The following is a 57,303-nucleotide window of genomic DNA, read 5'->3' as shown; positions in this document are numbered from 1 at the left end:
GAGGAAGCGTCCCGCGGCCTGCAACAACAGAACAACGAAATCGAACAGGCCGCCACGGCGGTCAACGAAATGACCGCTGCCGTGGAAGAAGTCGCGCGCAACGCGGTGTCGACCTCCGAAGCGTCGAGCCAGTCGACCCAGGCCGCCCGTGAAGGCCGCGACCGCGTGGTGGAAACCGTGGACGCGATCCAGACCATGACCCACGACGTGCAAAACACTTCGTTGATGATCGAAGGCCTGGCCGCACAGGGCCGCGACATCGGCAAAGTACTGGACGTGATCCGCGCCATCGCCGAACAGACCAACCTGCTGGCGCTCAACGCAGCCATTGAAGCGGCCCGTGCCGGTGAAGCCGGGCGTGGTTTTGCCGTGGTGGCAGACGAAGTCCGGGCCCTGGCCCATCGCACGGCACAATCGACCCAGGAAATCGAAAAAATGGTCGCCGGCATCCAGAACGGCACGGGCGAAGCCGTCTCGTCGATGCAGCAGAGCAATCAGCGCACCCAGAGCACCTTGGAGATGGCCCGCGCCGCTGGTGTGGCGCTGGAGCAGATCACCCAGTCAATCCACTTGATCAACGAACGCAACCTGGTGATCGCCAGCGCGTCGGAAGAGCAAGCCCAGGTGTCCCGCGAAGTCGACCGCAACCTGGTGAACATCCGCGACCTCGCCACCCAGTCCGCCGCCGGTGCCAATCAGACCAGCGCCGCGACGCATGAGCTGTCGCGCCTGGCGGTCGATTTGAATGCGATGGTGGCGCGTTTCGTGATTTGAGATAGGGTTGAGACTGGGAGTCCGCGCGCGACAGGAGAAACACATGCGCTATTCAGCCTTGACCCAACGAATCGCCGGCGACGGAGCGGCAGCCTGGCAGATTCATGACCGAGCGCTGGAAATGCGCGAGCAAGGAGTCGATGTACTGCTGTTGTCGATCGGCGATCCTGATTTTGATACGCCGGCGCCCATCGTGCAGGCGGCCATCGACAGTTTGCGGGCCGGCGACACGCATTACCCGGAAGTGCGCGGCAGTCGCGGATTGCGCAGCAGCATTGCGCGGCGCCATCGACAGCGCAGTGGTCAGGCGGTGGACGCCGATCATGTGATCGTGTTTCCGGGCGCGCAGTGTGCGGTGTATTCGGTCGCGCAATGCCTGCTCGATCCCGGCGATGAGGTGATCGTCGCCGAACCGATGTACGTGACCTATGAAGGGGTGTTCGGCGCTTGCGCGGCCAAGGTGGTGCCGGTGGCAGTGCGGCCGGAGAACGGCTTTCGCGTTGACCCGGCGGATGTCGCGGCGCTGATTACGCCGAAGACCCGCGTCCTGTTACTCAACAGTCCAAACAATCCGTCCGGCGCAAGCCTGTCATTGAAGACCTGGCAAGCGCTGGCGGTGTTGTGCGTGCGTCATGATCTGTGGCTGATCAGCGACGAGGTCTACAGCGATCTGTTGTTCGAGGGCGAACACATCAGCCCGGCAAGCCTGCCGGGCATGGCCGAACGCACCGCGACCATCAACAGCCTGTCCAAATCCCACGCCATGAGCGGCTGGCGCGTGGGTTGGTCAATCGGCCCGAAACTGTTGGCCGAGCACCTGGTGCATTTGTCGTTGTGCATGCTGTTCGGCATTCCCGATTTTGTGCAGAAAGCCGCGCAAGTGGCGCTGGATGAAGACCTGCCGGAAGTGGCGCTGATGCGAGAGGAATATCGCCTGCGTCGCGATCTGGTGTGCGCGAGGTTGAGTGGTTGCCCGGGGATCCGCCCGATCCGGCCGGATGGCGGGATGTTCGTGATGGTCGATGTGCGCCCGACCGGGTTGTGCGCCCAAGGGTTTGCCGAGCGTCTGCTGGAGGGTTACGGCGTGTCGGTGCTTGCCGGCGAGGCATTCGGGCCAAGTGCGGCGGGGCATATCCGCATCGGGTTGGTGGTGGATCAAGTGAAACTGGCGGATGCGTGCCGGCGGATTGCATTGTGTGCTGCGGACCTGCTCGAAGCGCGGCGGGCCTGACAGTGTTGTGTGAGTGCCGGCCTCTTCGCGGGCAAACCTTGCTCCTACAGGATCGGCGAAACCCGTAGGAGCGAGGCTTGCCCGCGAAGGCTGACTAACAGACGCCGAAATCCTTACGCCCGGACCACGCCCCGACATTCACCAGGTTCTTCGGCCGTTCTCCAGCCAACGCCATCAGCAGATTATCCACCGCGCACCCAGCCATCGCTTCCCGCGTCTCATGCGTCGCCGACCCCATATGCGGCGTCGCCACCACGTTGTTCAACGTCAACAACGGCGAATCAACATTCAGCGGCTCACGCTCAAACACATCCAGTCCCGCCGCGCGAATCTGTCCGGTGCGCAATGCCTCAATCAGCGCGGCCTCATCGACGACTTTTCCTCGGGAAATGTTGATGAAAATACTCTCCGGGCGCATCAAGGCGAACTCTTCAGCGCCAATCAACCCTTCGGTTTCAGCCGTCAACGGCAAGGTCAGGCAAATGAAATCGGCCTGTTGCAACAGCGCCGTCAGGCTGCGGTACTGAGCATCAAAGCGTTGCTCAACCGCCGGTTTTGGCGAATGGCTGTGATAGATAACCGGCATGCCAAAACCAAAATGCCCGCGCTGCGCCAACGCCTCACCAATACGCCCCATGCCGATGATGCCCAGGGTCTTGCCGTGCACGTCGGTGCCGAAATGCACCGGACCGATGTTGCGGTTCCACTGACCGGCGCGGACCATGTTGGCCAGTTCCACCACCCGCCGGGCCGTCGCCAGAATCAGCGCGAACCCCGTATCCGCCGTGGTTTCCGTCAGCACGTCCGGGGTGTTGCTGAGCAGAATGCGCCGCTCGGTCAGGTAGTCGATGTCATAGTTGTCGACGCCCACCGAGACACTGGCAATCGCTTCAAGATTGGGCGCCAGATCAAGCAGTTCGCCGTCCAGCTTCAGACTCGCGCCAAGCAAGCCATGGGCGCGGGGCAGGGCGGCGCGCAGTCGTTCGATGCCCTCCGGGTTGAGGTTGTCGATCAGTGTCACGTCGGTGTGCTCATGCAGGCGAGCCATCAACAGCGGCGAGAGTTTCTTGTACAGCACGACCTGCTTTTTCATCGTCATCATCTCAACTTCAAATCAAGGGTGAGCCGGCACTGGCCGTTGCGTATCGGCCTTGGCCACGACCCGGTCACTGGCGCCGGGCTTGAGGAAAATCGTCAAAATCACGGAGAGCATCAACGCGCCGCTCATCAGCAAGTAAGACGCGCCAGGCGAGCCGGTGGAGCTGTTCAGGTAGCCGACCAGATACGAACCGCCAAACGACCCCAGCGCGCCCATGCTGTTGATCAGCGCCATGGCCCCGCCAGCAACGTTGGCCGGGAGGATTTCCGGAACGATGGCGAAAAACGGCCCATACGGCGCATACATGCAGGCGCCGGCGATCACCAGCAGGGTGTAGGACCACCAGAAATGTTCGGCGCCCAAGGCGTAGGAACCGTAGAACGCAATGGAAGCAATCAGCAGCGGCGGCCAGACGAAGCGTTTGCGCTTCTGCAATTTGTCCGAGCCCCAGGACACCAGCAGCATGCCGATCACTGCGGCCAGGTACGGCAGCGCCGAGAGCCAGCCGGCTTCGATCATGTCCATCTGCGCGCCGGCCTTGAGGATCGACGGCAGCCACAACACGAAACCGTAGACACCAATGCTCCAGCAGAAAAACTGCAGCGCAAGGATGATCACTTTCGGCGAACGGAAGGCTTCGGCGTAGTTCTTCACTGCTTTGATGCCGACCTGTTCGGCGGCGAGAGCGCTTTCCAGGTCGTGCTTCTCCTGGTCGGTCAGCCACTTGGCCTGGGCCGGACGGTCATCGGCCAGACGCCACCAGATAAACGCCCAGAATACCGCCGGCAAACCTTCAATGATGAACATCCAGCGCCAGCTGTAATGCTGCACCAGATAACCTGACACCACTGACATCCACAGCATGGTCACCGGGTTGCCGAGGATCAGGAAAGTATTGGCCCGGGAGCGTTCGGCGCGGGTGAACCAGTGGCACAGGTACACCAGCATCGCTGGCATCACCGCGGCTTCGACCACACCGAGCATGAAACGGATCACAATCAGCCAATAGGCGTTGGAGACGACCCCGGTCAACGTCGCGAGCCCGCCCCAGAGGATCAGGCTGACGAAAATCAGCTTCTTCACGCTGTGCTTCTGCGCATAGATCGCGCCCGGTATCTGGAAGAAAAAGTAACCGAGGAAAAACAGCGCGCCGAGCATTGAAGACAGGCCGGGCGTGATCATCAGGTCGGCGGCCATCCCGGAGGCGGCAGCGAAGCCGTAATTGGCGCGGTCCAGATACGCCAGGCTGTAGGTGATGAAGACGATGGGCATGATGTACCACCAACGGCGGGTGGCGAGTGAGGCGGTTTTCATAGTGGTGCTCCTGAGCTTGTTGTTTTTGTCGCAGCAGGTAACGGGTCAGAAATCTTCAGTGGCTGTGCGGGGCTCTTCGCGGGCAAGCCTCGCTCCTACAAGAGCGCCGCTGTCCTGTGGGCGCGAAGCTTGCCCGCGAACAGCGGTCTCAAATTCGACGGACATCTCAAGTCGGGTCGGCAACCCCTCCATATCCCCGCGACTCTGCACCGCACGGCTGCCAATCCAGTTGGCCCGCTGCACGGCATCGGCGAAGCTGTGGTTTTCGAGCAAGGCGCTGATCATGCCGACGGCAAAGCCATCACCGGCGCCGACGGTATCGACCACCGTTGCCACCGGCACACCCGCGACAAACCCCTGATCTTGCTGCGTGCGGTAATACGCGCCATGAGCCCCGAGTTTGATTGCCACCGCTTCTGCACCCTGATCGAGATAAAACGCCGCAATGTCCTCCGGATCTTCATACCCGGTCAGCAAACGTCCTTCACTCAACCCCGGCAATACCCAGTGGGCGAGGGCGGCGAGGCGGTTGATCTCGCTGATCATCAGTTGCTCGCTGGCCCACAGACTTGGGCGCAGGTTCGGGTCGAAGGACACGCTGCGCCCGGCAGTGCGCATGCGGGTCATCAGTTCAAAAGACATTTCCCGGGCCGACGCAGACAGCGCCGGAGGAATGCCGGTAGCGTGCAGATGTCGCGCGTTGAGCAGCGACGGGGAAATCGATTGCACCGACAAATGACTCGCCGCCGAGCCGCGACGGAAATACTCGACCGCCGGATCGCTGCCATTGTCGGTACGAGACTTCAGCTGAAACCCGGTCGGGTGTGCCGGGTCGATGGCGACATGGCTGCAATCCAGGCCTTCCTTTTCCAGCGTATCGACGACAAACCGTCCTAACGAATCGGCACCGACCCGGCTCAGCCACGCCACGTTGAACCCCAGCCGCGACAGGCCGATCGCGACGTTGCTGTCCGCCCCGGCAATGCGCTTGTGGAATTGGCTGACGGCCGCCAGATCACCGTTCTGATCGGCGACGAACATCGCCATGGTTTCGCCGAACGAGAGGATATCGAACTCAGACATGGGCACTCTCCAGACGGGATTGGCCGAGGCGGGCGAGGGTGGCGACGTGGTCGGTGGTCAACTGCACCAGGTCATCGCCTTGCAGCGGATATTCCGCCGCGCGCATCACGCCTTGGGCCATGTGTCGCAGCAGTTGTTCCCACAGGTGCACATCGCTGGCAGCTGGCGGGGTGGCGACCAGTTTGCCGTCAGCCCTGCGCGCAACGGCTTTGCAATGCACGTAGCCGACATGCCGACCGAGCAGCCGAGCGGCATTGACGGCGGACTGGTCCTGCCATTGCCAGTTGCCGATGTCGAAGGTCATTTTGATCGGCAGTCGGTGTTGCTCGACTTCGCCGAAGAAGCGTTGGAACGGCTCGATACGCCCGCCGTGCAAGGTCTGGTCGTTTTCCACCAGCAACTGCACCGGGCTTCGCGCGAGGATCCGGCTCAAGGTGTGCAGATCGTTGTTGTCAGTGAAGTAGCCCAAGGAAACTTTCAGCCATTTGGCGCCGAACGTTTCAGCGCGCTGGAGGGTGCAAAGCAGTTCAGGGTTGGGTTTCGACTGGCCGGCCAGCCACAGTTCCATCGGTGAGGAATAGATGCTTTCCAGGCCATGTGAGCGAGTGGCGTCGGCCAGTTGCACCGGGTTTTCATGGGTCAGCAATTCTTCGCGCCATTCAATGCGCGTGGCACCGGCAGCCGCCAATACCTCGATAAAACTGCCTTGGCCGCGTTGGCGGACCAGATCGGCGCCGTAGCTCGACAGGCTGATGGAAACGGGTGGTTTATTCATTGTTTTGCACCTCTGAAACCGGTTTCATTTTTGTTCAAAAAAAATGGCTTAAGTAATGTGGGGTTCTTTCGGGCCTCATCGCGAGCAGGTGTACGCATTCCAATGTGGGAGCGAGCCTGCTCGCGATAGGGCCATCACATTCACTGAAGATTCCCAAGGGTCGACCCACGCACAATCAACCGCGCCGAAAAATCCATCGTCCGCACCGGTCCGTCATCCCCACGCAACCGCTTGAGCAAACACTCAAACGCGCTCGCGCCAATCTCCGCCGTCGGCTGGGCCAGCGCCGTAATCCCGCTGCCCACCAGCGGATACCAATCCAGATCATCCAAAGCAATCAACCCGACATCCTCGAACAGATTGCACTGCAACTCGCGCAAGGCATGGGTTGCGGCCAACGCCGCAATGCCATTGGCGCAGAACAACGCTTTGTGACCAGGGCCGGGGGTTGTAAGGAAGGTTTTCAGTTGCGCAGTCAGCTCGCTACCGGTTTCGACCACCGCGCCGGTCAGCGTCGGACGCTGCCCGATCTGCGCCTTGAAACTGCTGACCCGCTCAATCCGCGAGCTGGTACCGTCAAACGGTTCAGTCACCATCAGCACGTCGCGATAGCCGCGTTCCTGCAAGTGGGCGATGGCCATTTCCACTGCGGCCGGGTTGTCCAGACCGACCAGATCACTTTCAAGCTGCTCAACCTTGCGATCCACCAGCACCATCGGCATCTCCCGATGCAGCTCGCGCAACTCATCGCGGTGGTGGCCCAGGGTATTCACGATCAAACCTTCGATGTTGTATGAGCGCAGCAACGCCAGGTGCTGGCGTTCCTGCTCGTCATCGCGATCGGTGTTGCACACCACCAGGCTGTAGCCGTGCTGACGGCAGGCGGTTTCCACCCCGTGCATCACGGCAATCGAATAAGGGTTACGGATGTCGGCTACCAGCATGCCGATCAGGCGAGTGCGGCCGCGTTTCAGGCCGCGGGCCATCTGGTTGGGGCGATAGCCGAGTTGGGCAATTGCCTGCTCGATGCGCAAGGCAATCGCATCGGAGAGCAGAGCGCGATCATCGCCGATGAAGCGCGAGACGCTGGCCTTGGAGACGCCGGCGTGTTCGGCGACGTCAAGCATGGTGACGCGGCTGCGCTGGGCGGCGGAGAAATCGTTCACGGTCTGAAACCTTCTTATTGGATTTATCAGGTTAAGTGCCAAGCACTGAAACCGGTTTCAGAAGACACCAGAAACGAATCCCCCGTCAAGTAGCGAATGAACGATGAGCCTATAAACGCCGACGGATGGAGGTCACAGCCAGACACTCAGCCAGGCCGATACCAGCAGCAATACGGCCATGCCTCGGTTGAAACGTTGCATCGCCTGCGGCGAGCGTAACCAGCGCATGGAGCCTGCGCCGAGCAGTGCCCATACGCCGAGGCAAGGCAGGGAAATCAGGAAAAATGCCAGCGACAGATACACCACCTGTACCAGCCGATGTTCACCCGTTCCGGCAAAGACGCTGACGACGGCGAGGGCCATCATCCATGTTTTCGGGTTAATCAATTGCAAGCTGGCGGCGCCCACCGCTCCAAGTCGCGCCTTGGTTTCCTGCGCGGCAACGGATTGCGCCGGGGCGCTGAAAATCTGCCACGCGAGGTAACTCAGCCACATCACTCCGATCCATTGCATGGCGGTTTGCACGGCGGGCAACGCGCTCAGCGACGAACCAGCTCCGGTACCCACCACCAAAACAAGGGTGGCGGCGCTGGCACAGGCACCGAGAATGATCGGCAGTGCGGCAGAAAGTCCATATCGGGCGCTGTTACTCAGCACCAGAATGTTGGTGGGGCCGGGCGTGATCGACGCCACGAAAGCAAACAGCAGGAAAGGCAGGAACGTCGGGAAAGAGGGCAGCATCGTGGGCAAACTCCGGTGAAGATCGATGATGACGATCTTCACAATCGGCGTATCACCTGTCTGGAAGATTTGAGCAGCGCTTGCGGTACAGCGCGGGTGTCAGGCCATAGGCTCTTACAAACCAGCGGCCCAGATGACTTTGATCGGAAAACCCCAATTCCATGGCGATTGTGGCCGGTAGTTCTCCGCGGGCCAGCAGGCGACGCGCGGTGGCCAAGCGTAATTGCACGAGGTAAGCATGGGGTGCGATGCCATAAGCGGCCTTGAACGCGCGGGTCAAACGGAATCGATCTACGCCAGTTGCCGCAGCTAATTGATCGAGACCGATGTCGTAACGGGCGTTGGCATGCAGGTACTCCCGGGCCTTCTGCGCCACCCGGGGCAGGCGCGGGTCTTCCGCATAACGGGTGCGCCAGTGCAAGTGAGTGGTGAGGCGCTCCAGTAACCCGTCAAGAGCGCTCTGGCGCACGATTCTCAATTCCGCCCCGTGCAAGGCTTCAAAGGCGAGGCTGATGGCGTGAGCCAGCCTTGTATCACTGGCCAGGGTGGTGGCGAAACTCAATTGACTATTAAGCGGCGCGTCTTCGAACAGCGCGCTCAACTCACGTTCCAGCCACTGTGGGTCGAGATACAACATGCGGTAGGTGAACCCATCCTCCGTCGGCGCCTCTCCGTCGTGGATGTCTCCCGGTTCGAGCAAGAATACTTTGCCCGGCGTGCTCTGATGCCTGGCGCGCCGGCAATTGAATTGCTGAACGCCTTGCTCGGTCACGCCCACCAGGTAGCTGTCATGCCAGTGCGGATCGTAAGCGTGGCCCTTGAAATGCGCGCGCAGGGTTTCGATGCCGGTGTCGGCGTCTTGGGTCAGGTCGATCCAGTTGTGGGTGGTCATGTTGCACCTGCGAAACCGTTTACCAACGTATTTAACGCCGACGCCGGGAACAATGACTAGAACGTTTGTGCAGCGCTCAGCCAAATAACCCGGCTGCGATGTTGATCGAAAAACCGAGAATCGCCGTATTGAACAAAAAACCGATCAGTGATTGCGCCAGCACAATCTTGCGCATGCTCCGAGTCGCCACGCCCACATCCGAAGTCTGCACCGCCACGCCAATGGTGAAAGAGAAGTACAGAAAGTCCCAGTAATTGGGGGTTTCCAGTCCTTCGGCGAAGCGTAGTGCCAGGTCCTTGCCGTCCCAGGTGTAGAACAGGCGAGCGTAATGCACGCTGAAAATCACCCCGATCAGCAGCCATGAGCCGATGACCGTCAGCGCGGTGAAGCCGTAATGCAGAAGCTTGCGGGTGGTTTCCAGGTCTTTGCTGCCGGCCAGCTCGAAGGTGATGGTCGCGAGGCTGGCAATCGCCGCGATGCACACCACAAACAACACCAACCCGGCGTTTTCGTCTTCGATCTCGGCAATACGCCTTACATCAGGCGCCTTGGCGCGGGCGGCGAGCCAGAGCATCAGGATCAAGTACGTCCAGACCCCGACATTCCAGCCAATGAGGATTTTGCTGATGATCGAATCGACTGGAGCCAGAATGCCTGCTGCGAGGCCAAGGGTGGCTGCGGCAGACAGGCGAGGGTGGGTGCGGGCGAGATAGGGCATGGGTGCTCGATGGGCCAGGGTATGCGACCACCTTAGTCCAGTGTGGTCTGTTGTGACCACACCAGAGAAAACAACCCGCTCCCGCAGGGGATATGTGGTGGGTTAGATGTCTTTATGGCGTTTGCGGACCAGCTTCATCACCACCACAAAAAACACCGGCACAAACACCACCGCCAGCGTCGCTGTGATCATCCCGCCGATCACCCCGGTGCCGATTGCTTGCTGACTCGCCGAACTGGCCCCGGTAGCAATTGCCAACGGCACCACACCCAGAATGAACGCCAGCGACGTCATCACAATCGGCCGCAACCGCAAGCGCGCGGCTTGCAGCGTGGCGTCGACCAAGTCATGCCCTTCGTCGTACAGGCTCTTGGCGAATTCGATGATCAGGATCGCGTTCTTCGCCGACAGGCCAATGATGGTGATCAGTCCGACCTTGAAGAACACGTCGTTGGGCATCCCGCGAAAGGTCACGGCCAGCACGGCGCCGAGCACACCCAGCGGCACTACCAGCAGCACCGATGTCGGAATCGACCAGCTTTCATACAGCGCCGCCAGGCAGAGGAACACGATCAACAGCGACAGCCCGAGCAGAATCGGTGCCTGACTGCCGGACAAACGTTCCTGCAAAGACAACCCGGTCCACTCCTGACCCAACCCGGCCGGGCCGAGTGCAACCAGCCGCTCGATTTCCGCCATGGCTTCGCCGGTGCTGTGGCCGGGCGCCGGCTCGCCGGAAATGCTGATCGCCGGGTAGCCGTTGTAACGGGTCAACTGCGCCGGGCCTTGGGTCCATTTCGCCTGGACGAAGGCCGACAACGGCACCATTTTTCCGCCGTCGTTACGCACGTGGATCTTCAGCAGATCGGCCACCTGGCTGCGTTGATCGCCTTCAGCCTGAACCACCACCCGTTGCATCCGCCCCTGATTGGGGAAGTCGTTGATGTAGGCCGAACCGACCGCCGTGGAGAGCACGTTGCCAATGTCGGCAAAGGACACGCCCAAAGCGTTGGCCTGTTTGCGGTCGACTTCCAGCTGCACTTGCGGCGCCTCGGCCAGCGCGCTTTCACGGACGTTCATCAGGATCGGGCTTTTCTCGGCGGCGGCGAGCAATTCGCTCCGCGCTTTCATCAGCGTGGCATGACCGAGGCCGCCACGGTCCTGCAAGCGGAATTCGAAACCGCTGGAAGTGCCGAGACCGTCAACCGGCGGCGGCAGCACCGAGAAGGCCACCGCATCCTTTATCTGACTCAGGGCAATGTTGGCGCGGTCGGCAATCGAACTCGCCGAGTCGTCGCTGCCCCGGTCCGACCAATCCTTCAGCGTGGTAAATGCCAGCGCGGCGTTTTGTCCGCTGCCGGAAAAACTGAAACCGAGAATCACTGTGCTGTCGCCGACACCCGGCTCAGTGGCGTTGTGCGCTTCAACTTGTTCCACGACCTTGACCGTGCGGTTTTTGCTCGCGCCCGGTGGTAGCTGAATGTCGGTGATGGTGTAGCCCTGATCCTCAACCGGCAGAAACGAGGAGGGCAGGCGACTGAAACACAGGCCCAGACCAATCAGCAGCACGCCGTAGATCAGCAGATAACGGCCCGTGCGGTTCAGTGCATACGCCACCCAACCTTGATAACGCTCGGTCAAACGATCGAAACCACGGTTGAACCAACCAAAGAACCCGCTCTTTTCGTGATGCTCGCCCTTGGCAATCGGCTTGAGCAGCGTCGCGCACAGCGCCGGGGTCAGGGTCAGCGCAAGGAAGGCGGAGAACAGGATCGAGGTGGCCATCGACAGCGAGAACTGTCGGTAAATCACCCCGACCGAGCCCTGCATGAACGCCATCGGAATAAACACCGCCACCAGCACCAGGGTGATGCCGATGATTGCCCCGGTAATCTGCTTCATCGCCTTGCGCGTCGCCTCTTTGGGCGACAGGCCTTCGGTGGCCATGATCCGCTCGACGTTTTCCACCACCACGATGGCGTCATCCACCAGAATGCCGATGGCCAGTACCATGCCGAACATGGTCAGCACGTTGATCGAGAAGCCCAGCGCGAGCATGGTCGCAAACGTGCCCATCAGCGCCACCGGCACCACCAGCGTCGGGATCAGCGTGTAGCGGATGTTCTGCAGGAACAGGAACATCACCGCAAACACCAGCAGCATCGCCTCGCCGAGGGTGTAAACCACTTTGGTGATCGAGACTTTGACGAACGGCGAGGTGTCGTAAGGAATCTTGTATTCCACGTTCGCCGGGAAGTAGCGCGCCAGTTCATCCATCTTCGCGCGCACCAGGGTCGCGGTACTCAGCGCATTGGCGCCCGGCGCCAACTGTACGCTGACGGCGGTGGAAGGCTTGCCGTTCAGGCGCGTGCCGAACTGATATTCCTGGCTGCCGATCTCGACCCGCGCCACGTCCTTGATGCGCACGGTGGAACCGTCAGGGTTGGCCTTGAGGACGATGTCGGCGAATTCTTCCGGCGTCGACAATTGGCCTTTTACCAGAATGGTCGCGGTGATTTCCTGGGTGGTGCGCGTCGGCAAATCGCCGATGCTGCCGGCCGAGACCTGGGCGTTCTGCGCGACGATGGCGGCGTTGACGTCGCCCGGTGTCAGGTTGAAACCGATCAGCTTCTGCGGGTCGATCCAGATGCGCATCGCCCGTTCGGCGCCATACAACTGGGCTTTGCCGACGCCGTCCAGACGCTTGATCTCGTTCATCACGTTGCGCGCCAGGTAATCACTGAGCGCCACATCGTCGAGCTTGCCGTCGCTGGAAGTCAGGGTGATCAACAACAGGAAACCGGCGGAGACTTTCTCCACCTGCAAGCCTTGCTGATTGACCGCTTGGGGCAGCCGCGACTCCACGACTTTCAGCCGGTTTTGCACGTCGACCTGAGCCATTTCCGGGTGGGTGCCCGGCTGGAAAGTGGCCTTGATGGTGGCGCTGCCGAGGCTGCTCTGGGATTCGAAATACAACAGGTGATCAGCGCCGTTGAGCTCTTCTTCGATCAGGCTGACTACGCTCTCGTCGATGGTCTGCGCCGAAGCGCCGGGGTACACGGCGTAGATTTCGATCTGCGGCGGCGCGACGTCGGGGTATTGCGCCACCGGCAACTGAGGAATGGCCAAGGCGCCGGCCAGCAGGATGAACAGGGCAACCACCCAGGCGAACACCGGGCGATCGATAAAGAACTGCGGCATAAAAAGCGTCCTGCTTACTGACCAGAAACCTGGGCAAGTGGAAGAGGGGTGTTGTCGATCTGGACTTTTTCACCGGGCTTGGCGTGTTGCAGGCCTTCGGTGACGATGCGGTCGCCGGGGTTAAGGCCGGCGGTGACGATCCAGCGATCGTTCTGTACCGCGCCCAGTTCTACCGTTTGCTGGCCGATACGCTGCTCGGCGTCGATCACCAACACCTGGGCAATGCCGGCGCTGTCACGCTGAATGGACCGCTGCGGTACGCTGATGCCTTGCTGATTGACGGCTTGTTCGAGGCGCACCCGCACGAAGCTGCCCGGCAGCAAGTCGAGGTCCGGGTTGGGAAACTCGCTGCGCACGATGATCTGGCCAGTGCCCGGGTCGACAGTGATGTCGGTGAACAGCAGCTTGCCCGGCAGCGGGTAAAGGCTGCCGTCATCTTGAATCAGCGTGGCTTTGGCCTGGCCCTGGCCCACTTCCTTCAACTGCCCGGAACGGAAGGCACGGCGCAGGTCGTTGAGTTCCCGGGTCGATTGGGTGAGGTCGGCGTGAATCGGGTTCAGCTGCTGGATCAGTGCCAGCGGCGTGGTTTCGTTCTGCCCGACCAGCGCACCTTCGGTCACCAGCGCGCGGCCGATGCGCCCGGAAATCGGTGCGGTGACGGTGGCGTAGCCGAGGTTGAGTTTCGCCCGGTCCACGGCGGCCTTGTTGGCGGCGACATCAGCAGCGGTTTGCCGGGCACTGGCCCGGGCGTTGTCGTAATCCTGGCCGCTGATGGCGTTGCCTTCGATCAACTGGGCATAACGCTGTTCCTGCAATTTGGCCTGGAACGCATTGGCTTCAGCCTTGCGCAAGGACGCTTCGGCGCTGTCGAGGTCAGCCTTGAAGGGTGCCGGGTCGATACGGAACAGCACATCGCCTTTTTTGACGTCGCTGCCTTCGCGAAAGGTGCGTTGCAACACGACGCCGGCGACCCGGGCGCGGACTTCGGCAATCCGTGGCGCGGCAATCCGCCCGCTCAGTTCACTGGTGATCGACAGGGGCCGGGCTTCGACTGTTTCGACGCGCACCGTGGCCAGAGGCGCCTGTTCTTCGGCGTTCGAGGACTTGTCACAAGCGCTCAGCGTCAATGCCAGCGCCATCAGGCTGAGCTTGGCAAGCAGGTTCTTTGACATGTAATTACCCCAATAATGACTGCCCGCATCCTACGGGGAGGCGAGGAGAGTAGCGGTGAAGCTTTGTTGGTGCTGTGTGAAATTGTGTAAGGGTTTTGCTCGCGGGCGTGCGGGGGCGTATATCCTTGGCCGCTTGAAACTTTTTGCGCCTGTCAGGCCACCTTCGCGGGCAAGCCTCGCTCCTACCGTTAATCGCATTCCCTCGTTGGAGCGGGTATGCGCATTTCCCTGTAGGAGCGAGGCTTGCCCGCGAAGAGGCCCCAAAGGTCGCCACTGCACTTTCTGGAAACACCCATGCCCAACATCCTCCTGGTCGAAGACGACACCGCGCTCTCCGAACTGATTGCCAGCTACCTGGAACGCAATGGCTATAGCGTCAGTGTGATCAGCCGTGGCGACCACGTGCGCGAGCGGGCGCGGGTCAATCCGCCGGACCTGGTCATCCTCGACCTGATGCTGCCCGGGCTCGATGGCCTGCAAGTCTGCCGCTTGCTGCGGGCGGATTCGGCCACGCTGCCGATCCTGATGCTGACCGCTCGCGATGACAGCCACGACCAGGTGCTGGGGCTGGAAATGGGCGCCGACGACTACGTCACCAAACCCTGCGAGCCCCGCGTCTTGCTGGCCCGCGTGCGCACGCTGCTGCGCCGCAGCAGCCTCAGCGAACCGCAGACCGCCAACGACCGCATTCTCATGGGCAACTTGTGCATCGACTTGTCCGAGCGCACCGTGACTTGGCGCGATCAGCTGGTGGAGCTGTCCAGCGGTGAATACAACCTGCTGGTGGTGCTGGCCCGGCATGCCGGCGAAGTGCTGAGCCGCGACCAGATCCTGCAACGCCTGCGCGGCATCGAATTCAACGGCACCGACCGCTCGGTGGACGTGGCGATTTCCAAGTTGCGGCGCAAGTTCGACGACCACGCGGGCGAGGCGCGCAAGATCAAGACCGTGTGGGGCAAGGGCTACCTGTTCAGCCGTTCCGAGTGGGAATGCTGAGACGATGTTCAGGATCCTGTTTCGCCTCTATCTGGTGATGATCGTCTCGTACAGCGCGGCGATCTACCTGATGCCGGACTTGGTGATCAAGCTCTTCCATGAACGGTTCGTCACCTACAACCTCGATTATTCGCGCGGGCTGCAAACCCTCATCGTCAAACAGTTCCATGCCGTGCCGGAAGCTCAATGGCCAGCGTTGGCGACTGAAATGGACAAGGAGTTTGCCCCGCTGCGCATCGTTCTGACCCGCCATGACGATCCCGACTTCACCCTCCAGGAGCGCCAGCGTTTGCAGCGTGGCGAGAACATCGTGCGCATCGGCGACTGGGGCTGGCGCACGCTCGCCGTGGCACCGCTGAATGAGCAGTCCGTTGTCGAAATGGTCGTACCGCCGGACCCGATGGACGTCAGCCTGTTGTACTGGAGCATCAACGTCCTGATCGGCGCGACCATGCTCGCCTGCCTGTTGCTGTGGCTGCGTCCGCACTGGCGCGATCTGGAACGGCTCAAAGGCACCGCCGAACGTTTCGGCAAGGGCCACCTCGGCGAACGCACGCAGATCTCCTCGCACTCCAACATTGGCAGCCTGGCCACTGTCTTCGACACCATGGCCGGCGACATCGAAAACCTGCTCAACCAGCAACGCGACTTGCTCAACGCCGTGTCCCACGAACTGCGCACACCGCTGACGCGCCTGGACTTCGGCCTGGCCCTGGCGCTGTCCGACGACTTGCCGGCTGCCAGTCGCGAGCGCCTGCTGGGGCTGGTCGCGCACATACGGGAACTGGATGAATTGGTCCTGGAACTGTTGTCCTACAGCCGACTGCAAAACCCGGCGCGGCTGCCGGAGCAGGTTGAAGTGTCGCTGGACGAGTTCATCGACAGCATTCTGGGCAGCGTCGATGAAGAATTGGAGTCGCCGGACATCGTGATCGACGTGCTGCTGCATGGGCAGCTTGAACGCTTCGTGCTGGACCCGCGACTGACGGCTCGCGCGATACAGAACCTGCTGCGCAATGCCATGCGCTATTGCGAAAAGCGCATTCAGATTGGCGTAAAGGTCTGTCCGAAAGGGTGTGAAATCTGGGTCGATGACGACGGTATCGGCATTCCCGACGATGAGCGCGAGCGGATTTTTGAACCGTTCTATCGACTGGATCGCAGCCGGGATCGGGCAACGGGCGGATTTGGCCTGGGGCTGGCGATCAGTCGCCGGGCGCTGGAAGCACAGGGTGGCACGCTGACCGTTGAGGCATCGCCGCTGGGCGGAGCGCGGTTCAAATTGTGGTTGCCGACGCCGGCCAGCACTTCGGTTTAAGGTCAGGCGCGTTTTCAGACTAAAGGTAGTCATTCAGGTTTTTAAGGTGCTGTACCTGTCAGATCTGACAGTAGCGGTCATCGGCCGGGCGGTGTTGAATAAAAAGGACGTGCTCTTTTCTATCCAGCCATCGCAGCCCGGCCTACAGGGACTTTCCCATGAATACGATGACCACATTCACCCTCGACAAACCCCTCATTCCGGGAATGAAAGAACCGATTCCGGGGCCGGACGGCGTCGACGCCGGGCTGCCACTGGCGTTGACTTACCTGTATCCGGAAGGGGTCAAAGTGTTCATCGAGCCTTCGTCCCTCGCACAAGCCGGTGACACCTTCAAGCTGCAGCTCAACGGCGCAACGGTGGCCTCATTCCCCGTGATGTCGGGTGAAGAAGACAAGCGTGCGACTGTTTACGTGCAGACCCGGCACTGGACGGACGGGCTCAATACGCTCGATTGCTTGCTTGATCGCGCAGGCACCGAGATCGACGCTTCGGCGCCGTTGCGAGTGTTATTCCATGCGCAGCGCCCCGGCCTCGTGGATCAGTTTCCTGGCGAGGAAGGTCATTCGGAGCTATCGATTGAAGTCGAGTCAGAAGTGCTGGATCAAGGCGTGGACCCTGAGCGGGCGAGCGAAGGCGTTATCGTTACGCTGTCCTATCCGTTGATGAGGACGTTTGACCAGATTCGGCTCGATTGCAATTCCATTGTGCTCAACCACACGGTGACCCAGCCTGAAGTCGATCAGGGTTGGCTCGAGATGACGGTCGACGAAGCGACATTTGTTGCGGCTGGCGATAATCCGCGTTTTCGCATCAATTACACAGTGATCGATCGCGTAGGTAACGGGCCGGATGTCAACAGCCCGTACTCGGCCAGTCTGTATCTGTACGTCAACCTGAAGGGCACGTGGTATGACCCACCGATCGTCAGTGAAGACCCCGCCGATGCCGAAGACGATCCCGATACCATCGAGCTTGAAAAACTCGCGGGCAAACCGGCCACGGCGCAGGTTTACGTGCCGCGCGGTTGGTTGAAAGACGACGAAATCCACCTCACTTGCCGCTTCCGCAGCGCCGACGGATCGGAACCGGAAGACGTGTTGACGCTCATTGAAACAATCAAGAATGTCCCTTTCATGTATTCGCTGTCCGTTCCATACGATCGATTCGCCCGAGTTGCGGGCGGGACTGCCGTGTTCAGTTACACCCGCATGAGTCAGGGCAATAGGCTTGATCGTTCCATTGCGTTGAAGGTCGACGTCAAAGGCAAGGCTGTCTCCTTGCTGCAACCGCCAACGCTGGTGGGGGCGGGCACTCCACTGGACCCACTGGACTTTGTTGATGGCGTGACCGCTCGTGTGGAATTTCTTGACGATGTTCCCGGTGATCAGGCCCGACTGTTGGCCGAAGGTACACCCGGTCTCGGCTCGCCGACGTTCGCCGCCATGGCCTTCAACAAAAACCATCGGGCGAACTTTCTGCTCAAGCCACAGATGTTGATGGCCAATCATGGTGCGGTCATGAGCCTGTCCTGGGCGTTGCTCCGCGATACTGCGGCGCAAGCCAGCGATTCACTGGATGTGACGATCAATCGAATAAATGACAAGGATCCGCGCCTGCCAAAGCCGTCGATCCCTCAATCCCTCGGCAATAAGGTGCTGGATCTCGGCTCGTTTGCGGGCCCAGTGCAGGCGCAATGCGCGCCATGGCCCGGGATAGGACTTGGGCAATTGCGTTGGTTTCGCCTGCACGGTGTTGATGTAAATGGCAACGAGTACGTCATCCCTATCGCTCAGGGCGCACCTGTCACGAATGTGGAGATAGGCGGGCTGGACAACACGGTGCCACGGGATCTGCTGCTGAAGTTCAAGCCCGGAAGCCAGCTGCAAATGGTGTTGAAAGTGGGGTTCGACGGCAAGGACGATGAAAGCGCTGCCGTGGTGTTTGCCACGCAGGAACTGACAGTATTGAACCTGCCCGCTCAGCCTCTGGAGGACTTTGACGGTGCGCCCACCCAAACGGTGCGGCACGGCGGTGTCATTGATCTGTCCAGCATGCGAATCACGTTCAAGTCGGGAGAAGGCGAGGTTGCCGTCACCCCCCGCACTGAAATTGGCGAATCGTTTCCCGGACAGGTAGAAAACCAGGTGCTGAGCATCGGTCGCGAAGCGTTTGGCGCAGCGGCGGTGAACGTGGAATTGAAACTCAAGAACAGTTATTCACGGATCAGTTTCTGGCACGTCAGCTCCAATTACGACAACAGCACCGTGTCGTATTACACCGCCGCTGGAGCCTTGCTGGGCACACAGAAACTGGGGACATCATACGGTGGTCCGGTGAATGTTTCATTTGATGCACCGGGTATCGCTCGGCTGGATTTTCACTGCCCTACGCCGGACTGGTTCTCACTCGATAATTTCAGAGTGGCTGATTAGTGTGGGGCCGAAACGGAACAGACTTGGTTATCGGTGAGTGAGCGATTGCAATTTCCAGGTAGCGTCTGCCAAGCCTGCGAAACTGCGTTCGAGTCGGGGCGCACTCGATCGCAGTCCTTGTGGGCAGGTGCCGGGGTTAACCCGGCACTTGATCCGCTGAAACCAGATCAACGCCAGCCACCTGCATCCGCTCGATCGCAGCCGCCAACGATCCGTCCAGGTCAATCGCCCGGCACGCATCCAACACCACGAACACATTGAAACCCGCTGCCCGCGCATCCAGCGCCGAGAACATCACGCAGAAATCCAGCGCCAGTCCGACCAGATAGAGCGTGTCGATGCCGCGTTCTTTCAAATAGCCGGCCAGGCCGGTGGTGGTCTTGCGATCCGCTTCCAGAAATGCCGAGTAACTGTCGATGTCCGGGTTGCAGCCCTTGCGGATGATCAGTTGCGCGTGGGGCAGGTTGAGATCCTTGTGTAACTCGGCCCCTGCCGTCGCCCGTACACAATGATCCGGCCACAGTGTTTGCGGGCCGTAAGGCAGCTCGATGACCTCGTAAGGTTCGCGATCCGGATGGCTGGACGCGAACGAGGCGTGGCCGGGTGGATGCCAGTCCTGGGCAATGATGACCTGTTTGAACCGGTCGCCCAGGCGGTTGATCAAGGGCACGATCAAGTCTCCCTCGGGCACCGGCAGTTGCCCCCCGGGGATGAAGTCGTTCTGTACGTCGATGACCAGCAAGGCTGTGCGAGAAGCGTTTGGCATGGGGAGGTTCCTCCTTGGAAAACAGACGCCAAGCATAGGGCAACTTCGCTCACGCGCTAAGTCGGCTACGCAACGATTTCGCCATGCCTTCCAGTTCCGCCGCCGGGTTATGCCCGATCAGCATCCACGCATGTTCCATGTCTGCCCAATACACCACATTCATCCTGTGCCGAATCTCATGGGAAAAATGCCGGCTACCACTGTTGGAGCGCTTGGCGCACAAGGCAATCGGACCATGTGCCGGGTCCAGATAAGTAATCTGCGCGATCGGCATGCCGTCGTATTCGAGGATCTGCGCGCGCTTCAAATCGGACCGTGGCAGGGCCAGTTTTGCAGGCGTCAGGCTCAGGCCCAGGCGCGCGTCGATGGTTCGCAGTTGCGCCCGTTGTGAGGCTTCGTCGACGGGCAAGTGTTCCAGGGTTTGTGGCACATACAGCGACATATAGTCGGCGACCAGGCCCCGCCAGTTGCTTTTCTCCTGACTCAGTTGCCAGGCAAGGAACAATCGATCCGCCACCACGCCACTCACCACCAGGCCGGCCGCCGCCGCGAGGAATCGGCGTCGATTCAGGGCCGGACGTTCAGGCGAGGGCAAAGTGTCGAGCATCGACTGCAAGCGGTGGACAGGCGCCTGTTGGGCCAGTTCGTCATAAGCCTCTTTGAACGGCAGGCTGCTGCGGGCCAGCCATTGCAGGCGCAAGTTGAGTGTCGAGTCTTCGGCGACGGCCGCGTCGATGCGGGTGCGCTGGTCGGCATCGAGCTGATCGTCGAGGTACGCCACCAGTTCCTCGTCCGAAGGTGTCGCGCGCTCGTTCATCGACGTTCTCCCGTGAAAGGGTTCGGCACTGTGTGCAGTGGCGGATATTCAGCCAGTTTCACCCGTGCGGCGGCGAGGCGGCTCATGACGGTGCCGATGGGCACTTGTAGCACCTCGGCGACTTCGCGATACGACAGGCCTTCGACATACGCCAGGTACACCGTTTCACGTTGGGCCTCGGGCAGGGCGTCGACCCGGCGGATGACCTGGGCGGCGAGCACATGGGTCTGCGCTATCGATTCCCCGTCAACCGACAACTGGCTGTCGGCATCGACCAGGCCCTGACCTTGGCGCACCCGTCGGGAGCGCACTTCGTTGAGCCAGATCGAATGCAAAATGCTCAACAGCCAGCGGTCCATGCGGGTGCCAGGTACAAACTGCCCGGCACGCTCAAGTGCCCGAACGCAGGTGGCTTGCACCAGGTCTTCGGCCACATGCCGTTGCCGGGACAGCAGCAGGCCGTAACGCCATAAACGCGCCAAATGCTGGCCCAGTTCTGTTCGTATTGCCTGATCGCTGGCGATGGCGACCTCCGTCTGTTCGGTGTGTCAGGTTTTCGATGAATCATTGATCGCTTCGGCCAGGTCCTGATATTCCTCACACGTACTGCCACAGATCGATTTGATCTGCTGCAACTGCTCTTGCGCCAGGTCCAGCCGACCTTTGATCACGTAAGCCTCGCCGAGGTATTCACGCACTTGCGCATAGTGCGGGTCGAGTTTGACCGATTGCAGGTAATAACCGATGCCTTCGTCGGTACGCCCCAGTTTACGCGTGGCATAGCCGCGGTAGTTCAGAGCCTTGGCCGTATTTGGATTCTTGAGCGTATCGAGCAGGGCCAGGGCTTCTTCGTAGCGACCGTCCTTGGCCAGGCGGTAGGCGTAATCGGTGCGGTCAGCGTCCGGGACCAGGCTGCTGGTTTGCATGACGCACTTCTGCGATTTGGTGTCGAACACCTGGCCTTTGGGGCAGTTGGGTTTGGCCGGAGCGTCATCGTCGCCATCGGCCAGGGCCAGTGAACCGGACAACGCAACGGCGAGCAACAGCGGGGCGGTGAAAACAGCAAAACGGATAGTCATGGAAAATGCTCGGCGAGTTGATTCGATTGAGTGTAAACCACGCCCCGGCCGCAGGCGGCAGCCGCAGGGGCAATTCTCATGGGGCGTTGATTGGAGAACACCGCAGGGTGAACAATTATTCATTTCTTTGGCGGGGAAAGCTCAAATCGAGGCGCTATGCTCGACAGCATTCGTTGTTGTTCAGGAGCACTGCCATGAAAGATCAGGTCCATCATTCTGCGGCTGCGGGTTACAAAACCGGGGCCGATACTTATGTTCGCGGCCGCCCGGACTACCCGCCGCAAGTGGCCGAGTGGCTGAGCGAAACCCTGGGCTTGAACGCGGGCAAAACCGTGATCGATCTGGGCGCGGGCACCGGTAAATTCACTGGGCGCCTGGTCGCGACCGGCGCGCAGGTGATTGCCGTGGAACCGGTGCCGCAGATGCTTGAGAAGTTGTCCGACGCGTTCCCCGATGTGTTGGCGGTGAGCGGAACCGCGATGGATTTGCCGCTGCCGGATGCATCGGTGGACGTGGTGGTCTGCGCCCAGGCCTTTCACTGGTTTGCCAGCACTGAAGCGCTGACCGAAATCGCCCGGGTCCTCAAGCCCGGTGGCAGACTGGGCCTGGTGTGGAACCTGCGCGATACCAAGGTGAGTTGGGTGCCGAAACTGGATGCGATCGTCAACGCGCTGGAAGGCGATACGCCGCGCTACTACATGGGAGCCTGGCGTCAGGCCTTTCCTCATCCGGCATTCGGGCCGTTGCAAGCCCAGTATTTCAGCCATGGGCACACGGGGGCGCCGGAAGATGTGATCTTCAATCGCGTGCGCTCGACCAGTTTTATTGCGGCGTTGCCCGAGGAGCAGCGGGAGAGGGTGGATGAACAGATGCGGGCGTTGATTGCCGGGGAGCCTGACTTGCGCGGCAAGGATGTGGTGACCGTACCTTATGAAACCGTGGCGTTTGTGGCGGTGAAGGGCAGTTAGATCGGCGGTGCTGCCTTCGCGGGCAAGCCTCGCTCCTACAAAGGCACCGTATGCCCGTAGGCCCGTAGGAGCGAGGCTTGCCCGCGAAGAGGTCAGATCAGACACTGGAGAACCCGAGGCAGTCCCGCTTTTGGCCGAACCACTGCCTTACTCCCCCACGCAATGCCTTGTTATAGTCCGGTCCTCATTTTTGCCCGGTAAAAGGATCACTGCCATGTCTCAGTACACCGCGTTCACCGTCGAACTGGCCGATAAAATCGCTCATGTGCAGATCAACCGCCCGGAAAAGATCAATTCGATGAACGCCGCGTTCTGGAGCGAGATCATCGACATTTTCCAGTGGATCGATGACACCGATGAAGCCCGGGTTGTTGTACTCAGTGGCGCCGGCAAGCACTTTTCCTCCGGCATCGACCTGATGATGCTGGCCGGAGTGGCCAATGAACTGGGCAAGGACGTCGGCCGCAATGCACGTCTGCTGCGCCGCAAGATCCTCGCTCTGCAAGCGTCGTTCAACGCCGTCGATAACTGCCGCAAGCCGGTGCTGGCGGCGATTCAGGGTTATTGCCTGGGCGGCGCCATCGACCTGATTGCCGCGTGCGACATGCGTTACGCCGCCGAGGACGCGCAATTTTCGATCAAGGAAATCGACATCGGCATGGCCGCCGACGTTGGCACTTTGCAACGTTTGCCGCGGATCATCGGTGACGGCATGCTGCGTGAACTGGCTTACACTGGTCGCACCTTTGGCGCCGAGGAAGCGCGCAACATCGGCCTGGTCAATCGCGTTTACAGCGACCAGGCCAGCCTGTTGGATGGTGTGATGGGCATTGCCCGGGAAATCGCCAGCAAGTCGCCGATCGCGGTTACCGGCACCAAAGAGATGATCAGCTACATGCGCGACCACCGCATCGACGACGGCCTCGAATACGTTGCCACCTGGAACGCCGCCATGTTGCAATCCACCGATTTGCGCGTGGCCATGGCTGCCCATATGAGCAAACAGAAACCCGAATTTCTGGACTGATTAAAATGACTTCACGCTGGACCACCGCAGTACTGGACACCGATCAACCTGGCGGCTGGGCCGTGGCTCGCAGCCCCGAAGGCTTTCTGTTCGACGACAATGGCGCGCTGTTCCCCCGCGAATGGCTCAAACGTCAGGACCTGTCGATCCTGGCCGAACATGGCATCGGTCACCTGGATGGCGAACCGGTCTACCTGCTGGAATTGCGCAGTCACAGCGAAGTACCGGGCTGCAACTGGAAAGGCTTGCGGGCGTTCATGCTCGATGGCGATCACACGGTGTACAAGGTGCTTGGTTATGCTGCGCAGATCGGCACCTGGTACCGCGAGCATCGCTTTTGTGGCAATTGCGGTCAGGCGGCGACGCAAGTTCCTCGTGAGCGTGCGATGTACTGCGAACCGTGTGATTTGCGTTATTACCCGCGCATCTCGCCGAGCATGATTGTGCTGGTGACCCGGGGCGACGAGGTGCTGTTGGCCCGTTCGCCACGTTTCGTGACCGGGGTCTACAGCACGTTGGCGGGGTTTGCCGAGCCGGGCGAGTCAGCCGAGGACTGCCTGATTCGCGAAGTGCGCGAGGAGGTGCAGATCGAGGTCAAGAACATCCAGTACCTGGGCAGCCAGTGCTGGCCGTTCCCGCATTCGATGATGCTCGGCTTTCACGCCGAGTACGCCGGTGGCGAGATTGTCTGTCAGGAAGACGAGATTGAAGACGCCCAGTGGTTCAACGTTCATGAGTTGCCACCCTTGCCGGCGTCGCGCTCGATTGCCCGTTACCTCATCGACGTCTACGTGGCGCGGCGCTTAGGCCACGCTGAACCAGTGCTGCCAGGCTAGCCGCACGGTCAAGCCCAGCACCACGGTGATGAACACCGGGCGAATGAACTTCGCGCCGCCGCTGATGGCGGTGCGAGCCCCGAAGAACGCGCCGACCATCACCGACAGGCCCATGCTCAGGCCGATGATCCAGTCCACCTGCCCGGAAAACACGAACACCGACAGCGCCGCGATGTTGCTGACGAAGTTCATGCTGCGCGCCACGCCGCTGGCCTTCACCAGGTCGATGGGATACATCAGCAGGCTGCTGACAGTCCAGAACGCGCCGGTTCCCGGACCGGCCACACCGTCGTAGAAACCGAGGCTGAAGCCTTGGGTCGATTGCCACTTTTTCTTGATCGGTGCGTCGCTGTCCAGCGGCGCTTTTGGCGTGCCGCCGAACAACAAATACAGGCCACAGGCGAACACGATCACCGGGAGCATTTTGTTCAGCCATTCGGCGGGCAGGTAATGCGCGACCACGGCGCCGGTCAGCGCACCGACCAGCGTACCGACGATGGCATGCACCCACTGCCGGGGATGGAACAGCTTGCGGCGGTAGAAGGTAAAACTGGCGGTGGCGGAGCCGAAGGTCGAACTCAGCTTGTTGGTGCCCAGCACCAGGTGTGGCGGCAGGCCGGCGGTCAACAGCGCCGGGGTAGTCAGCAGACCGCCACCGCCGGCGATGGCGTCGATGAAACCGGCAATGAAGGCGACAATGGCCAGAATGGCCAGGGTGGTGAGGTCAACGCTGAGTTCAAAAGGCATGGAAATCGGCTTATTCGGCGGGGTGCAGCAAGGGGCTGCGGGGAAGGGCCGATATCTTACCTAGATCCAGACTTTGCGGCGACTGGTCTGGCCCTTTCGCGGGCAAGCCTCGCTCCTACGGGATTGTGGTCATCACAAAACGGGCGGACGACATAAATCCTGTAGGAGCGAGGCTTGCCCGCGAAGGCTGATTCACAGTCAACAAATAAGTGGCCTGTTACATCGCCTTCGCGGGCAAACCTCGTTCCTACAGGGGATCAGCGGTTACAGACCAAGGTCGGACAGGCTCGGATGATCATCCGGGCGACGTCCCAGTGGCCAATGGAACTTGCGGTCGCTTTCCTTGATCGGCATGTCGTTGATGCAGGCAAACCGGTTGGCCATCAAACCGTTTTCATCGAACTCCCAGTTTTCGTTGCCGTAGGAACGGAACCAGTTACCCGAGTCGTCGTGCCATTCATAGGCGTAACGTACGGCGATGCGGTTGCCGGTGAAGGCCCAGAGTTCCTTGATCAGGCGATAATCCAGTTCCTTGGCCCACTTGCGGGTCAGGAAACCTTTGGCTTCTTCGCGGTTGTAGGCGAACTCGGCGCGGTTACGCCACTGGGTGTCCAGGGTGTAGGCCAGCGACACGCGTTCCGGGTCGCGGGAGTTCCAGCCGTCTTCGGCCAGGCGAACTTTTTCGATGGCTGATTCACGGGTAAACGGCGGCAATGGCGGACGAACTTCGGCGTTAGACATATATAGTCTCCCTTTCAAGTTAGAGTTCGAGCAAGTTGTCAGGCTTGGTTCAAGTGTTACAGGTCCAATAACTTTCGCGCCATGCATTGCGCATTATCGGCGGCACTGTGATCACCCATCACAAGCGCTACGGTAATGGCGCCGTCGATCAGGATCAGCAGCTGTTTGGCCAGCGTCTGCGGGTCGGTAGCGCCATGTTCGGTGCAGAGCTCGCACACGTAGTCGAGCAGCTTTTGTTTGTGGTCTTTGGCGACCAGGCGAACCGGGTCTGACGGGTCGCCGGTTTCACCGCTGGTATTGATGAACGCACAGCCACGGAAGCCTTCAGAGGCGAACCAGGCCTTGAGCACGGTAAACAGGTTGAGCAGGCGGTCGGCCGGGGTTTCAGCCTGGTCGACTTCACTTCTGTACCAGTGCATCCAGCGCACGTCGCGGCGTTGCAGGGCGGCGACGGTCAGCTCCTCCTTGTTGGCGAAGTAGCGGTAGATACTTTTTCTGGAGACGCCGGCGGTTTTCACCAGAAGATCCATGCCGGTGGCGGCGATGCCACTTTTGTAGATCAACTTTTCGGTGACATCCAGAATGATGTCGCGTGTGTCGTTGCTAGTGATTTTGTTCATGTGGCGAACAGTAGAACGATCGTTCTCCTTGGTCAACAGGTTTTTAGAAAGATCGTTCCCGCGCTCTGCGTGGGAATGCATCCCGTGACGCTCCGCGTCACATTTCGAAGCGAACGCAGAGCGTCCATGGCGGCATTCCCACGCAGAGCGTGGGAACGATCGGTGCCGTGGGAAGACCCAAGCGGATCCATGGTGTAAGCTCTCGGACTCTTCGGAATTGACCCTTTGCGAGCCCTATGCCGTCGCTTTTCAAACGCTCTCTGCTGCCTAAGCTGCGCAGTTTTCCGCTGACCGCCGATGCCGTCACCATTCTTTCCGGCGCTGCCGAGTTCCGGCGTTGCCTGCTGGAAAAAATCGCCAGTGCCACCCAACGCATCTATATCGTTGCGCTGTACTTGCAACAGGACGAGGCCGGCCAGGAAATCCTTGATGCCTTGCACGCCGCCAAACTGAAGCGTCCGGAACTGGACGTGGTCGTGGTGGTTGACTGGCTGCGCGCTCAGCGCGGCTTGATCGGTGCCGGCAAACAGCCGGGCAACTCGGCCTGGTACCAGGAAGCGACGCGCACCCACGAAAGTGTTGTGCCGGTGTACGGCGTGCCGGTGCAGACTCGCGAGTTGTTCGGCGTGCTGCATTTGAAAGGCTTTGTGATCGATGACTGCGTGATCTACAGCGGCGCGAGCCTGAACAACGTTTACCTGCACAAGTTCGACAAGTACCGCTACGACCGTTATCACCTGCTGCAGAACCACGCACTGGCTGATTCCATGCAGCACTTGATCCAGCACGGTCTGATCGCTTCCAAAGCGGTGCATCGTCTCGACCTGCCGAACCTGCCGACCACCCGCAGCCTGCGCAACGACATTGGCGATTTGCGCAGCCGCCTCAAGCACGCGGCGTACGACACCACGGCCGGCAGTACGGCGAAGGGCGGTTTGTCGGTGAGTCCGCTGCTCGGTGTGGGCAAGAACAACCCGTTGAGCCGAGTGATTTGCGAGTTGATCGCCAGCGCTCAACATCAGTTGACCATCTGCACACCGTATTTCAACCTGCCATTGGCGGTGACCCGGGAAATCAACCGGGCCCTGGGGCGCGGCGTGAAAATCGACATCGTGGTCGGCGACAAGACCGCCAACGACTTCTTCATCCCGCCGAGCGAGCCGTTCAAGGTGATCGCCGCGCTGCCGTATCTTTACGAGATCAGCCTGCGGCGCTTTGCCAAACGCCATCAACACAGCATCGACAGCGGCAAGTTGAACCTGCATTTGTGGAAGGACGGCGACAACACCTATCACCTCAAAGGCATGTGGATCGACAAGCGCTACACCTTGCTGACCGGTAATAACCTCAACCCACGGGCGTTCCGCCTCGACCTTGAGAACGCGTTGCTGATCGATGACCCGAAAGGCGAATTGCTGGAGCCGCGCAGTAAAGAACTGGGCGAGATTTTCCACAACACCACGCGCATCCAGCGATATCAGGATCTGGAAACGCTGCTCGAATACCCGGCGGCGGTGGCCAAGTTCCTCAAGCGTGTCAGTCGGGTGCGGATCGAGCGGTTGCTCTATCGGATTTTGTAACCCTCAGTGCTGCCGCGTCTGTGGCCACAACGCCACCAGCAGCAACAGCGCAGCGGCAACCAGGTAGGGAAGGCGCGGATCGACGTCGTAGATCAACGTCGCCGCCAGCGGTCCGATGACCACGCCAAAGCCTTGCGCGGCACCAATGGAGCCGGCGGTGGCGCCTTGTTCCGAGGCGTCGACCGCGTTGGCCGCCAGTGCGGCGAACGAAGGAAAGATCAGTCCCATCCCGCCCGCCGACACGAAAAAGCACAGCCATAAACCCCACGCAGCATCCGCCAGGATGCTGCCGGCAAAGCCCACGGCCGCCACCAGTGCGCCCGCGCGGATGAGCCGCAGCGGCGGCCATTCAAGCCGGCGCACCAGCAGTTGCGAACAGATCAGCGCGAAACCGACCATGGTCAAGGCGATGCCCGCGGTTTGCGCGGCATCGGCCGGGTTCATGCCGAGTCGGTCGAGGGCGAAGAAGCCGACGGTGATCTGCGCAATCGACACACAGAGCATCGCCACAAACGCGACAGCCATTGGGCGACGCAGTCGTGGATCGTTGAGATGAACCTTGCGCGGCGCTTGCCGCAGGTGCAGTTCCTGACCCTTGAGTTTGTAGTGCAGCACCACAAACGCCAGTAACGGCAGGATCGCCATGGCATAGAACGGCAGGCTCAGACTGAAGCGCGACAACAACGCCGCAATCGCCGGGCCGATCACCAGCCCGCAGGCGTTGGCCGCGCCCAGGGCCGCCATGGCTTTGGCGCGGTGTTGCGGCTCGATGTTGTCGGCGATCAGCGCGTTGCCGCCCACCGGAATCGCGGCATAGAACACGCCGATCAGGCCGCGTCCGATCATCAACCCGATAAACCCCAACAGCGCCGACGGCAGAAAACGCAACGAGGCATCGATGAACAGGCACAAGGCCCAGTAGGCGAGGGTGAAGCCGGCTGTGGCGATCAACAGAATCCGTCGCCGGCCATAGCGATCACTGGCCCGGCCCCAGGGGCGGGCGAGCAACATCCAGATCACCCCGGACACCGTCACCGCCGCGCCGGCCTGCCAGGTGGCCAGGCCCAACACCCGGGCGATCGGTCCGATCAGGGAGACGAACGCCATCATCGACATGGAACAGGCCATGTTGGCGACCATGAGTGGGCGCAGGTCGAAGGCAGGGGTGGTCATGGTGAGTCTTCCGTGAGCTTTTATTATTGGCGGGGGATGTTAGCGCGGGTTATGTGCAAGGCAGGAGGAATATCGGTGAGCGTGATAATGCCTTCGCGGGCAAGCCTCGCTGCAGGAGCGAGGCTTGCCCGCGAAGAGGCCCGCCAAAACGCTACAAAAAATCAGTTCAAACCCAATTTCCCACGCAATGTGGAAAGGTCTTCAGCCAACGTATTCACCGGCCCAACCAACGCCTTGCGGTCGTTCTCTTTCACCTTGTCATACGTCTCGAACCCACCATCCCCGGTTTTGTACTTCGCCAGAATCTTGTTCACGCTGGCAAAGTTCTTGTCGACCTTGGCAATAAACGCCGCGTCCTGCTTTTCGATCTGCGGACGGAACAGGTCGACGATTTTCTTCGCGCCGTCGATGTTGCCCTGGAAGTCATACAGGTCAGTGTGGCTGTAGCGGTCTTCTTCACCGGAGATCTTGGTGGCCGCCACTTCTTCAAGCAAGGCAGCGGCGCCGCCCACGACTTTCTCGGGCGGGAAGGTCAGGCCGGCGACGCGGGTTTGCAGGTCTTTGACGTCTTTGTTCAAGCCATCGGCCAGTTCATCGAGACCCTGGGTGCTGTTTTGCGAGAACAGCGAATATTCAATGCGGTGGAAACCGGTGAAATCTTCGGCCGTCACGCCTTTTTCGTGGTCATCGACACGGGAGTCGATGGAGGCATCGAGGTCGCTGAACAGCTCGGCAATCGGCTCGATCGATTCGTAGAAAACCCGGGTCGGTGCGTACAGTTTCCTGGCGGTGGCCAAGTCGCCTTTTTTCACTGCATCGGTGAACTGCTGTGTGTGGCTGGCCAGCTCATCCAGTTGCTCGGTGACATAGATTTTGTAATCCGAAATCGGCTGCACCAGCTCCAGCGGCGCCGTCGCCGCGAAAGCCGACAGCGGGGTATTGAGCAAGCCTAGGGTCAGCAATAACGCGAGGGGCGACTTTTTCATGGGACGGTTCCGTATGGGGGGTGTTCAGGTGTTTGTTTTGGGTGAGGTAGCGTCAAGCAGCGAGCGACCGATGAAGTCCTGGTCGCCCGTCACACCCGGCAGGGTGAAGAAGTAACCGCCGCCGACCGGCTTGAGGTATTCCTCCAGCGGCTCGCCGTTGAGTCGGGTCTGGACGGTGATAAAACCTTTGTCCAGATCGGCCTGGTAGCAGATGAACAACAAACCCATGTCCAACTGACCGTTCTTGTTCACGCCGTTGGAGTAGTTGAACGGCCGGCGCAGGATCAGGTTGGCCTGGGTCGCAGCAGTGCGCGGGTTGGCCAGGCGGATATGCGCGTCGAGTTTGGTCAGTTTGCCTTGCGGGTCCTTGGCGTAGTCCGGAACTTCAGTTTCATGGGCGCCGCCCATGGGCGCGCCGGTGGCTTTTATTCGGCCGAGAATGCTTTCCTGTTCCTGCAAGGGCGTGCGGTCCCAGCGCTCGACGAAGTTGCGGATGATCCGCACCGCCTGATAGCTGCCATTGGCGGCCCATGCCGGTTCGTCGCTGCCCGGTTGCACCCAGACGAGGCTGTCCATGGCCTTGGCGTCGTTGGAGTCGGGGTTCGCCGAGCCGTCGCGAAAACCGAGGAAATTGCGTGCGCTCTGCGCCGGCACACCGGGTTTCGCCGGGGCCTGGGGCGGCACGCTGCCTTCCTGTTTCCAGCGCACCAGCAGCAGGTCCGGCAGGTTTTTCACAATGTCGCGCAGGGCGTGGATGTTGGTGTCGGTGGTGTTGGCGCAAAACTGCAGACTCAGGTCGCCGTGGCAGCAATCGGCGTCCAGAGCATCGTTAGGAAAACCGACCATGCGGCTCAACCGTTTGGGCTTGGCCGCGGCCAGGCCGAAGCGCTCGTCGAACAGCGACTCGCCCACCGATACGGTGATGGTCAGGTTGTCCGGCGTGACCACCGGGCCGAGGATGCCCGAATCCACCGGCGGCAGTTTCGGATCGACTTGCGCCACCGGTCCGCCCTGCATCAGGAACGCGATGCGCTCGTTGAGGGTGCGGAACAACCGTTCCAGGTCCTCGCGATCACTGGCCAACACATCAAACGACACCAGCATGCCGGACGCCGGGCGCGGAGTGACGATGCCGGTCTGGTGCTTGCCATGGAACGCGTGGCGGTCTTCGGTCTTGTCGCTGCTTGGCGCTTCGGTGACTTGCGCGGGGCTTGCGGCCATCGCCGGGCAGCTCAGTGCGGAGCCTGCCAGCGCAACACCCGCAGCGCCCATGCCCATCAATACCCGGCGACGCTGGAGGTTGAAGTGTTCTGAATCGTTCATCGGTTTTGAGTCTTCTGTTTAAAGGCCGGAAAGGCCGAGGGCGGGATCGATTCCATCGAGTGCGTCGGCCAGCGCCTTGGCCTTGTCGGCGATCTGTTTACGCTGCGCGGCACTCACCGTGTCGTAGCTCGCGTAGCCGTCCTGGACCTTCAACCCATTGAGTTCGGCATCGAGGGCGGTGATCGCGCTGTCGATCTTCGGCAACAACTCGGTGGCGGACTTGGTCAGCAACGGGCGCAACAGGTCGACGACTTTGCGCGCAGCAAAGAGGTTGGCGGCGAAACCGTTCAGGTCGGTGTGGCTGTAGCGTTCTTCTTCACCGCTGCTGGCACGCACATCGGCGAGGCTGTGCAGATTGCGCGCGACAATGCTCACCAACTGTTCCGGTGGCAGCGATTGCGCGAGCAGTTGCTGTTTGAGCGTGGCGACGTCGCTGTTCAAGCGCTGGGCAACCGGTGCCAGACCGTCGAGGTTGCGTTGCTGGAACAGCGCGTACTCGATGCGGTGGAAACCGCTGAAGGCTGGATCCTGTTCGCGTTTCTCGAAGTAATCGGCGCGGGCATTGATGGCGTTGTCCAGTTCAGCCAGACGCTGGGCGGCGGGGGCGATCCGTTGATAAGCGGCGCGGGCGGGCACATACAGCGCTTGTGCCTGGCTCAGGTCGCCAGCGGCGATTGCTTGCTCAAGGGCGGCGACGGCTTTGATCAGCGCGCTGCTTTGACTGCTCAGGTACACACGGAATTCTGACAACGGCCCTACGAAGGCGACCATCGACGGCTTGGCCTTGGCGGCCGCGTCGGAGGCGGCAGTCGGAGTCACGTGCAAGGTGCCTCGCGGGTTGCTCAGCAATCCGCAGGTGATCGCATAGTCGCCGGGCAGCAGGTTGGCATTGATCACCTGGCTCAGGCCCGGCGCGATGTTTTCCCGTTCTTCGACTACCAGCACGCCGTCAAGGATCTCCCATTCCACCGCCCGGTCCGAGCGATTGACGATGCGGAAGCTGGCGCGACCCGCCGGAACGGACAGCGCATTCGGCTCGCAGCTGTGCGGGTGAATAGTCACCAGCACTTCGTCATGGTTAACCTGGCGCTTGGCCGCCGCCATTTTCGAGGCGTAGTAGAACAGGCCGCCGGCGGCGATCATCACGATTACCGAACCGGCCACCGCCCAGCGCAAGGCGCGGGGAGGCGAGGCCTGGGGAGGGGCTTGATTTGGCATGGGTGCCCTTATTGGCTGGAAACGGAAGAAGGTTGTTCAGCGGGTGCCGGGGCGGGGATGAAGAACATCACCAGCGCCACTGCCAGGTAAATCAGATAGGCCCCGAGGGTGCTGACCGTCGGCGCGTCCTGGTAACCGAACATGCCGGCCAGCACCGAACCCACCGGGCCGTCCATCGGCAGCGTCGCACTGAAGTCCAAGAGCACGGTTTGCAGGTGATTCCAGACTCCGGCTTCATGCAGCGCCTGCACCGAGTTGGCGAGAATGCCCGCCGCCACCACCAGGATGAACAAGCCGGTCCAGCGGAAGAACGCGCCGAGGTTCAGGCGCATGCTGCCGGTGTAGATCAGGAAGCCGACGATGATCGCCAGGATCAGGCCGAGGAGGGCGCCGATCGGTGCCGCCGGGCCTTCGCTCTGCTGGAACACTGCGAGCAGGAAGAACACCGTCTCCAGGCCTTCCCGGGCCACGGCGAAAAACACCATGGCGATCAGTGCCGTGACCTGGTGTTTGGAGCCGGTCAGCGCGTGGTCGAGGGAGACGTGCAGCGAGTGCTTGATCGAACGCGCCACTTTGCGCATCCAGAAGACCATGGAGCTGAGAATGCCGACAGCCACCAGGCCGACCACACCTTCAAACAATTCCTGTTGTTTCTGCGGGAATTCGGCGCTCACCAGCTCCAGACCACCGCCCACCAGCAAGGCCAGCGCAACGGCAAGGAAAACGCCGATCCACACGGCGGGCATCCACTGGCCACGGCCGGTCTGCTTGAGGTAGCTGGCGATGATGCCAACGATCAACGCGGCTTCAATGCCTTCGCGCAGCATGATCAGAAAAGGAACAAGCATTCAGCACCGTCGTGGAATTAGATAGGGTGCTAAGTTGTAACACAATGACACTCATTCCCAAATGGCATTCATTGGCATTTACCTGAACCTAACCTGAACAACTCTAAAGATCACACCACCCCCTTGTAGGAGCGAGGCTTGCCCGCGAAGAACGATTACTCGGTATCAGGGCAAGACCGAGTCGCCTGCTTCGCGGGCAAGTCGGATCGCCGCACCGCTCGCTCCTACAGGATTGGGTCGCTGTGCGCTAAGATGCCGGCACTCAAACAAGATCAAGGCCCACCTCGCTCAATGTCGGAAAAAGACACCATCGCCATCCAACTGGTGCGTGAAGCCCTGTTGCAAAGCTGCGCCCCCGGAGCCGCCACCGACGAGGTATTGAACAAAGTCGGCATTGATCCGCAGCTGCTGCAAACCAGTGATGCCCGCGTTCCGGCGACGGCGTATGCACGGCTTTGGCGCTTGCTGGCCCGGCGCGGGGACGATGAATTTTTTGGCATGGACCCGCGCAAGCTCAAATCCGGCAGCCTTGAGTTTCTCTGCCGCAGCTCGATGATCCAGCCGAGCCTGGCAGCCGGCCTGACCTCAGGCCTGAGTTTCCTGTCGTTGATGCTCGAACGCATGCCGGCGCAGCTGGTTCGTCAGCAAAGCCTGGCAGAGATCGTGTTGCTGGAAGATGAGCTGGACCCGCGCCGGGCCTTTACCTATTTCACCTACTGGATGATCGTGCACGGCGTTGCCTGTTGGCTGGCGGGGCGACGGATACCGATTCTGGCCATTGAATTACGCTGCCCGGCGCCGGATTTCTGCGATGACTATCAGGTGATGTTCTCCGAGAACCTGCGATTCGACCGGCCCCGCACGCGGATGATTTTCTCGGCGGATTGCCTGGACCTGCCGATCAAGCGCAGCCCGGAAGAACTCAAGCGCTTCCTGGCCCATGCGCCAGCGAATATTCTGGTCAAGTACCGCGACCCGGAGAGCCTGGCGAGCCGGATCAAGCATGATCTACGCCAGTTGCCCGCCGATCAGTGGCCGGAGACCGAGCCTCTGGCGCAGCAACTGTGCATGTCGGCCTCGACCTTGCGCCGGCGCCTGGCGGAGGAAGGGCAGACCTATCAAGGGCTCAAGGACAGCGTGCGCAAGGAATTGGCCATTGTCTGGCTGGCTGAGCCGAGTATCAGCTTTGCCGAGATCGCCACGCGGCTGGGGTTTGCAGATGCGAGTTCGTTCTACAAGGCGTTTCGCAAGTGGTCGGGGTCCAATCCTGGGCATTACCGGAGTTTGATCCTCAACGAAGCGAGCTAGATACCGATCATTCCCACGCATTGGCTACCTTGGCCAAACCAGTCAGACAACTTGATAGCTTTGACCATTGCCCCGAGCCCCGCGTGGGGTGAGTATTTCTGTGGTTTTTACGGTTCCCCCAACCTAATAAAAATACACAGGGATTCTGGCAATGCGCGATTACTTGTCTGCCACGTCACAGTTCAATTATCAGCACACCGTCGACGCCGCCCTGGCCGGCGATCTGACTGCCCTAAACGCCTGCGTCGAGTGTTGCGACCGGCATGCCTTGCCGGGGCGTATTGCGCTGTTCTGGGAAGGCCGCGACGGCGCCAGCGCCACGTACACCTTCAAGGACCTGCAGGACAAAGCCGCGCGCTTTGCCAACTTCCTTCTGGCCCAGGGCGTGAAAAAAGGCGACAAGGTCGCCGGCCTGCTGCCACGTAATATCGAATTGCTGATCACCGTCTTCGCCACCTGGCGCATCGGCGCGGTCTATCAGCCGTTGTTTACCGCCTTCGGCCCGAAAGCCATCGAACACCGACTCAGCTGCTCCGGCGCCAAAGTGGTGGTGACCGATGCGGTCAATCGCCCCAAACTCATTGAAGTCGCCGACTGCCCGACTATCGTTACCGTCGGCGGTGCGAAAGGCCAAGGCATCGTCCGTGGCGATTACAGCTTCTGGGCCGAACTGGCCAATTATTCCCCCGAGTGCGAACCGGTGTTGCTGACCGGCGAAGACCCGTTCCTGCTGATGTTCACCTCGGGCACCACCGGCCCGTCGAAAGCCCTGTCGGTGCCGCTCAAAGCCATTGTCGCTTTTCAGAGCTACACCCGCGACGCCGTGGACCTGCGCCCCGAAGACGCGTTCTGGAACGTCGCCGATCCGGGCTGGGCCTACGGCATCTATTTCGGCGTCACCGGTCCCATGGCGATGGGGCATCCGATCACGTTTTACGATGGCCCGTTCACCCTCGAAAGCACCTGCCGGGTGATCAATAAATACGGGATCACCAACCTCACCGGGTCACCGACGGCCTATCGCTTGCTGATTGCCGGTGGCGACGAGTTCGCCAAGTCGATCAAGGGCAAACTGCGTATCGTCAGCAGCGCCGGTGAGCCGCTGAACCCGGAAGTGATCCGTTGGTTCGCCGACAACCTCGGAGTGGTCATTCATGACCATTACGGCCAGACCGAACTGGGCATGGTCCTGTGCAATCACCATGGCCTGGAGCACCCGATCCACATGGGCGCCGCCGGGTTTGCCTCGCCGGGCCACCGCATCGTGGTGCTCGACGACGAATACAAGGAACTCGGCGTCGGCCAGCCCGGCATCCTCGCCATCGACCGTACCCAGTCGCCGATGTGCTGGTTCGCCGGTTACGAAGGCGCGCCAACCAAAGCATTCGTTGGCAACTACTACCTGAGTGGCGACACCGTCGAGTGGAACCCGGACGGCAGCATCAGCTTCGTCGGGCGCAGCGATGACGTGATCACCACTTCCGGCTACCGCGTCGGCCCGTTCGATGTGGAAAGTGCATTGATCGAACACCCGTCAGTGATCGAAGCGGCCGTCGTCGGAAAACCCGATCCGGAGCGCACCGAACTGGTCAAAGCCTTCGTCGTGATTTGCGAGCAATACCGCCCGACGCCGGAGCTGGCCGAAGAACTGCGTCAACACGTGCGCAAGCGCCTGGCCGCGCATTCGTACCCGCGTGAAATTGAATTTGTCAGCGAGTTGCCGAAAACCCCAAGCGGCAAATTGCAGCGCTTTATCTTGCGCAACCAGGAAATCGCCAAGGCTCAAGAGGCTGCGGCGAAGAACGTTTAGCTTGAATCAAGGACACAATGATGCAGATCGAAAACAAGGTTTTTCTCGTCACCGGCGGTGCCTCGGGCCTCGGTGCGGCCACCGCTGAAATGCTGGTCGCGGCTGGCGCCAAAGTGATGCTGGTGGACATGAACGCCGAGGCGGTCGCGGCCCAGGCGCAACGTCTCGGCGCGCAAAGCGTAGTGGCCGACATCAGCGACGAAGCCGCCGCCGAAGCCGCTGTGCAGGCGACGGTGAAAGCCTTCGGCGGTCTCAACGGTCTGGTCAATTGCGCCGGCATCGTGCGTGGCGAGAAGATCCTCGGCAAGACTGGCCCGCACGCGCTGGCCAGTTTCAGCCAGGTGATCAACGTCAACCTGATCGGCAGCTTCAATATGCTGCGCCTGGCTTCGGCGGCCATCGCCGAAACCGAAGCGGATGCCGACGGCGAACGCGGCGTGATCATCAACACCGCCTCAGCCGCGGCTTACGATGGCCAGATCGGCCAGGCCGCTTATGCAGCGTCCAAAGGCGCGATCGTCAGCCTGACCTTGCCCGCCGCCCGTGAACTGGCGCGCTTCGGCATCCGCGTGATGACCATCGCCCCCGGCATTTTTGAAACCCCGATGATGGCCGGAATGACCCCGGAAGTCCGCGCGTCCCTGGCGGCTGGTGTGCCATTTCCGCCGCGTCTGGGCAAACCGGGCGAGTATGCCGCGCTGGTCAGGCATATCATTGAAAACAGCATGCTCAATGGCGAGGTGATCCGTCTCGACGGTGCCTTGCGCATGGCCGCTAAATAAGGAGGATTTGTCATGACTATTGCCAACGATCCCATCGTTATCGTCAGCGCCGTCCGCACCCCGATGGGCGGTTTCCAGGGCGAACTGAAAAGCCTGACCGCGCCGCAACTGGGGGCTGCCGCGATCCGCGCTGCCGTCGAACGCGCGGGTATCAAACCTGAATCCGTAGAAGAAGTGCTGTTTGGCTGCGTACTGCCCGCCGGGCTCGGTCAGGCACCGGCGCGGCAAGCTGCATTGGGCGCGGGGCTGGATAAATCGACCCGCTGCACCACCTTGAACAAGATGTGCGGCTCGGGCATGGAAGCGGCGATTCTGGCCCACGACATGCTCGTTGCCGGCAGCGCCGACGTGGTCGTCGCGGGCGGCATGGAAAGCATGTCCAACGCGCCGTACCTGCTGGACCGCGCTCGCAGCGGTTACCGCATGGGCCATGGCCGCGTGCTCGACTCCATGTTTCTCGACGGTCTGGAAGACGCCTACGACAAGGGCCGCCTGATGGGCACCTTCGCCGAGGATTGCGCCGAAACCAACGGTTTCAGCCGCGAAGCCCAGGACGCGTTCGCCATTGCCTCGACCACCCGCGCGCAGCAGGCGATCAAGGACGGCAGCTTCAAGGACGAGATCGTGCCGATTACCGTGACTGTCGGAAAAGAGCAGGTGCTGATCAGCAACGACGAACAACCACCGAAAGCCAAGCTGGACAAGATCACTTCGCTGAAACCGGCATTCCGCGAAGGCGGCACGGTGACCGCGGCCAACTCCAGTTCGATTTCCGACGGTGCGGCGGCGCTGGTGCTGATGCGCCGGTCCGAAGCACAGAAACAAGGTCTGAAACCGCTGGCAGTGATTCACGGCCATGCTGCATTTGCCGATACCCCGGGCCTGTTCCCGGTGGCACCGGTGGGCGCGATCAAGAAGCTGCTGAAGAAAACCGGTTGGTCCGTGGACGACGTCGAGCTGTTCGAAGTCAACGAAGCATTCGCGGTGGTCAGTCTGGTGACCATGACCAAACTGGAAATCCCCCACGAGAAGATCAACGTGCACGGCGGCGCCTGCGCCCTGGGCCACCCGATTGGTGCGTCTGGCGCGCGGATTCTCGTGACCTTGCTCTCGGCCCTGCGCCAGAAAGGCCTGAAACGCGGCGTTGCAGCGATCTGCATCGGCGGCGGTGAAGCCACGGCCATGGCTGTGGAATGCCTTTACCAAGGTTGACGCAATTCCCACTGTAGGAGCGAGCCTGCTCGCGAATGCGGTGTGTCATTCAACGTTAATGTCGACTGACACGGCTCTTCGCGAGCAGGCTCGCTCCTACAGGTTCTGCGTCAGGCTCAATTTTTAAGGATTCACCATGATTCCCGATGACGACCAACAACAGATCCGCGACATGGCCCGACAATTCGCCCAGGAACGGCTGAAACCGTTTGCCGCCGAGTGGGACCGCGAACACCGCTTCCCCAAGGAAGCCATCGGTGAGATGGCCGAACTGGGCTTCTTCGGCATGCTGGTGCCGGAGGAGTGGGGCGGTTGCGACACCGGTTACCTGGCCTACGCCATGGCATTGGAAGAAATCGCCGCCGGTGACGGCGCCTGCTCGACGATCATGAGCGTGCACAACTCCGTGGGTTGCGTACCTATCCTCAAGTACGGCAACGACGATCAGAAAGAACGCTTCCTCAAGCCACTGGCCAGCGGCGCGATGCTCGGCGCCTTTGCCCTGACCGAACCGCAGGCCGGTTCCGACGCCAGCGGCCTGAAAACCCGTGCGCGCCTGGAAGGCGATCACTACGTGCTCAACGGCTGCAAGCAGTTCATCACGTCCGGGCAGAACGCTGGGGTGGTGATCGTGTTTGCCGTGACCGACCCGAGTGCCGGCAAGCGCGGCATCACGGCGCTGATCGTGCCGACCGATTCGCCGGGCTACAAAGTCGCCCGGGTCGAAGACAAACTCGGTCAGCACGCCTCCGACACCTGCCAGATTCTCTTCGAAGACGTCAAAGTGCCGGTGGCCAACCGGTTAGGTGAGGAGGGCGAAGGTTACCGGATCGCCCTGGCCAACCTTGAAGGCGGCCGCGTCGGCATCGCTTCGCAATCGGTGGGCATGGCCCGCGCCGCGTTTGAAGCGGCCCGCGACTACGCCCGTGAGCGTGAGAGTTTCGGCAAGCCGATCATCGAACATCAAGCCGTAGCCTTCCGCTTGGCAGACATGGCGACGCAAATCGCCGTCGCCCGGCAGATGGTGCATTACGCAGCGGCACTGCGGGACAGCGGTCAACCGGCCCTGGTCGAAGCGTCCATGGCCAAGCTGTTCGCCTCGGAAATGGCCGAGAAGGTCTGCTCCTCGGCGTTGCAAACCCTCGGCGGTTACGGTTACCTGAACGACTTCCCGCTGGAGCGGATCTACCGCGACGTGCGGGTTTGCCAGATCTACGAAGGCACCAGCGATATTCAGCGCATGGTTATTTCGCGCAATCTTTAAGAAGGAGTCCATTGTGAGTTACGAAACGATTTTGCTGGAAACCCACGGTCGTGTAGGCCTGATCACCCTCAACCGTCCGCAGGCGCTGAACGCGTTGAATGCGCAGATCGTCAGCGAACTGAACCACGCCCTCGATGGCCTGGAAGCTGATTCGAACATCGGCTGCATCGTGCTGACCGGCTCGAAAAAAGCCTTCGCCGCCGGCGCCGATATCAAGGAAATGGCCGAACTAACCTACCCGCAGATCTATCTGGACGACCTGTTCAGCGACAGCGATCGCGTGGCCAACCGCCGCAAGCCGATCATTGCAGCGGTCAACGGTTTCGCCCTGGGCGGTGGCTGTGAACTGGCGCTGATGTGCGATTTCATCCTTGCCGGCGACAATGCGAAATTCGGCCAGCCGGAAATCAACCTCGGCGTGCTGCCGGGTATGGGCGGCACCCAGCGCCTGACCCGCGCCGTGGGCAAGGCCAAGGCCATGGAAATGTGCCTGAGCGGACGTTTGATTGATGCGGTAGAAGCCGAGCGCTGCGGGATCGTCGCGCGGATCGTGCCGGCGGATGAACTGCTGGAAGAAGCGCTGAAAGTCGCCGCGTTGATCGCCAAGAAGTCGTTGCCGATCGCGATGATGATCAAGGAAAGCGTCAACCGCGCGTTTGAAGTGAGCCTGTCGGAAGGCGTGCGCTTTGAGCGCCGGGTGTTCCATGCGGCGTTTGCGACGCAGGATCAGAAGGAAGGGATGGCGGCGTTCATTGCCAAGCGTGAGGCGCAGTTCCAGGGTAAGTGATGTAGCGACCTCACCGACGCCTTCGCGGGCAAGCCTCGCTCCTACTGGGTTACGGGTCGTTCATGCGAACACCGATAACCTGTAGGAGCGAGGCTTGCCCGCGAAGCTTTCAAGCTTCACACCAGATAGTTTTTCAACTCCCGGGCAATCACCATCCGCTGTATCTCGCTCGACCCTTCATAAATCTGCGTAATCCGCGCATCCCGGTAATAGCGCTCCACCGGGTAATCTTCCAGATACCCGTACCCGCCATGAATCTGAATCGCCGACGAGCAGACTTTCTCGGCCATTTCCGACGCAAACAGCTTGGCCTGCGAAGCCTCGGACAGGCACGGTTTGCCGGCACTGCGCAGCCGAGCCGCATGCAGGATCAGCAAGCGCGCCGCGTTTAGCCGTGTGTGCATGTCAGCGAGCATATTCGCGATGCTCTGGTGCTCGATGATCGGTTTGTCGAACTGCACCCGATCCCGCGAATACGCCAGTGCGGCTTCGAACGCTGCCCGGGCAATGCCCAGCGCCTGCGCGGCGATGCCGATGCGGCCGCCTTCGAGGTTGGACAGGGCGATGGCCAGCCCTTTACCGCGATCACCCAGCAGATTGGCTTCGGGAATCGTGCAGTTGCTCAAAGTCACCGCGCAGGTGTCGGAGGCGCGAATGCCCATTTTGTGTTCGGTGCGGTCGACGATGAAACCGGCGGTATCGGTCGGCACCAGGAACGCCGAGATGCCGCGCTTGCCCAGGTCCGGATCGGTCACGGCAAACACAATCGCCAGTTTTGCCCGCTTGCCATTGCTGACGAATTGCTTGGCGCCGTTGATCACCCATTGGCCGTCGCGCAGTTCAGCGCGGGTGCGCAGGTTGTGCGCTTCGGAGCCGGCTTGCGGCTCGGTCAGGCAGAAGCAGCCGATCGCCTGGCCGCTGGCCAGATCCGGCAACCAGGTTTGTTTCTGTTCTTCGGTGCCGTAGTTGAGCACCGGGCCGCAGCCCACGGAATTGTGGATGCTCATCAATGCGCCCGTGGCGCCGTCGCCGGCCGAAATCTCTTCTACCGCCAGGGCGTAGGCGACGTAGTCGACATAGGTGCCGCCCCATTCTTCCGGCACCACCATGCCCAGCAGGCCGAGTTCACCCATCTTCGCCACCAGACCGTCATCGATCCAGCCGGCCTTTTCCCAGGCTTGCGCATGGGGCGCGATTTCGCCGCGGGCAAAGTCCCGGGCCATGTCGCGGATCATGACTTGCTCTTCGCTCAATTCGATATCGTGCATGGCTCAGTTCCCGCTCTGGTCAAAACCGCTGAAGAAACTCGCGACGTGCTCGGCGTCCAGCGCCTGCAAGGTTGGCGGATTCCAGCGTGGTTGCTTGTCTTTATCGATCAGCAAGGCGCGCACGCCTTCGATCAGGTCGCCGCGCGCGAACCACTGACGGTCCAGGTGCAGCTCAAGGGCGAAACAGTCTTCGAGGCTCAAGTGCCGACCACGGCGCAGCATTTCCAGGGTCACGCCCATCGCCAGCGGCGAACGGCTCTCCAGCAGGTCGGCGGTGGTCATGGCCCATTCATGGCTGTCGGCGACCGTCACTTCACGCAGTTGCTCAACAATACTCGGCACATCGGGCAGGGCGAAGAAGTGATCGATGGCCGGGCGCAGCGCTTCCAGTGGCGCATCGGGCAGTTGTTGCACCGCGAGTTTCGCCAGCAGCCCTTGCAGGTCCTTGAGCGGCGTGTCGCGCCATTCGAGCTGGTCGAGTTGCTCGTCGAGGGCGCCGAGTTTTTCGCTTTCCAGAAACCAGTCTGCCAAGCCGCAATAGAGCGCATCGGCTGCGCGGATTTGCACGCCGCTGACGCCCAGATAAATCCCCAGCTCACCGGGAATCCGTGGCAAGAAATGACTGCCACCGACGTCCGGGAAATAACCGATGGCCACTTCCGGCATCGCCAGACGGCTTTTCTCGGTAACCACCCGCAAGTCAGCGCCTTGCACCAGGCCCATGCCGCCGCCGAGGACAAAACCGTCCATCAGGGCCAGCACCGGTTTGCAGTAGTGATGAATGGCGAGGTCGAGGGCGTATTCCTCGACGAAGAAGTCTTCGTGCAACGTGTCGCCGCTTTTGAAACTGTCATACAGCGAGCGAATATCGCCGCCGGCACAGAACGCTTTCTCGCCGGCACCGCGCAAGACCACCGCGTGAACCTGCGGATCCTGCGCCCAGGCGTCGAGCTGGCGCTGCAGGTGGCGGACCATGTTCAGGGTAATGGCGTTGAGACCGGCGGGGCGATTGAGGATCAGGTGACCGATGTGGTTGCGGACCTCGGCCAGCACTTCGTTTTGCGTGGCATCCATGAACGAAGTCTCTTTCGATGAAACCTGAGCAGTCATCACTAACTCCCTGCTTTTATTGTTCTTTATAGAGAAGCTCGCGCGCGAGCGATCCCGGATCGTACCAGTGCAAATTTATGATGTACAACCGGGATATATGCAGGTGCTTTCTGCATATTTGCATGGGCCTGTGAGAGCGAGCCTGCTCGCGAAGGCGTTGTGTGATTCAACATTGAGGTTGACGGGCAGGGCGTCTTCGCGAGCAGGGAGGTGTGCCGTCAGGAACTATGACGCAGCACTTCACTAATACTGCGACGTTTGGCGTGTAACTCACTGATATGAATCAGTTGTTCCAGGTCTTCCGGGGTGACATCGAAGAACGCCTCCATATCCGCCAATGCCAGTTTCAAGTCCTGGGCGGTGATGGCCTGGCTGTCGATCGGCGGATGATCCGCCGGCACCATGGGCACCGGTTCGGCGGCGCGCTTGGGGTAGCGAATGCGCGTCAGGTTGTTATAGGCCAGCGCGCAGAGCAGCATGGTCGATGCGGCGAGCATCACCGCGCCGAGGGCTTTCCAGTCCAGCGCGATGGTTGCCGGATCGGCCAGCACCAACAGCAACGCCAGCGCTCCGGCCGGTGGGTGCAGGCAACGCAGCCAGCACATCAGGATCAGCGCCATGCCCGCCGCCAGGCAGGCGCTGCCAAGGGTTCGGCCGAGAACATGTGCGACCAGCAGCGCAACGACGCCGGCACTCAAGTATCCGCCCAGAATCGACCATGGCTGGGCGAGGGCGCCGGAGGACACCGCGAACAGCAACACCGCCGATGCGCCCAACGGCCCGATCAAATGTTGCGCCACTTCCATGCCGAACACTTGGGCGCACAGCCAGACGCTGAACAGCGTGCCCAGGGACATGCCAATGGCAGCACGGCTCCATTCGGAAGGACGGGTGTTGATGGCGGCAGGTAACCAGCGAGCGAGCATGAGGCAAACGATCCGTTGGTAAAAATCCAGGAAAAAAAAAGGCTTAACTGGGAAACCCAGAAAGCCCTTGAAGGTGTTCCAACTATTGGGGGAGGAACGGGGCACAGTGTGCCGTTCATTCCCGATGCTGACAAATTCATATTAATGCAGTTTGAGTGCATTATTTTTGCTGTAACGCGACTCGGCGACCGCTCATGAAACACAGGAACCCGCCCATGGCCGTCAGCGCGCTCAGGGCATAAAACATGGTGGGCGCCGGTGTGTGCATCAGCAGGAAACCACAAATCACCGGGCTCAGGGCTCCGCCGAGGGCCGCGAGGTTTTGTGCGCCGTAGTAACTGCCGCGCAGTTCTTCCGGGGCCAGGGTGTCGACGAAGAGAAATTCGGCGGGGTAAATGATCATTTCGCCGAGGGTGAAGATGAACATCGCCACGCACCAGCTCACCAGGCTGTCGGCCAGACTGAAGCCGATCAGCCCGACGATAAACAGGCTGGTGCCGCCGGCGATCCAGTAACGCAGCTGTTCGCGTTTGAGGAATCGGCCGATCTGGTATTGCAGCAGGATCACGCTGATGGCGTTGCAGGCGAGCAGGGCGGCCATGGTTTCCAGCGCGCGTTTGGAGTCTTGGGTCACCAGCAGGTATTGCGACAGGTACAGGGTGAATCGACCGTGGACCACGGTGCTGAGCAGGCAACCGCAGGTGAACATGATCAGTGTGCGGTCGTTCTTCAGAGTAATCAGCGTCTTGAGAAAACTTTGGGGTTGGCCGATCGGGGGTGTCTGCGACGAGTCCCTGGGGATGCCGATCATCAGGAAAATGCTGAAGAACGCGATGCCGCCGGCTATCAGGAACGGCGCAATCGGGTACACCCCGGCAATCACCACGCCGAGCATCGGGCCGGTGGCGTAGCCGATGTTGGTCAGGGTGTAGCGCAGGGAAAACGCCTTGGCGCGTTGGCCAATCGGCAGGTTTTCGCTGAGGATCGCCTTCGAGCCGATCAGGAACAACGCCGAGGCGGTTTCGGTGATGACCAGGGTGGCGGTGGTCAGGTAGAGGTTTTCGGCGAAGGTCAGCAGGACGAAGCCGATGGCGCTGGAGAGCATCGCCAGAATCAGCAGCCGACGTTTTTCGAGGCGGTCGATGATGTAGCCGCCATAGAGCGCGAGCAGGGTGGCGATAAATACCGCGATGCCCAACAGCAAACCGACGTCCTGCTGGTTGAGGCCGAGCTTGTTGCTCAGGAACAAGGTGAGCAGCGGGCTGGTGATGGCGCGGCTGACGACGATGGTCAGCGAAACGATCATCAACCGGCGGATTACGAGCGAGTAAGTGGCCACGGTGGGGCAAATGTCCTTATTTAGGTTTTGTAGTGTTCGTCGTGGTACCGAGGCGCGGCCATTCGCGAGCAGGCTCGCTCCCACACTGGATCTTCAGTGAACATAAAATTTGAGATCACTACAGATCAACTGTGGGAGCGAGCCTGCTCGCGAAGAGGCCGGTTCTGGCAATAAAACGTTCAAGCCAGCCACCGATCCAGCCAACGGACCGATTCCAACGTGTCCAACCGCCACAATTGCTCAAGCAATTCCCCAGCCTGCTCCTGGGCCATCACCCGCCCGGCCAGACTGAAAAACTTCTCCTCCAGCGCCGCATCACTCAACGGATTCCCCGGCGCGCCCAATGGCGGGTCGACACAAAGATTTGCCTGCCGACCGTCCACCGTCCGCACGCAGATGACGGGCTCGCCATCCTCTGACAGTTGCGGATCCACTTCAAGACGAATGCGCGCCATCCAGTGAGCAATCCGAGGGTCGCCCCGTTGCGCCTCGTCATAGGCTTCCAGCCGGCAATGACCATGAACCAGCCGGGCGGCGAGGGCATAGGGCAAACTCATCTGTGCCGCCGCGAGCGTGCTGACATCCTGTCCACCGCACATGTCCTGAAGAAACCCGCACAACGAGACGTCGATGTCTTCAATCTGATCGGCGCCGACCTGCAGTTGATCCATTAACAACCCCAACGCATCGATTGCCGAATGAGTCCCCCGGCACGCGGCGTAGGGCTTGATCGAGCATCGGGCGAGCTTCCACACGACGCCCAGATCCGCATCGAGCGAGGTCGGATCTGAGGCCACGCCGGCCAGGGTTCTGAGAAAACCGCCCCAGACATCCTCGAACAACTTTTTCGGTCCGCTAATGCCTTGTTGAGCAAACCGCGCCGCCAGCAATCCACCTTCGGCCGCTCGACCGCTGTGCAGCTTTTTACTCTGCGAGCCGTCGTGGATGAAGGCCCACAGCCCACCGCTGAAACTGCCAGCGATGCCCAGTGCCGACACGGTTTGCGCGGCGTCCAGTCCAAGGATCCGCGCGCTCGCCGCTGCGGCGCCGAACACCCCGCAGGTCGCGGTCGAATGCCAGCCCGCGCCGTTGTGCGCCGAATAGCCGCCGCAGGCTTCGAGCACGCGACGGCTGACGTCGTAGCCAATCACCACGGCGGTAATCAACTCGCGGCCGTTGACCGGTTCGGTCTTCATCGACACCGCAGCCATCACCGCCGGCAGCACCACCGCGCCGGAGTGGTCGCAGCCCCCGGTGTCGTCCAGTTCCAGGGCGTGGGCGGCGATGCCATTGAGGATCGCGGCCTGAGCGGCGCCCATGCGCAGATCAGTGCCCCAGACCAGGGTGTCACCGGCTTCACTTGCGAATACCTGACGCGCCTGTTTCGCCACTTCGCTGTCAGCCCCGGCCAATGTCACGCCGAAGGTGTCGAGGATGTGCCGTTTGGCTTGCGCCACCAGGGCCGGTGGCAAATCTTCAAAGCGCGTGTCGACGCAAAACTGCGCGAGTCGCTGCATGCGTTCAGTCATACGAGGTAATCCCGGTAATGCCGCTCATACACCGATGCCGGATGATCCTCGGTCACGGGGACTGCCGAATCGGCCCACCATTGCGCGACCTCGCCGGCCGTGGCGATCCACACGTCATCGTGCTGCTGCATGCCCTCAAGCAATTCACGCAACACGCCAGTTCGCCCTGGCGTGGCAATGATTTCCGGGTGCAGGCGCAGCACGTAACACAGGCCAAACCGGTGAAACCCGGCGAAGTCCATTTGCAGGTTGCCCAGGGTGTGGCTGTAAGAGGCGATTCGCGATTGTGCCGGCGGCACCGCCGGGCTGAGGTTGAAGGCGAAATAGGGCTCGTCTTCCAGTTCGTAGTGCAACGGCAGCTCGATCACTTCGGGGGCGGTGGGGTGAGCGAACGGCAAATCATCGCCGCGCCACGACGAAGACCAGCGAATGCCTTGGTTCCTCAGCGCCTCGATGAAGCCCGGCGCACCGTTACCGGCCGGGATGCGAAACCCGCTCGGACGCTGGCCGGTCAGTGCCGCGAGTGCTTCGCAACCCTTGGCAATCTCGGCGCTTTGTCCGGCCAGATCGAGCAGGTCGTAGTTCTGGTGGCGATAGCCGGCGCAGGCGATCTCATGCCCGCCGGCCTGAATCGCCCGAAGGTGTTGCGGGTTTTCCTCGGCAACGATGCCCGGGATGCACCAGCTGCTTTTTACCCCGAGTTCGGCGAACAAACCGAGCAACCGCTCGACGCCGCGCTGGGTGCCGTAACGCCAGACCGACAGCGTCTTGTCGCGGCCGGCGACTTCAGGCGCCTGGGTCAGGATGCCGTGGATGTCGTTGTAGTCGACGGTCAGGACCACGGCGCAGCGGTAGCCTTTGGGCCAGACGGTGGAATCAGCCATGGTGATGCTCCTTGAGCCACCACTGGGCGACATCGCGGCAGGTGGCAAACCACACGTCGTCGCGCTGACGCATGTGTTCGAAGAGTTTTTCCAGCAGCAGGATGCGCCCCGGCTTGCCGGTGATCTTGGGGTGGAACAGGGTGGTCAGGCACAGCCCTTCATTCATCGCGCCGTCGTACTCGCGGCACCAGTTGTCGAGGGTCAGTGCGTAGCTGGCGGTGCGGTCCAGCCCCGAGGGGAAGTCCGGCGCCCGGGTGTAGGCGAGGGAGGCGTAGTCGTCCATTTCCCAGCGGCCGGGGATTTCCACCAGCGGGGTTTCATGGCCCGGCACTTTCACCAGGTACGGGCGGTCATCGCCGCGCATGCTGCTGGAGTAAGTCACGCCGGCTTCCACCAGCATCGCCGGGGTCTCGGCTCGCCAGTCGCCGGAGGGGGTGCGGAAACCTTCGGCGTGGATGTTCAGGTGTTTCCAGAACACCTCGCGGGATTTGTTCATCACGTCCTTTTGCTGTTCCAGCGCCAGGGCGTAAAAGGATTCGTGTTTGTAGCCGTGGTACGCCACCTCATGCCCGCGCTCGACAATCGCCTGGCACTGTTTCGGCCAGTTTTCCACGACCCAGGCGGGGACGAAAAAGGTCGTCGGGATCCGGTATTCGTCGAGCAAATCCAGAATCCGCGGCAAGGCCCGGTAAGGACCATAACCGCCAAAACCGAAGTACTCGGGCTTGCGCCAGATCGAACCGTTGAGCATCGCATCGCCTGTCGGGCCATCGAGGTCGAAGGCCAGGGCGAGGCAGGCTTTGTGCGGGTCGGGCCAGGTGGGTTGGGGGGAGGAGGACATCGTGGCGCTCCATTTTATCTATAAGTAAAACGCAGTTCCTGTAGGCGCGAAGCTTGCTCGCGAAGAGGCCGGTACATTCAACATCTCTGCCAAACACCGCCTTCGCGGGCAAGCCTCGCTCCTACAGGGCAAGCATTACTTGCCGGCGTTGATGGTCACGGTCTTGATCGCGCCCAGTTCCAGGTCCCATTTCTTGAGGATCGCCTGATAGCTGCCGTCATCGACCATGCTCTGCAACGCGACCTTCACCGCTTCACTCAACTCAGGCTTTTTCTTGCTCACGCCAAGGCCGGTGAACTGCTGGGAGATTGGCAGGCCCACGGTCTTGTACATGTCCTTTTCCTGGGTCTTGAGATACGGCAGGGTTTCGCTACCCTGCATGGCCGCATCGATACGGCTCTGACGCAATTGCGCGCGGGCATCGGCCGAGCCTTCGGTGCCGACCACCACGATGGCCGGTTTGCCGGCGCCTTCGCAGTGGGCCTTGCTGTATTCAGCAATTTCCGCCGGGAAGGTGGTACGACGGCTGGTGCCGACTTTCTTGCCGCACAGGTCGGTGATCTCGTTGAAGTCCTTGTTCTTCTGCAAGGTGTAGAACTGCGGGCCACTGGTGAAGTAGTCGACAAAGGTCACGCTGGCCTGGCGTTCAGCGGTGTCGGTCATGCCCGACATCACCATGTCCACCCGGTCGGTGGTCAGGGCATTGATCATTTGCTCGAAGCCGGTTTCCTGCCACTTGATCTTCACGCCCAGACGTTCGGCCAGGGCATTGCCCAAGTCAACGTCGAGACCGGTGAGGGTGTTGGTGGCCGGGTCCTTGAAATCCATCGGCGGGTAGTTCGGCATGATCGCCACAACGACCTCGCCTTTTTCCTTGATGCCGGCCGGAAGCTCAGCGGCGAAGGTGAAGCCGCAAGCCATAACACCTGCGAGTACTGTCGGGATAACTATTTTCTTCATGGTCGTTCTCTTATGAGTGTTGTGAGCGCCAAACGGCGCTTAGGTTCGAACGGCAGAAATGAAGCTTTGGGTGCGCGGGTTTTGCGGACTTATTAGTATTTCTTCGGGGCTTCCAGCCTCCACGATCTGCCCGCCGTCCATGAACACCATGCGGTTGGCAACCTCACGGGCAAAGCCCAGTTCATGGGTGACGACGATCATGGTCATGCCGGTTTGCGCGAGGTCACGCATCACCGACAGCACCTCACCGACCAGTTCCGGGTCGAGTGCCGAAGTGGGTTCATCGAACAGCATCAGCTTGGGACGCATGGCCAGGGCACGGGCAATGGCGACGCGTTGCTGCTGACCACCCGAGAGTTCGATCGGGTAGCTGTTACGCTTGTCGGCCAGGCCGACGCGAGCGAGCAATTCCACGGCTTCTTCGTGCGCCTCTTTGGGCGAACGCTTGAGCACCTGGCACGGCCCTTCGATGATGTTTTGCAGCACAGTCATGTGCGGGAACAGGTTGAAACGCTGGAACACCATGCCGGTGGACAGGCGTTGACGGGCGATCTGCGACTCGTTGAGCTCGTGCAGTTTGTTGCCGACGACCCGGTAACCCACCAGTTCGCCGTCGACCCACAGGCCGCCCTTGTCGATCTTTTCCAGCTGGTTGACGCAACGCAGCAAGGTACTTTTGCCGGAGCCGGACGGGCCAATGATGCACAGCACTTCGCCTTGCTCGACTTCGATATTGACGTCCTTGAGCGCGTGGAACTGGTCGTAATATTTGTTCAGGCTCACGGCCTTGACGATGCTTCTCATGTGGGGCTCCTCAAGAACGCTTGCCGGCGCCGCGAGCGAAACGACGCTCCAGACGGCTTTGACCGAAGGACAGCACGGTGACGGTGGCCAGGTACCAGATACCGGCGACGATCAGCAGCTCCATTACGCGGGCGTTGGCGTAGTAGATGTTCTGGGCGTTGTAGAGCAGCTCCGAGTACTGGATGACGCTCGCCAGGGAGGTCATTTTCACCATGCCGATGAACTCGTTGCCCACCGGCGGAATGATCACCCGCATGGCTTGCGGCAGGATGATCCGGCGCAGGGCTTGCAGGCGTGGCATGCCGATCGACTTGGCGGCTTCGTACTGCCCGGTGTCCACCGACAGCAAACCGGCACGCACCACTTCAGCGGTGTAGGCGCCCTGGTTGATGCTCAAGCCGAGCAGGGCGGCCACGAACGGGGTCATCAGAGTCACGGTGTCCATTTCGAACACGCCGGGAATGCCGATGGTGGGAAAGATCAGCGCCAGGTTGAACCACAACAGCAGTTGCAGGATCAGCGGCGTACCGCGAAACAGCCAGGTGTAGGTCACCGCCACATAACGCAGGATCGGATTGGCCGACATGCGCATGATCGCCGTGATCACCCCGAAGACGATGCCCAGGGCCATCGCCAGCACCGCCATGACGATGGTGTTGAGCAAACCCCACATGATCGCTTGCGAGGTAAGGAACTGGCCGATGTACGACCATTCGATCTTGCCTTCGGCGAAGGCGCGTACCAGCCCGAGGATCGCAATGACGATGACGGTGGCGAAGAAAATCCGCCCGTAATAACGCCGGGGCACGTGGTGGTATTGGGTAATGTCGAACTGGTTTTCCGCCAGTTTTCGCTCCCGCTGGAGTCGTTCTGCCTGAGTCTGGCTCATGTTGTTTCTCCGTACACTGTTCTTTCAGATCAACCAAAATCCCCTGTAGGAGCGAAGCTTGCTCGCGAAAGCGGTGAGACATTCAACATTGAGGTCGACTGACATGACCTCTTCGCGAGCAAGCTTCGCTCCTACGGATTTTTGCGTGCTGCTTCAGAGGCGGAAACCCTGATAGTTCTCGGTCCATTGCTGCTGCGCCGCGAGGGCGGTTTTCAGACGGCCGATCTGCTCGCGCACCTGTTGCGGCGCCGTGCCACCCCAGCCACTGCGGGCGGCGATGGCAGCTTCGAGGGTCAGACTCTCGCGCACTTCCGCGGTCAGGCGTGGATCGATCTCGGCCAGCAGCGCCGGCGATGCTTCCCACAATTCAATGTCGTGTTTCTCACAGGCCTGGACGAGCGCGCCGGTAATTTCATGCGCTTCCTTGAACGGTACGCCGCGCATGGCCAGCCAGTCGGCGACTTCGGTGGCCAGGGTGAAACCGAGCGGTGCCTGGCGACGCAGTTCTTCGACGTTGACCTTCATGGTTGCGACCATCCCGGCCATGGCCGGCAACACCAGCAGCAGCGTGTCGACGCTGTCGAGCACGCCGTTCTTGTCTTCGCTCAAGTCGCGGTTGTACGACAGCGGCAGGGATTTCAACGTCGATAACAACCCGGTGAGGTTGCCGATCAAGCGGCCAGCCTTGCCCCGGGCCAGTTCGGCAATGTCCGGGTTCTTCTTCTGCGGCATGATCGAACTGCCGGTGGCGTAGGCATCGTCCAGCGCGACCCAGCGAAATTGCCGCGACGACCACAGGCAAAACTCTTCGGCGAGGCGGGAAATGTTGATCCCGAGCATGCTGGCGATAAACAGAAACTCGGCGACGTGATCGCGGCTGGCCACGGCGTCAATGGAGTTTTCGCAGACGCCGCTGTAGCCCATTTCCTTGGCCGACTGCTGCGGCAGGCGCGCGATGGCGGAACCGGCCATGGCCGCCGCGCCGAGTGGCGACAGCGAGGTGCGATTGTCCCAGTCCACCAGGCGTTGCACGTCACGCAGCATCGATTGAGCGTGAGCCAGCAAGTGGTGAGCGAAGACGATCGGTTGCGCTTGCTGCAAGTGAGTGAAGCCTGGACAGATGCTCTCGATGTGTTGCTCGGCCTGATCCACAAGCGCTTGCTGCAAGGCCAGTACTTCGACGGCCAGGGTGCGCACGTGATCCCGCAGGAACAGACGCAGGTCGTTGGCGGTCTGGTCGTTACGGGACCGCCCGGCGCGCAGTTTGCCACCGAGGGCGCCGAGGCGTTCGGTTAGCAGGCGTTCGATAAAGGTGTGGACGTCTTCGTCGTCCAGGGTCGGCGCGATGCTGCCGGCACGGAAGTCATCACCGATGCGCTGCAAGGCATCGAGCATGGTCTGGGTTTCCTGCTCGCTCAACAGCCCGGCGCGTTGCAGTTCACGGGCATGCGCCTTGGAACCGGCAAGGTCGTACGGGGTAAGGCGAAAGTAGCGCTCGGGGCAACGGGACAACGCCGCCAGGGCTTCGGATGGGCCGCTTTTGAAGCGCGCACCCCAGAGACGGTCGGTGGTTTGAGACATTGTTGTTTTCCTCGTCGTAGCCGGAAGTTAGTCATTAGTTTGGTGTGATGCCGAAGAGCTTCGCGGGCAAGCCTCGCTCCTACAGATCGGTATGCCGGACCTGGAACCCGTGCCGGGATCGTTAAAAAATCAACCGGGCGTGGTCAGGCCAAAGCAGTTTCAATAGGGGCAGTTACATCGTTGCGAGAGCTGATCGAAGTGTCAGCTTTTAATAGTTCGAAATCAGTGAGTTGGCACTGAAGTACGGGGATTATTAGCGGTTGCCAAGCCTGGTTTTCTGTGTTCATTATTATTTACCAGCACTATTTTTGTTGTTGGACACAGAGTGTTGAATAGGGCGCCAGAGGTAAATAAGCATTATGGAAACCCCACTTTCCAATTCCGGAAACCCGCCACCGAAAACGTCGCATCGGGCGCCGCTGGCCCTCAGTGGCCTGGATTTCAAACTGCTAAAAGTGTTCAAGGCCGTGGTCGAGGCCGGAGGCTTCAGTGCCGCCCAGAACGAGCTGAATGTGGGGCTGGCAGCCATCAGCAAACAGATTTCCGACCTTGAAATCCGCATTGGCATGCGCCTGTGCACCCGAGGCCGGGAAGGCTTTCACCTGACCGAAGAAGGCAGTCTGGTGTACCAGGCATCCATCGACTTGTTTGCCTCGGTCGACAACTTTCGTGATCGGCTTAGTTCGGCGCAGAATGAACTTGTCGGTGACCTTGGGGTAGGTGTTATTGACAATACAATCTCCGACGATAATTCACCGTTAGTGGCCGCGCTTAGAAGAATCAATGAAGAGTCACCTAAAGTAAGGTTCCAACTTCAGTCATCGCAACTGGATGAAGTCGAAAGAGGCGTCGTAGAGGGGCGGTTAGTGGCGGGCATCGTTCCTGTTTATCAGAAGCGTGAAGAGTTCGATTACTACGCACTGTATGAAGAGCGCTCGGAGGTTTACTGCGCGCTCGGTCATCCGCTGTTCTCGATGCCGGACGCCGAAATCGGCAGCCACGTGCTCAAGGATTACGAGTTCATCAACCACCGCTACGCGATTCATCGCGACAAACACAATTTCGTCCACTACGACAGTTTTTCAGCCTCGGCAACTCAGGTGGAAGCCGTGGCATTGCTGATCAAGACCGGGCGTTTCCTGGGCTTTTTGCCGCAGCATTACGCCGCATCGATGGCGGCTCAGGGGCAATTTCGCGCGGTGCGCCCGGACCTGATCAGCATCGTCACGCCGTTCAATCTGATCCTGCGCCACAACACCGTGCGCAGCCCGCTGGTCAAGGCGTTTGCGCAGGCATTGGGTGTGGATCTGAAGGCACCGGTTTGAAAGTCAGACACATCTGATACGCAACACAGGGATTATTTCAGGCTGCGCATCGTCATCTGTTTTGATCAATCTGATTTGTTTTTTACAGTACCTTCTCAAGTTTTTTTGGGAAGGCAATCAAAAGATAAATTGATAAGCCGATATAACAAGTCCCGCCCCTTATTCTGCGAATAATAGAATCAATATCTGCAAAGTCAGTAATCACGGAAAAAACAATCATGGTGTGGAAGCCAGCGCAAGAAATGATCAACAAGTAAATTCTTGCGAAAAATATTCTTCTTTTAAACTTGGCGGTGGCCAGCCGCCGAACGCTCGATGGCGGGGAGGGCGGCGGCGTCGGTGGAGTGGGCACGGCGGGCAATGACATTGCTCCGTGCACTTTAGCAGCAGGCTCACGGACTCGACACCTGCGAAGGCGGGTTGAGGTGCAGCAACACGTAATCATCTTTGTCGAATCGGCCGCTCAACACCGGCGGCACGGCTGCGAACGGCGTGCCTTGCAAAGCCCGATAGTCACGCGCGTCCATCATCAACCACGCCGGCAGTTGAAGCTGTTCCAGCTCCTGAATCGATTCGGTGAACACCGGTTGCAAGTCCTCATCGATATTGACCATGAACTTGATCGCCTTCGCGTCTTTACCCATGCCATGCAATACCAGCGGCGCCGGATCGTTTTGCACGAGCGCAAAGGCCGCGCGGCTGAACGTCTGGGTGTTGTAGAGCCGGCGTTCGACCGGCTCGAACACCAGAATGTACACCGACCACAACGCCAGAACCGCGCAAAACGCCAAGGTTTGTGCCCGCCATCGGGGCCTGAATAGCGTGGCCAGTGCGATCACTTGCAGCGCGGCGAGGATGATCAGCATCGAAGTGATCGAGGTCAGTTGCTCGGGAAACCGTCGATGGGCGTACAGCAACACGCCGATCAATACGCAGGGCGTCAACAACCACACTCCTTGCATCAAACCGCGCAACCAAACGAAAACCCGCCCCCGCGCGACCTGGAACGGGTACGCGGCAATGATCGCGGCCATGGGCAACATCGGCAGCAGGTAGCGGGCCTTTTTTGCTTGGGGAATCGACAGTCCGACCATCACAATCAACGCCGCCGCCGTGCAGTACTGCAACAGGCGCAGCGCCGGACCTGCCTGGCGCTGATGGGGCAGCCAGACTGCCGCCAACACCAGCAGCGCCAACGGATACGCCAGCGCATAGTTGCCCAGCGATCCGGTGAAGTAATACAGCGAACCGCTCACGCCTTCACTGCCGTCCATTCGCCCCAGAAACTGCATGCGCACGACATCCTGCATGAACAGGGGACCGCCACGGCTTTCGGCCAGCCATAACAACATGCCGACGCTTGCGGCCAGCAGTACCGCCGCCGTCAGGCCGAAGCCGAACAGCCGCTGCCATTGGCGATTGAGCAGCCAATAACTGCACAGCATGCCAGTCGGGACCACCAGCCCGATCGGGCCACGAACCGCAAAGCCCAGAAGCAACAGGGCAAAAATCAGCAGCCAGCGCCGGGGTGCCGAAAAGTGGTCCGCGGCATAACCCAGATAGAACACTGCAAAGGCGAGCGCCGCGAGCATCAGGTCCTGGGACACCGCTCGGACTTCGGTGACGAAGGTGTTGGTCATCAACATCAACGCGATACTCAGCAGCGCCCAACGTGGGGAGTAGGGCGCCAGCAAGCGGTACATCAGCGTAACGATTACCGCCCCGGCAATTGCGCTTGGTAACCAGGCACTGAGGCTGTTGACCTGTCCGAAGGGCAACGACAGGACCCAGATGAACAGGGTCGAAAGCGCCGAGTAATCGGCGTAGGGCTGGCCATAGGTGGTCGGAAAAACCGACGGCCCATGGCGCAGCATTTCCTCGGCAAACAGCACAAAACGCGAATCGAAACCGATGGCGGCCTGCTGATAAACCCCGGCGCTGAACAGCCCCAGCGCCAGCAGCCCCAGCCACAAGGACTGCCGGCGTATGGGCGCCGATACGGCGATCAAGCGACGACCTGATTCGCGGGCCACTGCTGGAACGGAATCGGCAATTTGCGTGATTCCCCACGGCCTATCGGGAAGTACAGGAAACCGCTGCGTGCAAGGCGTTCGGCGTCGTACAAATTGCGTCCGTCGAAGATCACCGGCGCCTTCAACCGTTGCTGGATCAGGTTGAAATCCGGGGCCTTGAACTGCTGCCACTCGGTGCAAATGATCAGCGCATCGGCACCGGCCAATACCGATTCCGGTGTGCCCATCAGCATCAACTTCGACTCCTCGGGATACAGGTGCTGGGTTTCCTGCATGGCTTCCGGGTCGAATGCGCGCACGCTGGCACCGGCGGCCCACAGCGATTCCAGCAGCACCCGGCTCGGCGCATCACGCATGTCATCGGTGTTGGGTTTGAAGGCCAGGCCCCACACGGCGAAGGTCTTGCCGCGCAAGTCACCCTTGTAGAACGCGTTGATGCGCTCGAACAGCTTGTGCTTCTGCCGCTGATTGATCGCTTCCACTGCCTGCAACAGGTCGCTGGAGCAGTGCGCCTCTTCGGCGCTGTGAATCAGCGCGCGCATGTCTTTGGGGAAACACGAGCCGCCATACCCGCAGCCGGGGTAGATGAAGTGGTAACCGATGCGCGAGTCGGCGCCGATGCCCAGGCGCACCGATTCGATGTCCGCACCCAGATGCTCGGCCAGTTCGGCGATCTGGTTGATGAAGCTGATCTTGGTGGCCAGCATGCAGTTGGCGGCGTACTTGGTCAGCTCTGCGCTGCGCAGGTCCATGAACATGATGCGGTCGTGGTTGCGATTGAACGGCGCGTAAAGGTCGCGCATCACGTCGCGCACGTCATCGCTGTCGCAGCCGATGACGATCCGGTCCGGGCGCCGGCAGTCCGCCACGGCCGAACCTTCCTTCAGAAATTCGGGGTTGGAGACGATATCGAACTGCAGCAAGCGGCCGACCTTGATCAGGCACTTGTCAATATGCGCTCGCAAGGTGTCGCCCGTGCCCACCGGTACCGTGGATTTCTCCACCAG

General features: G+C 60.7%; 51 protein-coding genes and 1 pseudogene (2 of these 52 cut by a window edge). 16 read left to right on the top strand and 36 right to left on the bottom strand.

The genetic code is table 11. The features are described from left to right. Positions 1-774, top strand: partial view of a methyl-accepting chemotaxis protein gene (locus tag FBY01_RS09560; protein WP_145307288.1) — the final stretch only. It extends 852 nt beyond the left edge of the window; 774 of the gene's 1,626 nt are visible here — the last part of the coding sequence; the start codon falls outside the window, past its left edge; the stop codon is at positions 772-774. 43 nt (positions 775-817) lie between these two features. Continuing rightward, positions 818-2,005: a pyridoxal phosphate-dependent aminotransferase gene (locus FBY01_RS09555; protein WP_077750477.1), complete on the top strand. Its 1,188-nt coding sequence runs from the start codon at positions 818-820 to the stop codon at positions 2,003-2,005. A gap of 94 nt (positions 2,006-2,099) precedes the next feature. Here the strand turns inward: FBY01_RS09555 and FBY01_RS09550 are convergent, their stop codons facing one another. From FBY01_RS09550 to FBY01_RS09505, 10 genes are all read right to left on the bottom strand, one after another. Further along, positions 2,100-3,098 carry an NAD(P)-dependent oxidoreductase gene (locus FBY01_RS09550; protein ID WP_145307286.1) on the bottom strand — a complete coding sequence of 333 codons (999 nt, stop codon included), beginning with the start codon at positions 3,096-3,098 and terminating at the stop codon, positions 2,100-2,102. 21 nt (positions 3,099-3,119) lie between these two features. Then, the gene (locus FBY01_RS09545; protein WP_010459972.1) at positions 3,120-4,418 is read right to left on the bottom strand and encodes an MFS transporter; all 1,299 of its coding nucleotides are present in this window, start codon (positions 4,416-4,418) and stop codon (positions 3,120-3,122) included. Positions 4,419-4,463: 45 nt separating this feature from the next. After that, positions 4,464-5,501: a sugar kinase gene (locus tag FBY01_RS09540; protein ID WP_145307283.1), complete on the bottom strand. Its 1,038-nt coding sequence runs from the start codon at positions 5,499-5,501 to the stop codon at positions 4,464-4,466. Further along, a complete protein-coding gene (locus tag FBY01_RS09535) occupies positions 5,494-6,276 on the bottom strand; it encodes a sugar phosphate isomerase/epimerase (RefSeq protein WP_010459976.1) in 783 nt (260 codons plus the stop codon). Before FBY01_RS09535 ends, FBY01_RS09540 begins: the two co-directional genes overlap by 8 nt. A gap of 140 nt (positions 6,277-6,416) precedes the next feature. Continuing rightward, positions 6,417-7,442, bottom strand: coding sequence for a LacI family DNA-binding transcriptional regulator (locus FBY01_RS09530; RefSeq protein ID WP_145307281.1), 1,026 nt, complete (start codon positions 7,440-7,442; stop codon positions 6,417-6,419). A 132-nt stretch (positions 7,443-7,574) separates the two neighbouring features. Continuing rightward, positions 7,575-8,183, bottom strand: a complete 609-nt coding sequence (locus FBY01_RS09525) for a LysE family translocator (RefSeq protein WP_010459979.1) — start codon at positions 8,181-8,183, stop codon at positions 7,575-7,577. 52 nt (positions 8,184-8,235) lie between these two features. Continuing rightward, positions 8,236-9,075, bottom strand: coding sequence for an AraC family transcriptional regulator (locus FBY01_RS09520; RefSeq protein ID WP_010459981.1), 840 nt, complete (start codon positions 9,073-9,075; stop codon positions 8,236-8,238). A gap of 76 nt (positions 9,076-9,151) precedes the next feature. Beyond that, positions 9,152-9,793, bottom strand: coding sequence for a DUF1345 domain-containing protein (locus FBY01_RS09515; RefSeq protein ID WP_010459983.1), 642 nt, complete (start codon positions 9,791-9,793; stop codon positions 9,152-9,154). Between the two features lie 102 nt (positions 9,794-9,895). Further along, the gene (locus FBY01_RS09510) at positions 9,896-12,994 is read right to left on the bottom strand and encodes an efflux RND transporter permease subunit (RefSeq protein WP_145307279.1); all 3,099 of its coding nucleotides are present in this window, start codon (positions 12,992-12,994) and stop codon (positions 9,896-9,898) included. A gap of 14 nt (positions 12,995-13,008) precedes the next feature. After that, on the bottom strand, positions 13,009-14,166 hold the full coding sequence (locus tag FBY01_RS09505) for an efflux RND transporter periplasmic adaptor subunit (RefSeq protein WP_102593762.1): 1,158 nt from the start codon (positions 14,164-14,166) through the stop codon (positions 13,009-13,011). A gap of 294 nt (positions 14,167-14,460) precedes the next feature. Between FBY01_RS09505 and FBY01_RS09500 the strand changes: the two genes are divergently transcribed. The 3 genes from FBY01_RS09500 to FBY01_RS09490 all read left to right on the top strand — a co-directional run bounded on the left by FBY01_RS09500 (position 14,461) and on the right by FBY01_RS09490 (position 18,915). Then, on the top strand, positions 14,461-15,162 hold the full coding sequence (locus tag FBY01_RS09500; protein WP_010459989.1) for a response regulator transcription factor: 702 nt from the start codon (positions 14,461-14,463) through the stop codon (positions 15,160-15,162). A 4-nt stretch (positions 15,163-15,166) separates the two neighbouring features. Further along, positions 15,167-16,480 (top strand): ATP-binding protein, encoded by a 1,314-nt coding sequence (locus FBY01_RS09495; RefSeq protein WP_077748365.1) that lies wholly within the window; start codon positions 15,167-15,169, stop codon positions 16,478-16,480. Between the two features lie 158 nt (positions 16,481-16,638). Continuing rightward, on the top strand, positions 16,639-18,915 hold the full coding sequence (locus FBY01_RS09490) for a hypothetical protein (RefSeq protein WP_145307277.1): 2,277 nt from the start codon (positions 16,639-16,641) through the stop codon (positions 18,913-18,915). Between the two features lie 136 nt (positions 18,916-19,051). Here the strand turns inward: FBY01_RS09490 and pncA are convergent, their stop codons facing one another. The 4 genes from pncA to FBY01_RS09470 form a co-directional block, all read right to left on the bottom strand. After that, positions 19,052-19,681, bottom strand: a complete 630-nt coding sequence (gene pncA / locus FBY01_RS09485; protein WP_083376826.1) for a bifunctional nicotinamidase/pyrazinamidase — start codon at positions 19,679-19,681, stop codon at positions 19,052-19,054. A gap of 49 nt (positions 19,682-19,730) precedes the next feature. Then, complete coding sequence (locus FBY01_RS09480) at positions 19,731-20,498, bottom strand: anti-sigma factor (protein ID WP_083376825.1); 768 nt, start codon at positions 20,496-20,498, stop codon at positions 19,731-19,733. Then, the gene (locus FBY01_RS09475) at positions 20,495-20,980 is read right to left on the bottom strand and encodes an RNA polymerase sigma factor (protein ID WP_010459999.1); all 486 of its coding nucleotides are present in this window, start codon (positions 20,978-20,980) and stop codon (positions 20,495-20,497) included. The genes FBY01_RS09480 and FBY01_RS09475 overlap by 4 nt, the downstream gene beginning before the upstream one ends. A 66-nt stretch (positions 20,981-21,046) precedes the next feature. Beyond that, the gene (locus tag FBY01_RS09470; protein WP_083376824.1) at positions 21,047-21,577 is read right to left on the bottom strand and encodes a tetratricopeptide repeat protein; all 531 of its coding nucleotides are present in this window, start codon (positions 21,575-21,577) and stop codon (positions 21,047-21,049) included. 194 nt (positions 21,578-21,771) lie between these two features. Here FBY01_RS09470 and FBY01_RS09465 point away from each other — a divergent pair, with 194 nt between their 5' ends. The 3 genes from FBY01_RS09465 (at position 21,772) to nudC (ending at position 24,408) form a co-directional block, all read left to right on the top strand. Further along, positions 21,772-22,545: a class I SAM-dependent methyltransferase gene (locus tag FBY01_RS09465; protein WP_145307275.1), complete on the top strand. Its 774-nt coding sequence runs from the start codon at positions 21,772-21,774 to the stop codon at positions 22,543-22,545. Between the two features lie 214 nt (positions 22,546-22,759). Continuing rightward, on the top strand, positions 22,760-23,572 hold the full coding sequence (locus FBY01_RS09460) for a crotonase/enoyl-CoA hydratase family protein (RefSeq protein ID WP_010460005.1): 813 nt from the start codon (positions 22,760-22,762) through the stop codon (positions 23,570-23,572). A 5-nt stretch (positions 23,573-23,577) separates the two neighbouring features. After that, a complete protein-coding gene (gene nudC / locus FBY01_RS09455) occupies positions 23,578-24,408 on the top strand; it encodes an NAD(+) diphosphatase (RefSeq protein WP_010460006.1) in 831 nt (276 codons plus the stop codon). Here the strand turns inward: nudC and FBY01_RS09450 are convergent. The 3 genes from FBY01_RS09450 to FBY01_RS09440 all read right to left on the bottom strand — a co-directional run bounded on the left by FBY01_RS09450 (position 24,376) and on the right by FBY01_RS09440 (position 26,516). Next, positions 24,376-25,155, bottom strand: a complete 780-nt coding sequence (locus FBY01_RS09450; protein WP_102593769.1) for a TSUP family transporter — start codon at positions 25,153-25,155, stop codon at positions 24,376-24,378. The two genes, nudC and FBY01_RS09450, sit on opposite strands and share 33 nt — an antisense overlap. A 264-nt stretch (positions 25,156-25,419) precedes the next feature. Beyond that, positions 25,420-25,896, bottom strand: a complete 477-nt coding sequence (locus tag FBY01_RS09445) for a nuclear transport factor 2 family protein (RefSeq protein ID WP_076031053.1) — start codon at positions 25,894-25,896, stop codon at positions 25,420-25,422. A 56-nt stretch (positions 25,897-25,952) separates the two neighbouring features. Next, positions 25,953-26,516 carry a TetR/AcrR family transcriptional regulator gene (locus tag FBY01_RS09440; RefSeq protein ID WP_145307273.1) on the bottom strand — a complete coding sequence of 188 codons (564 nt, stop codon included), beginning with the start codon at positions 26,514-26,516 and terminating at the stop codon, positions 25,953-25,955. A 236-nt stretch (positions 26,517-26,752) separates the two neighbouring features. Here FBY01_RS09440 and pssA point away from each other — a divergent pair, with 236 nt between their 5' ends. Then, complete coding sequence (gene pssA / locus FBY01_RS09435; protein ID WP_010460013.1) at positions 26,753-28,096, top strand: CDP-diacylglycerol--serine O-phosphatidyltransferase; 1,344 nt, start codon at positions 26,753-26,755, stop codon at positions 28,094-28,096. Positions 28,097-28,099: 3 nt separating this feature from the next. Here the strand turns inward: pssA and FBY01_RS09430 are convergent, their stop codons facing one another. The 5 genes from FBY01_RS09430 to efeU all read right to left on the bottom strand — a co-directional run bounded on the left by FBY01_RS09430 (position 28,100) and on the right by efeU (position 33,644). Further along, on the bottom strand, positions 28,100-29,269 hold the full coding sequence (locus FBY01_RS09430; protein WP_145307271.1) for an MFS transporter: 1,170 nt from the start codon (positions 29,267-29,269) through the stop codon (positions 28,100-28,102). 161 nt (positions 29,270-29,430) lie between these two features. Continuing rightward, positions 29,431-30,255 carry an iron uptake system protein EfeO gene (efeO, locus tag FBY01_RS09425; protein WP_145307268.1) on the bottom strand — a complete coding sequence of 275 codons (825 nt, stop codon included), beginning with the start codon at positions 30,253-30,255 and terminating at the stop codon, positions 29,431-29,433. A gap of 24 nt (positions 30,256-30,279) precedes the next feature. Next, positions 30,280-31,578 (bottom strand): iron uptake transporter deferrochelatase/peroxidase subunit, encoded by a 1,299-nt coding sequence (gene efeB, locus FBY01_RS09420; protein ID WP_145307264.1) that lies wholly within the window; start codon positions 31,576-31,578, stop codon positions 30,280-30,282. Positions 31,579-31,596: 18 nt separating this feature from the next. Further along, positions 31,597-32,796, bottom strand: a complete 1,200-nt coding sequence (efeO, locus tag FBY01_RS09415) for an iron uptake system protein EfeO (RefSeq protein ID WP_145307261.1) — start codon at positions 32,794-32,796, stop codon at positions 31,597-31,599. Positions 32,797-32,804: 8 nt separating this feature from the next. Continuing rightward, positions 32,805-33,644, bottom strand: coding sequence for an iron uptake transporter permease EfeU (gene efeU / locus FBY01_RS09410; protein WP_010460022.1), 840 nt, complete (start codon positions 33,642-33,644; stop codon positions 32,805-32,807). 291 nt (positions 33,645-33,935) lie between these two features. On the opposite strand from efeU, the gene FBY01_RS09405 reads away from it, so the two are divergent. From FBY01_RS09405 to FBY01_RS09380, 6 genes are all read left to right on the top strand, one after another. After that, on the top strand, positions 33,936-34,952 hold the full coding sequence (locus tag FBY01_RS09405; protein WP_042932818.1) for an AraC family transcriptional regulator: 1,017 nt from the start codon (positions 33,936-33,938) through the stop codon (positions 34,950-34,952). 151 nt (positions 34,953-35,103) lie between these two features. After that, positions 35,104-36,762, top strand: a complete 1,659-nt coding sequence (locus tag FBY01_RS09400) for an AMP-binding protein (protein WP_145307258.1) — start codon at positions 35,104-35,106, stop codon at positions 36,760-36,762. 20 nt (positions 36,763-36,782) lie between these two features. Continuing rightward, positions 36,783-37,544 carry an SDR family NAD(P)-dependent oxidoreductase gene (locus FBY01_RS09395; protein ID WP_083376816.1) on the top strand — a complete coding sequence of 254 codons (762 nt, stop codon included), beginning with the start codon at positions 36,783-36,785 and terminating at the stop codon, positions 37,542-37,544. Between the two features lie 12 nt (positions 37,545-37,556). Continuing rightward, on the top strand, positions 37,557-38,756 hold the full coding sequence (locus tag FBY01_RS09390; RefSeq protein WP_145307255.1) for an acetyl-CoA C-acyltransferase: 1,200 nt from the start codon (positions 37,557-37,559) through the stop codon (positions 38,754-38,756). Positions 38,757-38,892: 136 nt separating this feature from the next. After that, positions 38,893-40,020, top strand: a complete 1,128-nt coding sequence (locus FBY01_RS09385; RefSeq protein ID WP_083376814.1) for an acyl-CoA dehydrogenase — start codon at positions 38,893-38,895, stop codon at positions 40,018-40,020. A 13-nt stretch (positions 40,021-40,033) separates the two neighbouring features. Next, positions 40,034-40,807 (top strand): enoyl-CoA hydratase, encoded by a 774-nt coding sequence (locus FBY01_RS09380; protein ID WP_077748383.1) that lies wholly within the window; start codon positions 40,034-40,036, stop codon positions 40,805-40,807. Positions 40,808-40,923: 116 nt separating this feature from the next. On the opposite strand, the gene FBY01_RS09375 is transcribed toward FBY01_RS09380, so the two are convergent. The 11 genes from FBY01_RS09375 to argH all read right to left on the bottom strand — a co-directional run bounded on the left by FBY01_RS09375 (position 40,924) and on the right by argH (position 52,938). Further along, positions 40,924-42,075 (bottom strand): acyl-CoA dehydrogenase family protein, encoded by a 1,152-nt coding sequence (locus tag FBY01_RS09375; protein WP_077748384.1) that lies wholly within the window; start codon positions 42,073-42,075, stop codon positions 40,924-40,926. A gap of 3 nt (positions 42,076-42,078) precedes the next feature. Then, positions 42,079-43,185, bottom strand: coding sequence for an enoyl-CoA hydratase/isomerase family protein (locus FBY01_RS09370; RefSeq protein WP_077748385.1), 1,107 nt, complete (start codon positions 43,183-43,185; stop codon positions 42,079-42,081). Positions 43,186-43,403: 218 nt separating this feature from the next. Continuing rightward, positions 43,404-44,111 (bottom strand): HPP family protein, encoded by a 708-nt coding sequence (locus FBY01_RS09365; protein ID WP_010460040.1) that lies wholly within the window; start codon positions 44,109-44,111, stop codon positions 43,404-43,406. 160 nt (positions 44,112-44,271) lie between these two features. Beyond that, entirely contained in the window at positions 44,272-45,450 is a 1,179-nt protein-coding gene (locus tag FBY01_RS09360; protein WP_077748386.1) for an MFS transporter, read from the bottom strand. A 179-nt stretch (positions 45,451-45,629) separates the two neighbouring features. Further along, positions 45,630-46,979 (bottom strand): MmgE/PrpD family protein, encoded by a 1,350-nt coding sequence (locus FBY01_RS09355; protein ID WP_145307251.1) that lies wholly within the window; start codon positions 46,977-46,979, stop codon positions 45,630-45,632. Further along, on the bottom strand, positions 46,976-47,863 hold the full coding sequence (locus tag FBY01_RS09350; RefSeq protein WP_145307247.1) for a polysaccharide deacetylase: 888 nt from the start codon (positions 47,861-47,863) through the stop codon (positions 46,976-46,978). Before FBY01_RS09350 ends, FBY01_RS09355 begins: the two co-directional genes overlap by 4 nt. Further along, positions 47,856-48,704 (bottom strand): polysaccharide deacetylase, encoded by an 849-nt coding sequence (locus FBY01_RS09345; protein ID WP_145307244.1) that lies wholly within the window; start codon positions 48,702-48,704, stop codon positions 47,856-47,858. The genes FBY01_RS09350 and FBY01_RS09345 overlap by 8 nt, the downstream gene beginning before the upstream one ends. A 135-nt stretch (positions 48,705-48,839) precedes the next feature. After that, complete coding sequence (locus tag FBY01_RS09340) at positions 48,840-49,664, bottom strand: ABC transporter substrate-binding protein (RefSeq protein ID WP_042932091.1); 825 nt, start codon at positions 49,662-49,664, stop codon at positions 48,840-48,842. A gap of 39 nt (positions 49,665-49,703) precedes the next feature. Further along, positions 49,704-50,468 carry an amino acid ABC transporter ATP-binding protein gene (locus tag FBY01_RS09335; RefSeq protein WP_010460050.1) on the bottom strand — a complete coding sequence of 255 codons (765 nt, stop codon included), beginning with the start codon at positions 50,466-50,468 and terminating at the stop codon, positions 49,704-49,706. 10 nt (positions 50,469-50,478) lie between these two features. Continuing rightward, a complete protein-coding gene (locus tag FBY01_RS09330) occupies positions 50,479-51,357 on the bottom strand; it encodes an amino acid ABC transporter permease (protein WP_010460052.1) in 879 nt (292 codons plus the stop codon). A gap of 153 nt (positions 51,358-51,510) precedes the next feature. Beyond that, entirely contained in the window at positions 51,511-52,938 is a 1,428-nt protein-coding gene (argH, locus tag FBY01_RS09325) for an argininosuccinate lyase (protein ID WP_145307241.1), read from the bottom strand. A 359-nt stretch (positions 52,939-53,297) separates the two neighbouring features. On the opposite strand from argH, the gene FBY01_RS09320 reads away from it, so the two are divergent. Further along, positions 53,298-54,263, top strand: coding sequence for a LysR family transcriptional regulator (locus FBY01_RS09320; RefSeq protein WP_145307239.1), 966 nt, complete (start codon positions 53,298-53,300; stop codon positions 54,261-54,263). Positions 54,264-54,345: 82 nt separating this feature from the next. Here the strand turns inward: FBY01_RS09320 and FBY01_RS09315 are convergent, their stop codons facing one another. The 3 genes and pseudogenes from FBY01_RS09315 to FBY01_RS09305 form a co-directional block, all read right to left on the bottom strand. Further along, the gene (locus FBY01_RS09315) at positions 54,346-54,630 is read right to left on the bottom strand and encodes a hypothetical protein (RefSeq protein WP_145307236.1); all 285 of its coding nucleotides are present in this window, start codon (positions 54,628-54,630) and stop codon (positions 54,346-54,348) included. Between the two features lie 25 nt (positions 54,631-54,655). Then, positions 54,656-56,269, bottom strand: coding sequence for an ArnT family glycosyltransferase (locus FBY01_RS09310; RefSeq protein WP_372241864.1), 1,614 nt, complete (start codon positions 56,267-56,269; stop codon positions 54,656-54,658). Beyond that, a pseudogene (locus FBY01_RS09305) lies at positions 56,267-57,303 on the bottom strand (UDP-glucose/GDP-mannose dehydrogenase family protein) (its annotated part continues 345 nt past the right edge of the window); the annotation flags it as partial. The gene FBY01_RS09310 and the pseudogene FBY01_RS09305, both read right to left, overlap by 3 nt.

It is taken from the genome of Pseudomonas sp. SJZ077 (genome assembly GCF_007993905.1).
Lineage (GTDB): Bacteria > Pseudomonadota > Gammaproteobacteria > Pseudomonadales > Pseudomonadaceae > Aquipseudomonas > Aquipseudomonas mandelii.
This window is presented reverse-complemented; position numbering and strand designations above follow the sequence as displayed.

What these genes read in the sequence shown, in the direction of transcription:
- FBY01_RS09440 (WP_145307273.1), bottom strand. Translation starts at nt 26,516, where the DNA reads ATGAACAAAATCACTAGCAACGACACACGCGACATCATTCTGGATGTC.
- FBY01_RS09320 (WP_145307239.1), top strand. Translation starts at nt 53,298, where the DNA reads ATGGAAACCCCACTTTCCAATTCCGGAAACCCGCCACCGAAAACGTCG.
- FBY01_RS09555 (WP_077750477.1), top strand. Translation starts at nt 818, where the DNA reads ATGCGCTATTCAGCCTTGACCCAACGAATCGCCGGCGACGGAGCGGCA.
- FBY01_RS09430 (WP_145307271.1), bottom strand. Translation starts at nt 29,269, where the DNA reads ATGACCACCCCTGCCTTCGACCTGCGCCCACTCATGGTCGCCAACATG.
- FBY01_RS09330 (WP_010460052.1), bottom strand. Translation starts at nt 51,357, where the DNA reads ATGAGCCAGACTCAGGCAGAACGACTCCAGCGGGAGCGAAAACTGGCG.
- FBY01_RS09470 (WP_083376824.1), bottom strand. Translation starts at nt 21,577, where the DNA reads ATGACTATCCGTTTTGCTGTTTTCACCGCCCCGCTGTTGCTCGCCGTT.
- FBY01_RS09465 (WP_145307275.1), top strand. Translation starts at nt 21,772, where the DNA reads ATGAAAGATCAGGTCCATCATTCTGCGGCTGCGGGTTACAAAACCGGG.
- pssA (WP_010460013.1), top strand. Translation starts at nt 26,753, where the DNA reads ATGCCGTCGCTTTTCAAACGCTCTCTGCTGCCTAAGCTGCGCAGTTTT.
- FBY01_RS09365 (WP_010460040.1), bottom strand. Translation starts at nt 44,111, where the DNA reads ATGCTCGCTCGCTGGTTACCTGCCGCCATCAACACCCGTCCTTCCGAA.
- efeO (WP_145307261.1), bottom strand. Translation starts at nt 32,796, where the DNA reads ATGCCAAATCAAGCCCCTCCCCAGGCCTCGCCTCCCCGCGCCTTGCGC.
- FBY01_RS09340 (WP_042932091.1), bottom strand. Translation starts at nt 49,664, where the DNA reads ATGAAGAAAATAGTTATCCCGACAGTACTCGCAGGTGTTATGGCTTGC.
- FBY01_RS09335 (WP_010460050.1), bottom strand. Translation starts at nt 50,468, where the DNA reads ATGAGAAGCATCGTCAAGGCCGTGAGCCTGAACAAATATTACGACCAG.
- FBY01_RS09550 (WP_145307286.1), bottom strand. Translation starts at nt 3,098, where the DNA reads ATGAAAAAGCAGGTCGTGCTGTACAAGAAACTCTCGCCGCTGTTGATG.
- FBY01_RS09535 (WP_010459976.1), bottom strand. Translation starts at nt 6,276, where the DNA reads ATGAATAAACCACCCGTTTCCATCAGCCTGTCGAGCTACGGCGCCGAT.
- FBY01_RS09525 (WP_010459979.1), bottom strand. Translation starts at nt 8,183, where the DNA reads ATGCTGCCCTCTTTCCCGACGTTCCTGCCTTTCCTGCTGTTTGCTTTC.
- FBY01_RS09355 (WP_145307251.1), bottom strand. Translation starts at nt 46,979, where the DNA reads ATGACTGAACGCATGCAGCGACTCGCGCAGTTTTGCGTCGACACGCGC.
- pncA (WP_083376826.1), bottom strand. Translation starts at nt 19,681, where the DNA reads ATGCCAAACGCTTCTCGCACAGCCTTGCTGGTCATCGACGTACAGAAC.
- efeB (WP_145307264.1), bottom strand. Translation starts at nt 31,578, where the DNA reads ATGAACGATTCAGAACACTTCAACCTCCAGCGTCGCCGGGTATTGATG.
- argH (WP_145307241.1), bottom strand. Translation starts at nt 52,938, where the DNA reads ATGTCTCAAACCACCGACCGTCTCTGGGGTGCGCGCTTCAAAAGCGGC.
- efeO (WP_145307268.1), bottom strand. Translation starts at nt 30,255, where the DNA reads ATGAAAAAGTCGCCCCTCGCGTTATTGCTGACCCTAGGCTTGCTCAAT.
- FBY01_RS09395 (WP_083376816.1), top strand. Translation starts at nt 36,783, where the DNA reads ATGCAGATCGAAAACAAGGTTTTTCTCGTCACCGGCGGTGCCTCGGGC.
- FBY01_RS09370 (WP_077748385.1), bottom strand. Translation starts at nt 43,185, where the DNA reads ATGACTGCTCAGGTTTCATCGAAAGAGACTTCGTTCATGGATGCCACG.
- FBY01_RS09480 (WP_083376825.1), bottom strand. Translation starts at nt 20,498, where the DNA reads ATGAACGAGCGCGCGACACCTTCGGACGAGGAACTGGTGGCGTACCTC.
- FBY01_RS09315 (WP_145307236.1), bottom strand. Translation starts at nt 54,630, where the DNA reads ATGTCATTGCCCGCCGTGCCCACTCCACCGACGCCGCCGCCCTCCCCG.
- FBY01_RS09400 (WP_145307258.1), top strand. Translation starts at nt 35,104, where the DNA reads ATGCGCGATTACTTGTCTGCCACGTCACAGTTCAATTATCAGCACACC.
- FBY01_RS09490 (WP_145307277.1), top strand. Translation starts at nt 16,639, where the DNA reads ATGAATACGATGACCACATTCACCCTCGACAAACCCCTCATTCCGGGA.
- FBY01_RS09385 (WP_083376814.1), top strand. Translation starts at nt 38,893, where the DNA reads ATGATTCCCGATGACGACCAACAACAGATCCGCGACATGGCCCGACAA.
- FBY01_RS09545 (WP_010459972.1), bottom strand. Translation starts at nt 4,418, where the DNA reads ATGAAAACCGCCTCACTCGCCACCCGCCGTTGGTGGTACATCATGCCC.
- efeU (WP_010460022.1), bottom strand. Translation starts at nt 33,644, where the DNA reads ATGCTTGTTCCTTTTCTGATCATGCTGCGCGAAGGCATTGAAGCCGCG.
- FBY01_RS09445 (WP_076031053.1), bottom strand. Translation starts at nt 25,896, where the DNA reads ATGTCTAACGCCGAAGTTCGTCCGCCATTGCCGCCGTTTACCCGTGAA.
- FBY01_RS09515 (WP_010459983.1), bottom strand. Translation starts at nt 9,793, where the DNA reads ATGCCCTATCTCGCCCGCACCCACCCTCGCCTGTCTGCCGCAGCCACC.
- FBY01_RS09450 (WP_102593769.1), bottom strand. Translation starts at nt 25,155, where the DNA reads ATGCCTTTTGAACTCAGCGTTGACCTCACCACCCTGGCCATTCTGGCC.
- FBY01_RS09540 (WP_145307283.1), bottom strand. Translation starts at nt 5,501, where the DNA reads ATGTCTGAGTTCGATATCCTCTCGTTCGGCGAAACCATGGCGATGTTC.
- FBY01_RS09505 (WP_102593762.1), bottom strand. Translation starts at nt 14,166, where the DNA reads ATGTCAAAGAACCTGCTTGCCAAGCTCAGCCTGATGGCGCTGGCATTG.
- FBY01_RS09500 (WP_010459989.1), top strand. Translation starts at nt 14,461, where the DNA reads ATGCCCAACATCCTCCTGGTCGAAGACGACACCGCGCTCTCCGAACTG.
- FBY01_RS09520 (WP_010459981.1), bottom strand. Translation starts at nt 9,075, where the DNA reads ATGACCACCCACAACTGGATCGACCTGACCCAAGACGCCGACACCGGC.
- FBY01_RS09495 (WP_077748365.1), top strand. Translation starts at nt 15,167, where the DNA reads ATGTTCAGGATCCTGTTTCGCCTCTATCTGGTGATGATCGTCTCGTAC.
- FBY01_RS09390 (WP_145307255.1), top strand. Translation starts at nt 37,557, where the DNA reads ATGACTATTGCCAACGATCCCATCGTTATCGTCAGCGCCGTCCGCACC.
- FBY01_RS09510 (WP_145307279.1), bottom strand. Translation starts at nt 12,994, where the DNA reads ATGCCGCAGTTCTTTATCGATCGCCCGGTGTTCGCCTGGGTGGTTGCC.
- FBY01_RS09405 (WP_042932818.1), top strand. Translation starts at nt 33,936, where the DNA reads ATGTCGGAAAAAGACACCATCGCCATCCAACTGGTGCGTGAAGCCCTG.
- FBY01_RS09345 (WP_145307244.1), bottom strand. Translation starts at nt 48,704, where the DNA reads ATGTCCTCCTCCCCCCAACCCACCTGGCCCGACCCGCACAAAGCCTGC.
- FBY01_RS09350 (WP_145307247.1), bottom strand. Translation starts at nt 47,863, where the DNA reads ATGGCTGATTCCACCGTCTGGCCCAAAGGCTACCGCTGCGCCGTGGTC.
- FBY01_RS09375 (WP_077748384.1), bottom strand. Translation starts at nt 42,075, where the DNA reads ATGCACGATATCGAATTGAGCGAAGAGCAAGTCATGATCCGCGACATG.
- FBY01_RS09460 (WP_010460005.1), top strand. Translation starts at nt 22,760, where the DNA reads ATGTCTCAGTACACCGCGTTCACCGTCGAACTGGCCGATAAAATCGCT.
- nudC (WP_010460006.1), top strand. Translation starts at nt 23,578, where the DNA reads ATGACTTCACGCTGGACCACCGCAGTACTGGACACCGATCAACCTGGC.